Source organism: Thiomonas delicata, from assembly GCF_900088825.1.
GTDB lineage: Bacteria > Pseudomonadota > Gammaproteobacteria > Burkholderiales > Burkholderiaceae_C > Thiomonas_A > Thiomonas_A delicata.
Map to the genome: position 1 here is coordinate 1,760,437 of NZ_LT592170.1, position 55,945 is coordinate 1,816,381.

Annotated in this window: 55 protein-coding genes, 2 tRNA genes and 1 pseudogene (2 of these 58 running past the window's edge); 36 read left to right on the forward strand and 22 right to left on the reverse strand. The window is 64.1% G+C overall.

Going from position 1 to position 55,945, the window contains the following annotated elements:
• The 4 genes from purU to THIARS_RS08400 form a co-directional block, all read left to right on the forward strand.
• Positions 1-864: the 3' portion of a formyltetrahydrofolate deformylase gene (purU, locus tag THIARS_RS08385; RefSeq protein WP_094160213.1), read on the forward strand. 12 nt of this gene lie to the left of the window's left edge; the window shows 864 of its 876 coding nt (coding positions 13-876); the start codon falls outside the window, past its left edge; it ends in the stop codon at positions 862-864.
• A gap of 72 nt (positions 865-936) precedes the next feature.
• Positions 937-1,389, forward strand: coding sequence for a YybH family protein (locus THIARS_RS08390; protein ID WP_094160215.1), 453 nt, complete (start codon positions 937-939; stop codon positions 1,387-1,389).
• A 20-nt stretch (positions 1,390-1,409) separates the two neighbouring features.
• A complete protein-coding gene (locus tag THIARS_RS08395) occupies positions 1,410-2,423 on the forward strand; it encodes a YheT family hydrolase (protein ID WP_094160217.1) in 1,014 nt (337 codons plus the stop codon).
• A 1-nt stretch (position 2,424) separates the two neighbouring features.
• On the forward strand, positions 2,425-3,042 hold the full coding sequence (locus THIARS_RS08400; RefSeq protein ID WP_094160219.1) for a DUF2946 family protein: 618 nt from the start codon (positions 2,425-2,427) through the stop codon (positions 3,040-3,042).
• Positions 3,043-3,153: 111 nt separating this feature from the next.
• Here the strand turns inward: THIARS_RS08400 and THIARS_RS08405 are convergent, their stop codons facing one another.
• Positions 3,154-3,921 (reverse strand): c-type cytochrome, encoded by a 768-nt coding sequence (locus THIARS_RS08405; RefSeq protein ID WP_425444229.1) that lies wholly within the window; start codon positions 3,919-3,921, stop codon positions 3,154-3,156.
• A gap of 92 nt (positions 3,922-4,013) precedes the next feature.
• Between THIARS_RS08405 and THIARS_RS08410 the strand changes: the two genes are divergently transcribed.
• Positions 4,014-4,089 (forward strand) — tRNA-Arg (locus THIARS_RS08410).
• A gap of 88 nt (positions 4,090-4,177) precedes the next feature.
• On the opposite strand, the gene THIARS_RS08415 is transcribed toward THIARS_RS08410, so the two are convergent.
• Positions 4,178-4,387, reverse strand: coding sequence for a cold-shock protein (locus THIARS_RS08415; RefSeq protein ID WP_094160223.1), 210 nt, complete (start codon positions 4,385-4,387; stop codon positions 4,178-4,180).
• A 301-nt stretch (positions 4,388-4,688) separates the two neighbouring features.
• On the opposite strand from THIARS_RS08415, the gene THIARS_RS08420 reads away from it, so the two are divergent.
• On the forward strand, positions 4,689-5,537 hold the full coding sequence (locus tag THIARS_RS08420) for a PA4780 family RIO1-like protein kinase (RefSeq protein ID WP_094160225.1): 849 nt from the start codon (positions 4,689-4,691) through the stop codon (positions 5,535-5,537).
• Positions 5,538-5,839: 302 nt separating this feature from the next.
• Here the strand turns inward: THIARS_RS08420 and THIARS_RS08425 are convergent, their stop codons facing one another.
• From THIARS_RS08425 to THIARS_RS18930, 3 genes and pseudogenes are all read right to left on the reverse strand, one after another.
• On the reverse strand, positions 5,840-6,502 hold the full coding sequence (locus THIARS_RS08425; RefSeq protein WP_245845663.1) for a class I SAM-dependent methyltransferase: 663 nt from the start codon (positions 6,500-6,502) through the stop codon (positions 5,840-5,842).
• A gap of 78 nt (positions 6,503-6,580) precedes the next feature.
• On the reverse strand, positions 6,581-7,480 hold the full coding sequence (locus THIARS_RS08430) for a PIN domain-containing protein (RefSeq protein ID WP_245845808.1): 900 nt from the start codon (positions 7,478-7,480) through the stop codon (positions 6,581-6,583).
• A gap of 57 nt (positions 7,481-7,537) precedes the next feature.
• A pseudogene (locus tag THIARS_RS18930) lies at positions 7,538-7,843 on the reverse strand (nucleotide pyrophosphohydrolase); the annotation flags it as partial.
• Positions 7,844-8,109: 266 nt separating this feature from the next.
• Here THIARS_RS18930 and THIARS_RS08435 point away from each other — a divergent pair.
• The 3 genes from THIARS_RS08435 (at position 8,110) to THIARS_RS18255 (ending at position 9,222) form a co-directional block, all read left to right on the forward strand.
• Positions 8,110-8,430, forward strand: a complete 321-nt coding sequence (locus tag THIARS_RS08435; RefSeq protein ID WP_094160228.1) for a hypothetical protein — start codon at positions 8,110-8,112, stop codon at positions 8,428-8,430.
• Between the two features lie 241 nt (positions 8,431-8,671).
• Entirely contained in the window at positions 8,672-8,881 is a 210-nt protein-coding gene (locus THIARS_RS08440) for a CsbD family protein (protein ID WP_342747742.1), read from the forward strand.
• A 173-nt stretch (positions 8,882-9,054) separates the two neighbouring features.
• Positions 9,055-9,222 carry a DUF3309 family protein gene (locus THIARS_RS18255; protein ID WP_186436607.1) on the forward strand — a complete coding sequence of 56 codons (168 nt, stop codon included), beginning with the start codon at positions 9,055-9,057 and terminating at the stop codon, positions 9,220-9,222.
• 262 nt (positions 9,223-9,484) lie between these two features.
• Here THIARS_RS18255 and THIARS_RS08445 read toward each other — a convergent pair.
• The 5 genes from THIARS_RS08445 to THIARS_RS08465 all read right to left on the reverse strand — a co-directional run bounded on the left by THIARS_RS08445 (position 9,485) and on the right by THIARS_RS08465 (position 12,951).
• Positions 9,485-9,560 (reverse strand) — tRNA-Ala (locus THIARS_RS08445).
• A 12-nt stretch (positions 9,561-9,572) separates the two neighbouring features.
• Positions 9,573-10,361, reverse strand: a complete 789-nt coding sequence (yaaA, locus tag THIARS_RS08450; protein ID WP_094160229.1) for a peroxide stress protein YaaA — start codon at positions 10,359-10,361, stop codon at positions 9,573-9,575.
• Between the two features lie 64 nt (positions 10,362-10,425).
• The gene (locus THIARS_RS08455) at positions 10,426-11,010 is read right to left on the reverse strand and encodes a DUF3501 family protein (protein ID WP_094160231.1); all 585 of its coding nucleotides are present in this window, start codon (positions 11,008-11,010) and stop codon (positions 10,426-10,428) included.
• A gap of 36 nt (positions 11,011-11,046) precedes the next feature.
• The gene (locus THIARS_RS08460; RefSeq protein ID WP_094160233.1) at positions 11,047-12,393 is read right to left on the reverse strand and encodes a (Fe-S)-binding protein; all 1,347 of its coding nucleotides are present in this window, start codon (positions 12,391-12,393) and stop codon (positions 11,047-11,049) included.
• A 135-nt stretch (positions 12,394-12,528) separates the two neighbouring features.
• Positions 12,529-12,951 (reverse strand): rubrerythrin family protein, encoded by a 423-nt coding sequence (locus tag THIARS_RS08465; protein ID WP_094160234.1) that lies wholly within the window; start codon positions 12,949-12,951, stop codon positions 12,529-12,531.
• Positions 12,952-13,187: 236 nt separating this feature from the next.
• On the opposite strand from THIARS_RS08465, the gene THIARS_RS08470 reads away from it, so the two are divergent.
• Together THIARS_RS08470 and THIARS_RS08475 are read left to right on the forward strand one after the other, a co-directional pair.
• Positions 13,188-13,820 carry a VOC family protein gene (locus THIARS_RS08470; RefSeq protein WP_094160717.1) on the forward strand — a complete coding sequence of 211 codons (633 nt, stop codon included), beginning with the start codon at positions 13,188-13,190 and terminating at the stop codon, positions 13,818-13,820.
• Between the two features lie 57 nt (positions 13,821-13,877).
• Positions 13,878-14,807, forward strand: coding sequence for an NAD(P)-dependent oxidoreductase (locus THIARS_RS08475; protein ID WP_094160235.1), 930 nt, complete (start codon positions 13,878-13,880; stop codon positions 14,805-14,807).
• A 60-nt stretch (positions 14,808-14,867) separates the two neighbouring features.
• On the opposite strand, the gene acnA is transcribed toward THIARS_RS08475, so the two are convergent.
• Genes acnA through THIARS_RS08505 form a run of 6 tightly spaced genes read right to left on the reverse strand, consistent with a single transcriptional unit; the run spans position 14,868 to position 22,741 of the window.
• A complete protein-coding gene (acnA, locus tag THIARS_RS08480) occupies positions 14,868-17,615 on the reverse strand; it encodes an aconitate hydratase AcnA (protein WP_094160237.1) in 2,748 nt (915 codons plus the stop codon).
• Positions 17,616-17,663: 48 nt separating this feature from the next.
• Positions 17,664-19,118, reverse strand: coding sequence for a bifunctional 2-methylcitrate dehydratase/aconitate hydratase (locus THIARS_RS08485; protein ID WP_094160239.1), 1,455 nt, complete (start codon positions 19,116-19,118; stop codon positions 17,664-17,666).
• Between the two features lie 21 nt (positions 19,119-19,139).
• Complete coding sequence (locus THIARS_RS08490; protein ID WP_094160241.1) at positions 19,140-19,592, reverse strand: hypothetical protein; 453 nt, start codon at positions 19,590-19,592, stop codon at positions 19,140-19,142.
• A gap of 41 nt (positions 19,593-19,633) precedes the next feature.
• Positions 19,634-20,791: a bifunctional 2-methylcitrate synthase/citrate synthase gene (gene prpC, locus THIARS_RS08495; RefSeq protein ID WP_094160242.1), complete on the reverse strand. Its 1,158-nt coding sequence runs from the start codon at positions 20,789-20,791 to the stop codon at positions 19,634-19,636.
• Between the two features lie 30 nt (positions 20,792-20,821).
• Positions 20,822-21,712: a methylisocitrate lyase gene (prpB, locus tag THIARS_RS08500; protein WP_094160244.1), complete on the reverse strand. Its 891-nt coding sequence runs from the start codon at positions 21,710-21,712 to the stop codon at positions 20,822-20,824.
• A 42-nt stretch (positions 21,713-21,754) separates the two neighbouring features.
• Positions 21,755-22,741 carry a malate dehydrogenase gene (locus tag THIARS_RS08505; protein WP_094160246.1) on the reverse strand — a complete coding sequence of 329 codons (987 nt, stop codon included), beginning with the start codon at positions 22,739-22,741 and terminating at the stop codon, positions 21,755-21,757.
• Positions 22,742-22,963: 222 nt separating this feature from the next.
• Here THIARS_RS08505 and THIARS_RS08510 point away from each other — a divergent pair, with 222 nt between their 5' ends.
• The 24 genes from THIARS_RS08510 (at position 22,964) to THIARS_RS08625 (ending at position 47,835) form a co-directional block, all read left to right on the forward strand.
• A complete protein-coding gene (locus THIARS_RS08510) occupies positions 22,964-23,743 on the forward strand; it encodes a GntR family transcriptional regulator (protein WP_186436608.1) in 780 nt (259 codons plus the stop codon).
• Positions 23,744-23,822: 79 nt separating this feature from the next.
• Entirely contained in the window at positions 23,823-24,233 is a 411-nt protein-coding gene (gene sdhC, locus THIARS_RS08515) for a succinate dehydrogenase, cytochrome b556 subunit (RefSeq protein WP_094160250.1), read from the forward strand.
• Position 24,234: 1 nt separating this feature from the next.
• Positions 24,235-24,600, forward strand: a complete 366-nt coding sequence (gene sdhD, locus THIARS_RS08520; RefSeq protein WP_094160252.1) for a succinate dehydrogenase, hydrophobic membrane anchor protein — start codon at positions 24,235-24,237, stop codon at positions 24,598-24,600.
• Between the two features lie 60 nt (positions 24,601-24,660).
• Entirely contained in the window at positions 24,661-26,367 is a 1,707-nt protein-coding gene (gene sdhA / locus THIARS_RS08525; protein ID WP_245845813.1) for a succinate dehydrogenase flavoprotein subunit, read from the forward strand.
• 21 nt (positions 26,368-26,388) lie between these two features.
• Positions 26,389-27,099 (forward strand): succinate dehydrogenase iron-sulfur subunit, encoded by a 711-nt coding sequence (locus THIARS_RS08530; RefSeq protein ID WP_094160256.1) that lies wholly within the window; start codon positions 26,389-26,391, stop codon positions 27,097-27,099.
• Positions 27,100-27,102: 3 nt separating this feature from the next.
• Positions 27,103-27,387, forward strand: a complete 285-nt coding sequence (locus tag THIARS_RS08535) for a succinate dehydrogenase assembly factor 2 (protein WP_094160258.1) — start codon at positions 27,103-27,105, stop codon at positions 27,385-27,387.
• A gap of 88 nt (positions 27,388-27,475) precedes the next feature.
• Positions 27,476-28,789, forward strand: a complete 1,314-nt coding sequence (gene gltA, locus THIARS_RS08540) for a citrate synthase (protein ID WP_094160260.1) — start codon at positions 27,476-27,478, stop codon at positions 28,787-28,789.
• Positions 28,790-28,911: 122 nt separating this feature from the next.
• Positions 28,912-30,312, forward strand: coding sequence for a 3-isopropylmalate dehydratase large subunit (gene leuC / locus THIARS_RS08545; RefSeq protein ID WP_094160262.1), 1,401 nt, complete (start codon positions 28,912-28,914; stop codon positions 30,310-30,312).
• 49 nt (positions 30,313-30,361) lie between these two features.
• A complete protein-coding gene (gene leuD, locus THIARS_RS08550; RefSeq protein WP_094160264.1) occupies positions 30,362-31,009 on the forward strand; it encodes a 3-isopropylmalate dehydratase small subunit in 648 nt (215 codons plus the stop codon).
• Between the two features lie 21 nt (positions 31,010-31,030).
• The gene (gene leuB / locus THIARS_RS08555; RefSeq protein ID WP_094160266.1) at positions 31,031-32,125 is read left to right on the forward strand and encodes a 3-isopropylmalate dehydrogenase; all 1,095 of its coding nucleotides are present in this window, start codon (positions 31,031-31,033) and stop codon (positions 32,123-32,125) included.
• Positions 32,126-32,165: 40 nt separating this feature from the next.
• Entirely contained in the window at positions 32,166-33,296 is a 1,131-nt protein-coding gene (gene asd / locus THIARS_RS08560) for an aspartate-semialdehyde dehydrogenase (protein WP_094160268.1), read from the forward strand.
• Between the two features lie 164 nt (positions 33,297-33,460).
• Complete coding sequence (locus tag THIARS_RS08565) at positions 33,461-36,013, forward strand: FimV/HubP family polar landmark protein (protein WP_186436609.1); 2,553 nt, start codon at positions 33,461-33,463, stop codon at positions 36,011-36,013.
• Positions 36,014-36,025: 12 nt separating this feature from the next.
• Positions 36,026-36,811, forward strand: a complete 786-nt coding sequence (truA, locus tag THIARS_RS08570) for a tRNA pseudouridine(38-40) synthase TruA (protein WP_094160277.1) — start codon at positions 36,026-36,028, stop codon at positions 36,809-36,811.
• Between the two features lie 5 nt (positions 36,812-36,816).
• Positions 36,817-37,473, forward strand: a complete 657-nt coding sequence (locus THIARS_RS08575) for a phosphoribosylanthranilate isomerase (RefSeq protein WP_094160278.1) — start codon at positions 36,817-36,819, stop codon at positions 37,471-37,473.
• Positions 37,474-37,528: 55 nt separating this feature from the next.
• Positions 37,529-38,764 carry a tryptophan synthase subunit beta gene (gene trpB / locus THIARS_RS08580; RefSeq protein ID WP_094160718.1) on the forward strand — a complete coding sequence of 412 codons (1,236 nt, stop codon included), beginning with the start codon at positions 37,529-37,531 and terminating at the stop codon, positions 38,762-38,764.
• The gene (gene trpA / locus THIARS_RS08585; protein ID WP_094160280.1) at positions 38,761-39,591 is read left to right on the forward strand and encodes a tryptophan synthase subunit alpha; all 831 of its coding nucleotides are present in this window, start codon (positions 38,761-38,763) and stop codon (positions 39,589-39,591) included. The genes trpB and trpA overlap by 4 nt, the downstream gene beginning before the upstream one ends.
• Before the next feature lie 10 nt (positions 39,592-39,601).
• Entirely contained in the window at positions 39,602-40,477 is an 876-nt protein-coding gene (accD, locus tag THIARS_RS08590) for an acetyl-CoA carboxylase, carboxyltransferase subunit beta (RefSeq protein WP_094160282.1), read from the forward strand.
• A 37-nt stretch (positions 40,478-40,514) separates the two neighbouring features.
• On the forward strand, positions 40,515-41,834 hold the full coding sequence (gene folC, locus THIARS_RS08595; protein ID WP_094160284.1) for a bifunctional tetrahydrofolate synthase/dihydrofolate synthase: 1,320 nt from the start codon (positions 40,515-40,517) through the stop codon (positions 41,832-41,834).
• On the forward strand, positions 41,831-42,715 hold the full coding sequence (locus tag THIARS_RS08600; protein WP_094160286.1) for an SPOR domain-containing protein: 885 nt from the start codon (positions 41,831-41,833) through the stop codon (positions 42,713-42,715). Before folC ends, THIARS_RS08600 begins: the two co-directional genes overlap by 4 nt.
• Positions 42,712-43,203: a CvpA family protein gene (locus THIARS_RS08605; RefSeq protein WP_186436610.1), complete on the forward strand. Its 492-nt coding sequence runs from the start codon at positions 42,712-42,714 to the stop codon at positions 43,201-43,203. The genes THIARS_RS08600 and THIARS_RS08605 overlap by 4 nt, the downstream gene beginning before the upstream one ends.
• Before the next feature lie 42 nt (positions 43,204-43,245).
• A complete protein-coding gene (gene purF, locus THIARS_RS08610) occupies positions 43,246-44,751 on the forward strand; it encodes an amidophosphoribosyltransferase (RefSeq protein WP_094160290.1) in 1,506 nt (501 codons plus the stop codon).
• Entirely contained in the window at positions 44,748-45,974 is a 1,227-nt protein-coding gene (locus THIARS_RS08615) for an O-succinylhomoserine sulfhydrylase (RefSeq protein ID WP_094160292.1), read from the forward strand. The genes purF and THIARS_RS08615 overlap by 4 nt, the downstream gene beginning before the upstream one ends.
• Positions 45,975-46,005: 31 nt before the next feature.
• A complete protein-coding gene (gene gltX, locus THIARS_RS08620; RefSeq protein WP_094160294.1) occupies positions 46,006-47,412 on the forward strand; it encodes a glutamate--tRNA ligase in 1,407 nt (468 codons plus the stop codon).
• Positions 47,413-47,574: 162 nt separating this feature from the next.
• Complete coding sequence (locus THIARS_RS08625; protein WP_186436611.1) at positions 47,575-47,835, forward strand: hypothetical protein; 261 nt, start codon at positions 47,575-47,577, stop codon at positions 47,833-47,835.
• 79 nt (positions 47,836-47,914) lie between these two features.
• Here THIARS_RS08625 and THIARS_RS08630 read toward each other — a convergent pair whose 3' ends face one another.
• Positions 47,915-48,946 carry a quinone-dependent dihydroorotate dehydrogenase gene (locus tag THIARS_RS08630; protein ID WP_094160297.1) on the reverse strand — a complete coding sequence of 344 codons (1,032 nt, stop codon included), beginning with the start codon at positions 48,944-48,946 and terminating at the stop codon, positions 47,915-47,917.
• 93 nt (positions 48,947-49,039) lie between these two features.
• Between THIARS_RS08630 and rpiA the strand changes: the two genes are divergently transcribed.
• Positions 49,040-49,702, forward strand: coding sequence for a ribose-5-phosphate isomerase RpiA (gene rpiA, locus THIARS_RS08635; protein WP_094160299.1), 663 nt, complete (start codon positions 49,040-49,042; stop codon positions 49,700-49,702).
• A gap of 52 nt (positions 49,703-49,754) precedes the next feature.
• Here the strand turns inward: rpiA and THIARS_RS08640 are convergent, their stop codons facing one another.
• The 5 genes from THIARS_RS08640 to THIARS_RS08660 all read right to left on the reverse strand — a co-directional run.
• Positions 49,755-50,399, reverse strand: coding sequence for a glutaredoxin family protein (locus tag THIARS_RS08640; protein WP_094160301.1), 645 nt, complete (start codon positions 50,397-50,399; stop codon positions 49,755-49,757).
• Positions 50,400-50,433: 34 nt separating this feature from the next.
• Positions 50,434-52,545 (reverse strand): M3 family metallopeptidase, encoded by a 2,112-nt coding sequence (locus tag THIARS_RS08645; protein ID WP_094160302.1) that lies wholly within the window; start codon positions 52,543-52,545, stop codon positions 50,434-50,436.
• Positions 52,546-52,559: 14 nt separating this feature from the next.
• Complete coding sequence (gene folD, locus THIARS_RS08650; protein ID WP_094160304.1) at positions 52,560-53,408, reverse strand: bifunctional methylenetetrahydrofolate dehydrogenase/methenyltetrahydrofolate cyclohydrolase FolD; 849 nt, start codon at positions 53,406-53,408, stop codon at positions 52,560-52,562.
• Positions 53,409-53,495: 87 nt separating this feature from the next.
• Complete coding sequence (locus THIARS_RS08655; RefSeq protein WP_094160306.1) at positions 53,496-54,110, reverse strand: response regulator transcription factor; 615 nt, start codon at positions 54,108-54,110, stop codon at positions 53,496-53,498.
• Positions 54,107-55,945: the 3' portion of a PAS domain-containing sensor histidine kinase gene (locus THIARS_RS08660; protein WP_245845666.1), read on the reverse strand. 759 nt of this gene lie beyond the right edge of the window; only the last 1,839 of its 2,598 coding nucleotides appear in the window; its start codon lies off the right edge, out of view; its stop codon occupies positions 54,107-54,109. The genes THIARS_RS08655 and THIARS_RS08660 overlap by 4 nt, the downstream gene beginning before the upstream one ends.

Genomic DNA, 55,945 nt, shown 5'->3' on the forward strand with positions numbered 1-55,945 from the left:
AACAACGACTATGTCCTGACCTTGTCCTGTGCCGATGTCAAGGGCATCGTCTATGCGGTGTCGGGCCTGCTGTACCAGGCCGGCTGCAATATTCTGGATTCCCAGCAGTACGGGGATCCGGCCACGCGGCTGTTTTTCATGCGCGTGCATTTCGAGGCGCCCCCACATCTCGACTCGGTGGAGAAGCTGGAGCCGATGTTTGCCGACATGCGCACGCGCTTTTCCATGCATGTCTCCATGCATGCCGTGGCGCGGCGCATGCGCGTGCTGATCGCCGTGAGTCGGCAGGCGCACTGTCTCAACGATTTGCTGTTCCGCTGGCGCGCCGGCCAGTTGCCGATGGAGGTGGTCGGCGTGATCTCGAACCATGCGGACTGTGCGGCGCTGGCCGGGCATTACGACGTGCCATTCCACCATGCGCCGCTGCAACCGGGGGCGGACATGCAGAGCAGACGGGCCCAGGAACAGCGCATGGCCACATTGATGCGGGAACAGCATGTCGAACTGCTGATCCTGGCGCGTTACATGCAGATCCTGAGCCCGGAGTTCTGCGCCGAGGTGCAGGGCAGGGCCATCAACATCCACCATTCCTTTCTGCCAAGCTTCAAGGGCGCCAGGCCCTATGCCCAGGCGCACGAACGGGGGGTCAAGCTCATCGGTGCCACCGCGCACTACGTCACGCCGGATCTGGACGAAGGTCCCATCATCGAGCAGGATGTGGAGCGGGTGGACCATGGCCTGGATGCCGAAGCCCTCACGGCCGCAGGGCAGGATGTTGAAAATCAGGTTCTTGCGCGCGCCGTGCGCTGGCATGTGGAGCACCGCATCCTGATGAACGGCCACAAGACGGTGGTGTTCAAATGAAGCCCGGCGTGCGGACTCCGGGCCGCATCCTGCCGCACCCAGCAAAACGTCACCCTTGACAGGAGCGTCTTCATGCCACGATCGACATCCGCCCGCGCCGGCCTGCAAAGCTCGGCGGAGGCCGCCGAGACGGTTTTCTACGAGGCGCTGCAAGCCGCCGATGTCGACATGCTCATGCGTGTCTGGGCCGACGAGGACGATCTGGTCTGCGTCCATCCGGGCGGTCCGCGCATTGTCGGGGCGGCCGCCATTCGCGCCAGCTTCGAGCAGATCCTCTCTCGCGGGGTCTTGCGCATCACGCCCGAGCGCGTCCTGAGGACCAACACCCTCAGTTGCGCCGTGCACAGCGTCGTCGAAAGGGTGCAGATGCAGGCAGACCCCGGGGACACGAAATTTGCCTTCGTGTTGGCCACCAACATCTATATCAAGACCCCCGACGGTTGGCGCATGGTGTTGCACCACGCCAGTCCGGGCACGGCACACGAGGTGGCCGAGGTCATCGCCACCGCGGAGCGGCTGCATTGACGCCCCACTCCGGCGCTGAGATGCCGGGCGAAGGCCGCGGCGATACGCTCGATCACGTCTTGACGCCTTACGCGGCGCCGCGCTGGCTGCCAGGAGGCCAGGCGCAGACCATCTGGCCGGCCCTGTTTTCCCGCCCTGCGCCCCACACGGATCGATGCGTCTGGGTACGCCAGCGCTGGGATACGCCGGACGGCGACTTCATCGACGTGGATCGGATCGACGCGGCACGGGCTGGAGCGGGGCCGCTGCTGATCATGTTTCACGGCCTCGAAGGTTCGAGCCGGAGCCACTATGCGCGGGCCATGGCTCATGCCTGCCTGCGGGCAGGATGGAATCTTGCCGTACCCCATTTCAGAGGTTGCTCGGGGGAGCCGAACCGCGCGCCGCGCGCCTATCACTCGGGCGACTGGCAGGAGATCGACTGGATCTTGCGCCGGTTTGGAGTCTCGCATCCGGGCCCGCGCTACGCGGCCGGAGTCTCATTGGGCGGTAACGCCTTGCTGCGCTGGGCCGAAGAGTCGGGCCACAGCGCAGCAACCGAGGTGCAGGCGGTGGCCAGCATCAGCGCGCCCATCGATCTCGCCGCCGGCGGAGATGCCATTTCGCGCGGCTTCAACCGGATGGTGTACACGCGCATGTTCCTGCGCACGCTCAAGCCCAAGGCCATCGCCATGGTGCGCCGCCATCCGGGCTTGGCGGATGTGCATGCCATCGCGGCGGCGAGCGACCTGTACGCCTTCGACAGTGCCTTCACAGCTCCCGTGCACGGTTTTCGTGACGCCGACGACTACTGGCGCCGGGCGTCCAGCAAGCCACAGCTGGCTTCGATCCGTGTGCCCGCCCTGGTCCTCAATGCGCGCAACGACCCTTTCTTGCCGCCGTCTGCCTTGCCGGCGCCCGGCGAAATCGCGCCGCGCGTGTGGCTGGAACAGCCCGAGCAGGGCGGCCATGCCGGCTTCGCGCAGGGTGGCTTCCCGGGACTGCTGGGTTGGATGCCACAACGCGTGCTGCATTTTTTTCGCCACGGCCGGTGAGATGGATCCACTCGTGCAGAAAGCCCTGCAGCGTTGGCCGGACGTACCCGCCTGCACCGGCTGGCTGGCGTTGGACGCAAGGGGGCAATGGTGGATTCGCGACGCCGAGGTCCATCCCTGGCCGCGCCAGGGCGATGGCCGCCTGGACAAGGTCGGAGCCAGCCGAATTCAGCACGAGAAGCTGGTGGAATTCATCCAACGCAACTACGCCGCAGATCCACAGGGCTACTGGTTTTTCCAGAACGGGCCGCAGCGGGTGTACGTGGATCTGGAGGCCGCGCCCCTGATCCTGCGGCTGCACGGCATGGAGGACGGAGGCTTGCAACCTTCTTGGTCGGCGCAAACCGGCCAGGCTTGTGTGACGACGGCCGGCTATGTCGACGAGAACGGGCGCTTGTTCTTTGCGACGACGGCGGGTCCCGCCATCATGCACAGCCTCGACACGGGTTTGCTCGCACCCTGGCTTGACGATGCGCTTCAAACCCTGGCCTTGCCGGGATGCGAGGCGCTGCGGCTGGAGCGCGTTCATTTCGGCGATTTGCAGCGCGTGCTTGGATTTCGCACGCGTCCATCCATCGACTTGTACGCCGGGCGCGAGCCGCCTGTGGGTACCGCATAAGAGAAAACCCGCACGAAGCGGGTTTTCTGGGTTTCCTGTGCCTTGCCTGGGCGTTGCGCGCACCGGGGCGGCCTGTGCGCAAATCGCGCAGGCTGGCTGGAAAGCGCAGCCCTACTTGGATTGGGCCACCATATAGTCCACGGCGGCCTTGACGTCCGCATCGCTCGCGGTGCTGCCGCCCTTGGGGGGCATCATGCCGAGTTTGCCGGTGAAGCCGTGGATCGCGCGGTCATACAGCACGGGCACCCCTTGCGCGATGATGGGCCCCCAAGCCGCCTTGTCACCCACCTTGGGGGCACCCGCGACACCGGTGCCGTGGCAGGCGATGCAGGTCGACTCGTACAACTTCTTTCCAGCATCGGCGCTGGCGACCATCGCCGCGCCGCCCGTCGCAGCGGCAGCCGACGCGCCACCGGCGGCCGGCCCGGATGCGGATGCCGTCGCGGTGGCGGAAGCCGTCGGCGCTGCGCTCGACATCGACGCTGCATTGGCCTGCGATGCGGCTTGCGCGCTCGACGCCACGGCGACCTGGCCGACCGGTGCGATACGTTCGTTCACCGCTGCCGTCGACAGCGAGGCCGAGCCGGCCGGAGGCACGGTTTCATCCGAAATGAAATGCACGATCAGCAACAGGATGATGATCGGCGTTGCAAAGCCGATCAGCAGAATGAGGATGGTCTTGCGCAGCGTGGGGGCAAAAGGCAGATCGCCGCTTTCGTTGGAAGGCTTGGGTTGATGTGCGCTCATGATTGTCGATGCAAAGAAGGGGACAAGGTCAAGTTGGTGCAACCGGCAGCATGATATGGCCTGCGCGCATCGTTTTGGGTGCCGTCTCCGGCCGCAGAGCAACTGATACACTTGCACGTTGATTTCCGTCACCAAAGGCGGAACACGACGCGGTTGCCACGCATCGGCAGTCGCCAATCACGGAGTCCGCTATAGCAGGGGCTCGCAGAATTGTGTCAAGCATTGCGCCCGTAGCTCAGTGGATAGAGTATTGGCCTCCGAAGCCAAGGGCCGCTGGTTCGATTCCAGCCGGGCGCGCCAGAAAATCGTTGCCATGAGGCGCATGTAGGCGAAAAAAAACGCAGCCGAGGCTGCGTTTTTTCATCGCGCATGGCGCGCGACATGCATGTCAGAGCGGGCGGATGTTCGCAGCCTGCAAGCCTTTTTGGCCTTGTTTGACTTCGAATTGAACGCGCTGATTCTCGGTCAGGGTCTTGAAGCCACTGCCTTGAATTTCGCTGAAATGGGCGAAGAGGTCGGCTTCGCCGCCATCCTGGGCGATGAAACCAAAGCCCTTGCCTTCGTTAAACCATTTCACGGTGCCTGTTTGAGTCGTCATATCAGTTCCATATACAAGTGATGCGCAGCACATGCCAGCGCAATGCAGAAACACGCAAGAAAATCACTTGGGGAAATCGACTGGGCCTGTCACAGGACACAGCAGAGGCCTACAAAACGACGGTCTATTGCATATCTACAAGGCGAAGGATACTGCTTTTTCGGTTTTCGTGCTTGCCTATCTATTTTTGTCCCGCATACGAGACGGTTCGGCCTTACCGCGGCAGGGCGCAAGCAGTCCCTGCGGGAGGTCAAGCGAAGTTCGGCGCGGTCCTCCCGGGCTCCCGCGCACAATGGCGTGCATGAAACCACCCCAGAGACTGCAATCCCTGATTGAGGAAGGCCTGATCGACACGGTCGTCCGTCAGCTAATGAGCGGCAAGGAGGCCATGGTCTATGTCGTGCGCTGCGGCGACGAGACCCGTTGCGCCAAGATTTACAAGGAGGCCACGCAGCGCAGTTTCCGGCAGGCCGTGGACTACACCGAGAACCGCAAGGTCAAGAACACCCGCCAAGCACGCGCGATGGCCAAAGGCACGCATTTCGGCCGCCAGGCGCAGGAAGACGCCTGGCAGAGAGCCGAGGTCGACGCGCTGTACCGCCTCGCCGCAGTTGGCGTGCGCGTGCCCAAGCCCCACAACTTCTGTGACGGCGTGCTGTTGATGGAACTCGTGGCCGACGAAAATGGCGACGCCGCGCCGCGCCTGAACGATGTCGTGTTCGCTCCCGAGCAGGCACGCGCCCATCATGCCACCCTGCTCAAGGAGGTCGTGCGCATGCTGTGTGCCGGGATCGTGCATGGTGACCTCTCCGAGTTCAACATCCTGCTGGGGGCGGATGGGCCCGTGATCATCGATCTACCCCAGGCGGTGGATGCCGCCGGCAACAATCACGCCAATCGCCTGCTGTTGCGCGACGTTGCCAACCTGCGCAACTTCTTCGGGCGTTTTGCGCCGGAACTGCTGCAGACGGAGTATGGGCACGAGATCTGGGATCTGTATCAACGCGGCGTTCTTCACACCGAGGTCGCGCTCACCGGCCGCTTCGAGCATCAACACGGCGCGGTCGACGTCAGCGGTGTTCTGCGCGAGATCGACGACACACGGGTCGAGCAGGCGGCACGCCTGCTGCGGCTGCGGAGCGGGGCATGACCCGGAGGGGTTTGTATCGCCTCGAGCCGGCTCCAGTTGTGCCTACGAGCGCTGAAAAACCTCCAAGCACATCCCTATTTTTTGCGCCTGCGTTGACGGGCACGCCACAGCGTGAACAGCACCAGCATGAGGGCCATGCCGCCGTAGATGTAGAGCATCAGATCGATGTGTGCGGAAAACCAGTTGGTGTTCATGAATGACGCGGTCGTGAAGTTTGGGTTGATCGAGGGGGCGGGGCCTGGAGGCGTCGCGGGGATCGTTGCATGGGCGCGTCACCGAGGCGCGTGTGGTGACTTGCAGGCTCAGCGCTTGCGCGCGAGCGTCAGGCCGTCGCCGACCGTCAGCAGCGCGAGGTCGACGCGCACGTCGTGGTGGAGTTTGGCATTCAGCGCCTGCAGTGCGGCCGTATCGGCGTCCTTCGCCGGGTGCGCCACGGCACCGCCCCAGAGCATGTTGTCGAAGGCAATCAGGCCGCCCGCGCGCACCAGATCGAGGCACCGCTCGTAATAGTGGGGGTAGTTCACTTTGTCGGCGTCGATGAAGGCGAAGTCGTAACTTCCGGCCTCGCCTGCAGACAAGCGCGCCTCAAGCGTCTGCAGCGCCGGTGCCAGGACGAGCTCGATCTTGTGGTCGACCCCGGCTTGGCTCCAGAAGGGCCGTCCGATGCCGGTGTACGCGTCGTTGATGTCGCAAGCCAGCACATGGCCATCGGCGGGCAGCGCCAAGGCTACAGTCAGAGCACTGTAGCCGGTGAACGTCCCGATCTCGATCGTGCGGCGCGCGCCCAGCATCTTGACCAGCAGACCCATGAACTGGCCCTGGTCGGGCGCAATCTGCATCCCGGCTTGCGGATGGTCGCGGGTGGCCTCGCGCAGCGCCTTTTGCGCCGGGTGCTCGCGCAGCGAGTGGTCGAGAACGTACTGGAAAAGCCGATCGTCAATCGGCAGGGTTCGAAGCGACATCATTCAGCCCTCGGTCGTGTTCCGGACCCATCGGATCAGGCCATGTTTGGCGCGGCATGTCCCCGGAATCGGAACTTGAGCCTACAGCTCATAGGTCACCGCACCCTTGCCGTCGATGCGCACCTTGCCACCATCCTGTAGCTGGCGCAAGACGGCCCGGACCACGGCATCGTCCGCCGCAGCGCCCAGCAGGGACTTGATGCTGGCCACCAGTCTGGCTTGGCGCGCCGGCTTGTTGGCTGACTTCCTGATACTGGCCTCGACATGGTTGAATGCTTTGCGCAAATCTTCCGGCTTTGGAGTTGTCGTGTTCTCTGGTGCGCGTACCGTGTTTGACGCTGCCGACATCACGGCGGTTTTTTTCGCTCGGGCCGTGCGTTTGGCGGGTGATGCGGGTTTGGCTGGCGCGACTTTCGCCGTTGGGCTTTTTGCCGGCGGCGTTGTGATCTCTGGCGGCGAATTGTCCGTCTCGGCTTTCGCCGGTTTGGCCGTGGCTGCTTTTCTGGGTCTTGCGGTTTTGGCGGCTGGGGCCGTGGACGGTGGCTCGGCAGCGGGTTGTTTCGCTGCGGTTTGGCTGCCTGAGCCTTTGGAGTTGGCGGCCGTCTTGGCCGCCGGTGTCTTGCTCGGAGCGCGCTTGACCGCCACCTTGCCCTGGGTAAACCCAACCTGGCGGGCGGAAAACCCCAAGCCCGTGGCGTGCTCGATCATGGGCGCATAACCCTTGTCGTTGGAAATCACCACGAAACGGGCATGCGGATGCCGGGACGCGATATAGCCCATGTAGAACGAAAGATGGAAGTCCAGCGCGTTTTTACCGGCGCGCGCGATGGGCACCAGGGTGATGCGATCACCGAACGAACCTTGGTGCGCATCCACCTTCTTCTGGCGAGGACCATGGAACAGCCAGACGTCGGTCACATCAGGTGCCAAGTTGCGAATGTCGGTATCCCTGGGTTGAACATTCTCCCAATCCACCAGCACATGCGTTTGCGCGTCCGCCGCGCTCGTCGGACCGGCTGGAAGCCCCGGACGCCGCGGCGGATACTTCTTGGCGTTCTTGACCAGTTTGCGGCCCACGGCACGCTTGAGATCGACGGCGGTGTGGTCGGCCAGTTGCAGCAGATAGAGCAGCACGTCGGCGGCTTCGTCGCCAATGCGCTCCTGCAGCACGACGTCCGCATGCGCGGCCCGCGATTGTTCCGGCGTCATCCACTGGAAGATTTCCGCCAGTTCCGCGGCTTCCACCATCAAGGCCATCGCCAGGTTTTTGGGCGTGTGAAACGCTGGCCAGTCGCGCTCGGCGGCGAATTCGCGCAGGGTCGTTTGCAGGGCTTTGATGTCCAACGGTCGGCTCCCTTTTCGGTATTACTCACCAGCCCGTGCATTGCAACAGAAGACGGGCGACGGATTCGCCGGATAGCGGTCGTTTGTCCATGCCGCCGTTCTCGGCTGGCCCTTGAGCTGCGGGAAGCCAAGGGTGGCGAAGCCAATTCTCGAACGCAAGCCTCACTCCAGTGTACCCACGCCCTTTTCGCACGCCAACGGTGTTCCAGATCGAGCCTGCCGAACACCGTGGTAGACAATGGCGGCCAATCCACCGGGAACGACCCATGAGCATGAAGAAGACGGATCTCGAGAAACACCTGGCGAAAAAACTCGACGGGAAAATGAAGTCGGGCATCGTTCCGCAGCGTTTTGGACAAAGCCCTGCCGGGGCGAGGCCCGAACGCAAGTCGCGGAACTCCGCAGTCAAGCTGGTGCCGGTTGCCTGCAGGCTTCCCGCCGAGTTGGTCAGCCGCCTACGCGAGCGCGCTGTCGGCCATGAGGGCGGCATGCAGGCGATCATGGCCCAAGCGGTGGCGCTATGGCTTGAATCATCTGCTGGCGCAACGCCGGCCAGTGATGCTTCTCAGGCCACCCCGTCCCGATAGTCGGCTTACAAGGATTTCGCAGATTTCCGGCGCCACGCGATACGGCGACAAAACCGGAGCGGTTACGAACTCCAGAAGGCCATGGCAGGGAATGATGTGCCGGAGGCCATCTCTCCTGCGGATGGCTTACTGGACGTGTGCGTCAGCGAACAGACCTGGCCTAGACCATGAACTACTGTGCGATTGTGTGGTGTTTGCCACGCGTCGACATTGGGTCGGCTCATTTTCTCAGGAGCAAATCATGAGCATCAACAAGAATCAGGTCAAAGGCCGCGCCGAAGAAGCGCAAGGCAAGGTGAAGGAGGTCGTTGGCAAAGTTGCGGGCGATAAGAGCCTTGAAGTGAAAGGCAATATCCAGAAAAACGTCGGCGCGGTCCAGGCCTCGGTCGGTGACGCCGAAGCGGATATCAAGAAGTCGGTAAAGACACCTTACCGCCAACAGCAAAGATGAGTCGGATCGCGCCACAGAACTAGCGGCGAAGTCAAATCGGTTGGAGCAGTTCACAACAACCTGAAGATCACCCCGCGCTAGTGACCAACCTGCGTCTGTCGGCATTCGGTGATTGGGTATCAGCCTACTCCAACGTGGACTGATAGCGTTTCAGAACGATTAGGAGCGAAACCGTGGATTTGATACTTCTTGCGATTGTGCTTTTGTTGCTGTTTGGCGGCGGCGGTGGCTTGTATTGGGGCATGGGCATGGGCTGGGGAATGGGCCCTATCGGATTGATCGTTGTCGTCCTGATCATCGCTTTCTTGCTGTTTGGCTATCGCGGGAAACGTGGCGGCTGAAAGTGCGGGCCGTCTTGGGGACCCCGAAGCCAACGATCACGCAATGCACAGCGGGCTTGGCCTTGCCCGCTGTCTGTCAGTGGCATGGCGGCCCTCCTGAGTGGTTTGTATCCCCTCGTTTTGGGATATACCACCGTTTTATAGCCCCATGTATCCCCGGCTATCAACGCACCCCTGCGAACGCCTACGGCATGAAAAAGGCCGCAAAGCCTTGATTTCTCTTAGCGTTGCGGCCTTGTACGGATGCCGGTGAACTGGTTTTTGGTGGAGACGAGGAGGATCGAACTCCCGACCTTCGCATTGCGAACGCGACGCTCTCCCAGCTGAGCTACGTCCCCGAAAAAACGAAATCATACCCGAGCCGGCACGGGTTTGGTGCGGCGGAACACCCAGCGGCTCGGGTTCGAGGCGTACGAAGCGTAAGCGTAGCCTTCGAGGTCGAAGGCCTTGAGGTGTTCCGGGTCGGTGATGCGGTGGACGATGGCATAGCGCGCCATGAGGCCGCGCGCGCGCTTGGCGTAGAAGCTGATGATCTTGAACTTGCCGTTTTCGCCATCCTGAAACACCGGCTGGATTACCGGCAAGCCGAAAACCTTGGTGTCGACCACACCGAAATATTCGTCGGATGCAAGGTTGACCAGCACGCGGTGCTCATGGTCTTTGAGTTGCTCGCGCAGGGTTTGGGCGATGCCGCTGCCCCAGTAGGCGTAGAGATCCTTGCCCTTGGGGTTGGCCAATCTGGTCCCCATTTCCAGGCGGTAGGGCTGCATCAGATCCAGCGGGCGCAGCACGCCGTACAGGCCGCTGAGCATGGCGATGTGGTTCTGCGCCCATTCCAGATCCTTGGGCTGGAGATGGCTGGCGTCCAGGCCTTCGTAGACGTCGCCGTTGAAGGCGAGGATGGCCGGCCTGCTGTTGTCCGGCGTGAATTCCAGCGACCATGCGGCGTAGCGGTTCGCATTGAGCACCGCGAGCTTGTCGGAGATGTCCATGAGCTTCGACAACTCGACAGGGCTCTTGCGGCGCAGGATATCGATGAGTTCGGCCGATTGCTGAATGAACCGCGGTCGGGTGACCGGCAGGGCGGGGATGGGACTGGTGTAGTCGAGGCTTTTGGCGGGAGACAGGACGATGAGCATGGTGCGAGGTCTGGAGGATCGGGGCGCGTCTGCTCTGCAGGACAGGCCAGTCCGCTGGCGTGGATCAGTCGGCCTTGAAGTCCTGGATCAGGGCGGCGGCTGTGGCTGGAGAGATGACGGTTTGCATGGCGTAGTGCGGATGCTCGCAGCCCATGGTGATCGGCACTCCGGTGCGCATGGCCTGGATGTGCGCCGGGGTGAACTCGAAGCGCAGGAAGTGCACCGAGGAAGTTTTTTCCGCGTTCTCGCGCTCCAGGTCCTCGTCCGCGATGGGGTAGACGCGCGGCTGGCCAGGAACCTCCACATACACCGTGTCCTCGACGCCGATGAGCAGGGCCAGCTCGCGGCGGCGCTGTTCGACGTCTGGGTACTCCAATAGCATGGTCGCCTTCCAGTTCTGGCCGTCGGGGATCAGCGGCGCATAGGCCGCGATCTCGTCCTGGATGCCTTCCTCTTCGAAGATTTTTTCGATGCGCAGCATCTCCTGGATCTGGTAGCGGATGGTTTTCTCGTCCTCGAACTGCAGGTTCATGTGTTCGCCCAGGCGCACCGAGCGCAGCAGGCGGTGGGGGATGATTTCGGCTTTCATCTGCTTGCGGGCCTTGGCATAGGCCTCGAGCGTCAGCAGGCTGTCGCGGGTCAGGGTCATGGTGTTCTCCGGTTCGTGTCGGAAAGATGCCGCGCGTCAGAGCCCATAGGCCATGCGCAGCAGGGTCAGGGGATGCTCGAGCCTGGGCTGCGGGCCGCCCAGCTCGGCGATACCCTGGGCAATGTGGTGGCCGCCAAGCGGGCAGTCGGAACTGATGAAGTCGGGCTGCGGGGCGGCCATGGCCTTGAACACCGGCTTGCCGATTTTCATGGCGTCGGCATGGTGGGCTTTCTTCACCCCATAGGTGCCTGCATGGCCCGAGCAGCGCTCGATGGTGGTGAGTTGCACGTCCACGCTCTGGCCGATGAGCTTGAACAACTCCTCGGTCTTGCGCCCGACGTTCTGGACGCGACCGTGGCAGGGGATCTGATAGGACACCTTGCCGAGGTTTTGCTGGAAATCGGTCTTGAGCAGACCGTCCTTGTGGCGCGACACGAGGTAGTCGAACGGGTCCCACATCGCCGCCTGCACGGCCTTTACATCGGCGTCGTCGGGAAACATCAGCGGGATTTCCTGCTTGAACATCAGCGTGCAGGATGGCACCCCGGTGAGGATGGCGTAGCCGGCCTTGGCGTACTTCGCCAGCACGGGAATGTTCGCCGCCTTGGCTTGCGCCACGCCGTCGAGGTCGCCGAGTTCGAGCTTGGGCATGCCGCAGCATTGCTCCTTGTTCACCAGTTCGTAGGGAATGCCGTTGTGGTCGAGAACCTTGAGCAGATCCAGGCCGATGCCGGGTTCGTTGTAGTTGATGTAGCAGGTCGAGAACACCGCCACCTTGCCGGGCGTGCGCTCGCCGTCGAGGGCATGGGTCGTGGCGGCCTTGGGCGCGGCGGCGCGGAATTTCTTGCTGGCCAGTTCGGGCACCCAGGCGTTGCGGTCGATGCCCAGGGTGTTTTCCAGCACGGCACGCACCGGGGGCATTTTGTTCGCGGCATTGGCCACCTGCACGACGATGGGAATGCCGGCCAGCTTGCCGTGGGTGTCGGTCGAGGCCAGGAACTGGTTGGCCTTGGAAACCTTGCCCTGTTTGAACTGGATGGACTTGGCGCGCAGCATGGTGTGCGGGAAGTCCAGGTTCCAGGGGTGCGGGGGTACGTAAGGGCACTTGGTCATGTAGCACAGGTCGCACATATAACACTGGTCGACGACCTTCCAGTAATCCTGCTTGTCCACGCCGTCGACTTCGCCCGTGCCGCTCTCATCCACCAGGTCGAACAGGGTGGGAAAGGCCTGGCACAGCGAGACGCAGCGCCTGCAGCCATGGCAGATGTCGAAGATGCGTTCGAGCTCGTGCAGGCAGTCCTGTTCGTCGTGGAATTTGGGGTTGAGCCAGTCCAGCGGGTGCCGGGTGGGTGCGTCGAGATTGCCTTCGCGCGTGGACATGTGGGTTGCCTCGGATCGTGGGTTGCATCGGCCGCAACAGCAGGAGCGTCAATTTTCGCCCGCAAATGCACGGGCCTTAATGCACCACGGCAGCGCGAGGCTGCCGTGGGCTTGTGCGTCTGCGCTTGATCGTGCTTAGTCGGCCAGCACGTCCAGCGCCTTCTGGTAGCGGTTGGCGTGGGAACGCTCGGCCTTGGCCAGGGTGGAGAACCAGTCGGCGATTTCTTCGAAGCCCTCGTCACGCGCGGTCTTGGCCATGCCGGGGTACATGTCGGTGTACTCGTGGGTCTCGCCGGCCACGGCGGCCTTCAGATTGTCGCGAGTCGGGCCGATGGGCAGGCCGGTGGCGGGATCGCCGACGGCTTCGAGGAATTCCAGGTGACCGTGCGCATGGCCGGTCTCGCCTTCGGCGGTGGAGCGGAACAGGGCCGCCACGTCGTTCTGCCCTTCCACGTCAGCCTTGGCTGCGAAGTACAGATAGCGGCGGTTGGCCATGGATTCGCCGGCGAAGGCGTCTTTCAAATTCTGCTCGGTTTTCGAGCCTTTGAGTGCTGTCATCGTTTTCTCCTAGGGTGCAGAAGCTGGACACGATTGTTGCCGCTGCACGCGGCAACTGGCTAATTTATCCCCCCTCTGTGACGATGTCTAATGCAGCTTCTCAATGTGAACCATAGGCGGGTTCTATTCGCATCCGGCGGACCCTGTGCTTCGCCCGCGTCTTGCACCACGCCAGGCTCGGCCCATAATGAAACCATGGGGCGACAAAGTTCGCCTCGACACCATGGAGACGCATGATGGATCTGTCCGATTCGCCACCACCGCTGCCAAGCGCGGGCACGGCCCCGTGCCATATTCTCGGTCTTCACCATTTCGCGTGGCGCTGTCGCGATGCCGAGGAAACCCGGCATTTCTACGAGGACCTGCTCGGCCTGCCGCTCTATCACATCATTCAGAGCGATCATGTCCCGAGCACGGGCGAGTTTTGTCCCTACACGCATATTTTCTTCCGCATGGCAGACGGCTCTTTCATCGCCTTTTTCGACCTGGGCGACGATGCCATCAGCCAGCCGTCGCCCAACACGCCGGCCTGGGTCAACCATCTCGCGCTCCAGGTCGGCAGCGTGGCCGAGCTGGAGGCGGCGAAGGCCAGACTGCAGGCCGAGGGTGTGGAGGTGCTGGGCGTGACCGACCATCACATCTTCAAGTCGATCTATTTCTTCGACCCCAACGGCATCCGGGTCGAGCTGGCCGCGCAGCAGGCCTCGCCGGAGCAGATGCAGGCCGCGTCGCTGGATGCTCACGCACGCCTTGCCGAGTGGACGCAGCGCAAGCAGCAATGGCGCCAGCAGCGCGCCGAGGGCCGGACGCAAGGCGTGCTCAGGCCGGCGCGCAATGACAGGCCGGAGTATGGCGGCAGGTCGGGCTGATCCATCGGTGTGGCGGCCCCTACGATCGGGGGCCATGTTTCATGCAAGGACTCGACCATGACCACTCTGCAGCCGCCCGACGCGGCGCAACATCCCGGAGCCACTGCCACAGCCCACCATCTCCGCACCCTGGCCTTCATCGGTCTCGGCGCCATGGGCTGGGCCATGTGCGGGCATTTGCATCGCGCCGGGTACGCGTTGCGCGTCTACGCGCGCGATCCGCTCAAGCGGGAGCGCGCGCGAGGCTGCGGCATGCATGTGTGCGACAGCCCGGCGCAGGCCGCGCGCGGAGCCGCGTTTGTTTTCAGCAATGTCACGTCGACTCCCGATGTGGGGCAGGTTCTGCTCGGCGCCGATGGGGTCATCCACGGTGCCGAAGCGGGCACGATCTGCATCGACCACAGCACCATCGCGCCTGCGGGCGCCAGGGACTTCGCCGGGCAACTGGCCGCACGCGGCCTGTCTTTCCTCGATGCGCCGGTTTCGGGTGGCGAGAAGGGGGCGCGTGAGGCGAGCCTGTCGATCATGGTGGGCGGCGAAGCCGAGGTCTTTGCTCAGGCGCTGCCCCTGCTGCGGCTGCTGGGCAGCACGATCACCCACGTCGGTCCGGCCGGCTGCGGTCAGGTGGCCAAGCTGTGCAACCAGATCGTGCAGGTGATCAATATCGAGGGCCTCGCCGAGGCCATGCGTTTTGCCGCCGCAGAGGGCGCCGACCTGCCGCGCGTGCTGCAGGCGATCGCGGCCGGCATGGCCGGCAGCCGCATGCTCGATCTCATGGGGCCGAAAATGGCCGCGCGCGATTTCTCGGCGGGCATTCAGGCGCGTCTGCACGCCAAGGACTTCGGGCTGGCCGCGGAAGCCGCCAGCCAGGCTGGACTCCAACTGCCGGCGCTGCGCGTGGTGCGGGCCCAGCTCGACCGGCTCATGGCATTGGGCATGGGGTCTGACGACACCAGCTCGCTTTTGCGCGTGCTGGAGGCGCCATGAAAAACCCGGGACGTGCCCGGGTTGAGTCCTGATGGCGTCGAGGACGCGGGGCTCTTTGGCTCAAGCCGCCAGCAACTGACGCAGCACGTAGGGCAGGATTCCGCCGTGGTGGTAGTAGTCGACCTCGATCGGCGTGTCGATGCGCAGCTTCACCCGCACCCGCTGGTCCGGCTGGCCTGCGCGGTGGATGACCAGCGTTGCGTCCTGCTGGGGCTTGACGGTGTCGCCCAGCAGCACGTCGAAGGTCTCGCTGCCGGTGACGCCCAGGCTTTGCCAGGAGTCGTCGCCGAGGAACTGCAGCGGCAGCACGCCCATGCCGATGAGGTTGGAGCGGTGGATGCGCTCGAAGCTGCGCGCCACCACGGCCTTCACGCCCAGCAGCTGGGTGCCCTTGGCCGCCCAGTCGCGGCTGGAGCCGGTGCCGTATTCCTCGCCGGCGAGAATGACGGTGGGCGTGCCTTCGGCGATGTAGCGCATCGCGGCGTCGTAGATGAACATCTTCTCACCCGAGGGCTGGAACAAGGTGACGCCGCCTTCCTCGCGCGAGCCGTCGGCCTGCGGCGGAATCATCAGGTTCTTGATGCGCACGTTGGCGAAGGTGCCCCGCATCATCACCTCGTGGTTGCCGCGGCGCGAGCCGTAGGAGTTGAAGTCGGCCTTGATCACGCCATGCTCAAGCAGCCATTTGCCGGCGGGCGAACTGTCCTTGATCGAACCGGCGGGGGAGATGTGGTCGGTGGTGATCGAGTCACCGAACAGCGCCAGCGCCCGCGCGCCCTGCACGCTGGACGCGGCGGCGGCCGGCGTCATGTCGAAGCCGGCGAAAAACGGCGGTTCGGCGATATAGGTGCTGTCCGGCCAGTTGTAGACCTGGCCGGATGACTTCGCGATCTGGTTCCACAGCTTGCCAGGCTTGTCCTGAACCTGGGTGTAGTTGGCCTTGTAGGCCTTGGGGTCGAGCGCGACCTTCAGCAGCTTGTCGACCTCGGCCGCGGACGGCCAGATGTCGCCGAGGTAGACCGGCCTGCCGCCCTTGCCGGTGCCGAGCGGCTCGGTCATCAGATCGCGCGTGACCGTGCCGGCGATGGCATAGGCCACCACCAGCGGCGGCGAGGCCAGGAAATTGGCCTTGATGTTGGGGTGGATGCGCGCTTCGAAGTTGCGGTTGCCCGACAGTACCGCGGCGCACACCAGATTGTTGGCGGTGATGGCGGCATCGATGTCGGCCGCCAGCGGCCCCGCGTTGCCGATGCAGGTGGTGCAGCCATAACCGGCCACGTAGAAGCCCAGCTTCTCCAGATAGGGCAGCAGCCCGGCGCGTTCCAGGTATTCCGTGACCACCCGTGAGCCTGGAGCCAGCGAGGTCTTGATGTGCTTCTTCACCTTGAGCCCGGCCTCGACGGCCCTTTTCGCCAGCAGGCCGGCGGCCAGCAGCACACTGGGATTGGATGTGTTGGTGCAGGAGGTGATGGCGGCGATCAGCACATCGCCGTCGTGGAGGTCGATACCTTCGGAAGTTTTGATCACTTGGCCCAGGCGTTCGGCCGGCTGGCTGAAGCCACCCTGGTCCATGGGCGCGGCGAACAGTTCGGTGTACTTCGATTTCACCGCGCCGAGTTCGATGCGGTCCTGCGGGCGCTTCGGCCCGGCGAGCGAAGGCGCCACGGTGGACAGGTCGAGGGTGAGCGTGGTGGAGTAGTCGATCTGGCCCGCGCGCGGCACGCCGAACAGCTTCTGCGCCTTGAAGTAGGCGGCCAGGGCCTCGATCTCGTGTTTGCTGCGGCCCGTGCCCTTGAAGTAGTCCAGGGTCTTGTCGTCCACCGGGAAGAAACCCATGGTGGCGCCGTACTCGGGCGCCATATTGGCGATGGTGGCGCGGTCCGGCACGCTCAGGGATTCGGTGCCCTCGCCGAAAAACTCGACGAACTTGCCCACGACCTTGGCCTTGCGCAGCATTTCCGTGATGGTGAGAACGAGGTCGGTGGCGGTGACGCCGCCGCGCAGTGCGCCCTTGAGCTCCACACCCACCACGTCCGGGGTGAGGAAGTAGACCGGCTGACCCAGCATGCCGGCCTCGGCCTCGATGCCGCCCACGCCCCAGCCGACCACGCCGACACCGTTGATCATCGTGGTGTGGCTGTCGGTACCGACCAGGGTGTCGGGGTAGTACACGTCGCCCGCGCCCTTGTGCACGCCGCGGGCCAGGTATTCCAGATTGATCTGGTGCACGATGCCGAACCCGGGGGGCACGACGCCAAACGTGTCGAACGCCTGCATGCCCCATTTCATGAACTGGTAACGCTCGCGGTTGCGCTGAAATTCCAGCTTCATGTTCAGGTCCAGCGCCTTTTTGTCGCCGTAGTGGTCGATCATGACCGAGTGATCCACGACGAGGTCCACCGGCACCAGCGGTTCGATGGCTTTCGGGCTCTTGCCCATCTCGGCCGCGACGCTGCGCATCGCGGCGAGGTCGGCCAGCAGGGGCACCCCCGTGAAGTCCTGCAGGACGACGCGTGCGACGACGAAGGGAATCTCGTCGGTGCGTCGGGCGTTCGGTTTCCAGTTGGCGAGTTGTTGCACATGCTCGGCCGTTACGCGCTTGCCGTCGCAGTTGCGCAGCACCGATTCCAGGACGATGCGGATGGACACCGGCAGGCGCGAGGCGTCAACGCCCAATGCCTTGCCCAGGGCGGGAATGGAATAGAACTTGCCAGCCTTGCCGCTGGCGGTCTCGAAGGATTTGAGGGTGCCGGCAAAGGCGTGCTTGGGGGCTCTGGCGGTTTTTGTGATCTTGGTCGCGGTGGCCATGGCGAACTCCGGGGATGGATTGTTGCTGCGGGAAAGACGGTCGGGATTTCAAGCCTGGCAATACAGGTCGACATACTCGTGCACAGGCATCGCCGCGAGCGTGGCGGCGTTGAGCGAGGCGCGCACGATGCGTTCCTGTTGCCGCGGTGCGAAACGGCGTGCCAGGTTGGTGCGGAACTTGGCTTCGAGCAGGGGGATGCCGTCCTCGCGGCGGCGTCGGTGGCCGATGGGATACTCGACGACGATTTCGGGCAGCCGGCTGCCATCCTTGAACGTGACGGTGAGCGCGTTGGCGATGGAGCGCTTGTCCGGGTCGTGATAGTCCTTGGTGAACTGGGGATCTTCGACGCAGGTGATGATGCCGCGCAGCGCGTCGATACGCGGATCGGCGGCCACGGCGTCTTCGTAGTCGGCGGCCGTGAGTCGCCCGAACAGCAGCGGAACCGCCACCATGTACTGGATGCAGTGGTCCCGGTCGGCCGGGTTGCTCAGCGGACCCTTCTTGTCGATGATGCGGATGCAGGCCTCGTGGGTGCGGATGCTGATGGAGGCGATGTCCGCCGCGGTCCTGCCCATGGCCTCGAGCTGGGCGTGGACCTGCATCGCCGCTTCCACGGCGGTCTGCGCATGGAACTCGGCCGGGTAGCTGATCTTGAACAGCACGTTCTCCATCACATAGGAGCTGAACGGCCGCTGGAGCTTGAACGGTTGGCCCTTGAACAGGACGTCATAGAACCCCCAGGTCTTGGCCGAGAGCACCGAGGGGTAGCCCATTTCACCCGTGCGGGCGATGAGCGCCAGACGCACGCCGCGGCTGGTGGCGTCGCCCGCGGCCCAGCTCTTGCGGCTGCCGGTGTTGGGGGCGTGACGGTAGGTGCGCAGGCTTTGCCCGTCCACCCAGGCGAGCGAGACGGCGTTGATGATCTCGTCGCGCGACAGGCCGAGCAAACGCCCAACGACCGCCGTGGTGGCCACCTTGACCAGCACCACATGGTCGAGTCCGACCTTGTTGAACGAGTTTTCCAACGCGATGATTCCCTGGATCTCGTGCGCCTGGATCATGGCGTTGAGCACGTCGCGCATCACCAGGGGTGGTTTGCCGGTCGCCACGGCGGTGCGGCTGATCCAGTCGGCCACGGCCAGAATGCCGCCGAGGTTGTCGCTCGGATGGCCCCATTCGGCCGCAAGCCATGTATCGTTGAAGTCCAGCCAGCGGATCATCGCGCCGATGTTGAACGCCGCCTGCACGGGGTCGAGCTGGTAAGGCGTGCCGGGAACCTTGGCGCCGTTCGGCACCACCGTTCCCGGCACGACCGGGCCAAGCAGCTTGGTGCAGGCCGGATACTCCAACGCCTCCAACCCGCAGCCTAGGGTGTCGATCAGGCACAGCCTGGCAGTTTCAAACGCAAGTCCTTGGAATTGACGCTGGCCGAGCACGTAGTCGGCGATGTCGGCAAGGATCTGGTCGGGAGCGGGGCGAACGTTGGAGATGGCTGCGGTCATGGAGCGGTTGGGGGAGGTGAACTACTTGCTGGCGACGATGGGGTTGCAGTCGTCGGCCAGGCGGGTCATGTCCCGCTTGTCGAACAACATGCTCTTGGCGGGAATCTGGATCATCACCAGGCCGGCCTTGACATCGTCGAAGTGGTAGGCGCCGGTCGTGGTGGGTTTGCGGGTGAGCAAATAACGCTTGCCTTTCCAGGTGATGAGGATGGTGTGATCGTTCGCGCCTTCGCGCTTCACGTCCATCGTTTGATGCGAACCACAGCGCATGTGGCCCCATTTCATCTGGTAGCTGGGATTGACGGCTTGCTCCGCGGCAGCGGTCGCAGCGGCGCGTTGCTCGGCGGATGGTTGGGCGTTGTTTCCTGGCAACGGTTGCGCGGCATGGACCGCCGGCAAAAGCAGGGCGGCGGCGATGAAGGCACCGAAAAACGTCGGAATGGGGCGGGCTGCAGACAAAGCTTGGCGCATCATGGTCAGGTCTCCTCAGCGCAGAATTCGCCGCATTCGCAGGCTCAGGGGCGCTGCTCCAGCGGCGTGAATGACAGGTCGTCGGGACCAGTGTAATTCGCGCTTGGGCGGATGATTTTGTTATCCACACGCTGCTCGATGACGTGTGCACTCCAGCCACTGGTGCGTGAAATCACGAATAGCGGGGTGAACATCGCAGTGGGCACGCCCATCAGGGAATAGCTCACGGCGCTGAACCAATCCAGGTTCGGAAACATGTTCTTTTCGCGCCGCATCACCGCCTCGAGGCGTTCGGCGATGTTGAATCGCCTCATGTCGTGCGCCTTCTCGCTCAGCCGCCTGGCCACGCCTTTGATCACTTCGTTGCGCGGGTCGGCGATGGTGTAGACCGGATGGCCGAAGCCGATGATGACTTCCTTGTTTGCCACGCGCCGCACGATGTCGGCCTCGGCCTCGTCGGGATTGTCATAGCGGTTCTGGGTGTCGAAGGCCGCTTCGTTGGCGCCGCCATGCTTGGGGCCGCGCAGGGCGCCGATGGCGCCGGCGATGCAGGAATAGAAATCGCTTCCGGTTCCCGCAATCACGCGCGCGGCGAATGTCGAAGCGTTGAACTCGTGTTCGGCATAGAGATTCAGCGAGGTGTGCATCGCGCGCACCCAATGCATCGGCGCCGGTTTGCCGTGCAGCAGATGCAGGAAATGGCCGGCAATGTATTCGTCGTCCGTTTCGACTTCGATGCGCCGCCCGTTGTGGCTGTAGTGATACCAATAGAGCAGCATGGAACCCAGGCAGGACATGAGGCGGTCGGCGATGTCGCGTGCGCCGGGAATGCTGTGGTCGTCCTTCTCCGGCAGCACGCAGCCCAGCGCCGAAACGCCGGTGCGCATGACGTCCATCGGGTGGCTGGAGGCGGGCAGGTTTTCCAGGACGGCGCGTACCTGGACCGGAACACCGCGCAGCGCCCTGAGCTTGGCCTTGTACGCCGCCAGCTCGGCCTTGTTGGGCAGCTTGCCATGCACCAGCAGGTGGGCGATCTCCTCGAACTCGCACACATCGGCCATGTCGAGAATGTCATAACCGCGGTAGTGCAGGTCGTTGCCGGTGCGGCCGACCGTGCATAGCGCGGTGTTGCCGGCGACGACGCCGGAGAGCGCGACGGACTTCTTCTGTTTGGGCGGTGTGGTGGTTTGGGCTTCGCTCATGCTTGTCTCCTCGGTTTGGTGCGGCCGGGTTTACTTGGCCCTTTCCTGCGCGAACAGGGCGTCCAGACGGCGTTCGTAATCGTGATAACCGATGACGTCATACAGTTCGGCACGCGTCTGCATGATGTCGATGACACCTTTCTGCGTGCCCTCCTTGCGGATGGCGTCGTAGACCGTCTCGGCCGCCTTGTTCATGGCGCGGAAGGCCGATAGAGGGTACAGCGCCAGGCCCACGCCGGCGGATTGCAATTCATGCGTCGTGAACAAGGGCGTGGCGCCGAACTCGGTGATATTGGCCAGCACGGGAACCTTGACCGCGTCGGCGAAACGCCGGTACATCGTCAACTCGGTCATGGCTTCCGGGAAGATCATGTCGGCGCCGGCTTCGACGCAGGCCACGGCGCGCTCGATGGCGGCTTCCAGCCCCTCGACGGCCAGCGCATCGGTGCGGGCCATGACGACGAAGCCGGCATCGGTGCGTGCATCCACCGCCGCCTTGATGCGGTCCACCATTTCGGCGGTGCTCACGATTTCCTTGCCGGGCCGGTGGCCGCAGCGCTTGGCGCCGACCTGGTCCTCGATGTGCATGGCCGCCGCGCCGAACTTGATCAGGCTTTTGACGGTGCGGGCGATGTTGAAGGCGCTCGGACCCAGACCCGTGTCGGCGTCCACCAGCAGCGGCAGATCGCACACGTCGGTGATGCGCCGCACGTCGGTGAGCACGTCGTCCAGGGTGTTGATGCCCAAGTCAGGCATGCCCAGCGATCCGGCGGCCACGCCGCCGCCTGACAGGTAGATGGCGCGAAACCCGGCTCGTTTGGCGAGCAGGGCGTGCTGGGCATTGATGGCCCCGGCAACCTGCAGCGGCCGCTCCTGTTGCTGCGCTTCGCGGAAGCGCTGCCCGGCTGTGAGTGGGGTCACGGTGTCATCCTCCGATGGGTGCTGGCTAGGTGCGAGCCGGGCTTACAGCAGATGCTTCACGCCGTCTTGCTCTTCCATGAGCTCGGCAAGCGTCTTGTCGATGCAACGCTGCGAGAACGCATCGATGGGCAGGCCTTCCACGCGTTTGTAGGCGCCGGCGTCGCAGGTGACCGGGACGCCGAACATGATGTCCTCGGGGATGCCGTAGGAGCCATCGGACGGAATGCCCATCGTCACCCAGCGGCCGTTGGTGCCGAGGAACCAGTCGTGCATGTGGTCGATGGCGGCGTTGGCGGCGGAGGCCGCAGAGCTCAGGCCGCGCGCCTCGATGATGGCCGCGCCTCGCTTGCCCACGGTGGGCAGGAAGATGTTGCGATTCCAGTCGTCGTCGTTGATCAGATCCTTCACCGACTTGCCTTCGATGGTGGCGAAGCGGTAGTCGGCATACATGGTCGGCGAATGGTTGCCCCAGACGCAGAATTTCTCGATGGAGGCGACCGGCTTGCCGAGCTTGGCGGCGATCTGGGACAGGCCGCGATTGTGGTCGAGCCGCAGCATGGCGGTGAAATTCTTCTTCGGCAGATCGGGGGCCGATTTCATCGCGATATAGGCATTGGTGTTGGCCGGATTGCCGACGACGAGCACGCGCACGTCGCGCTTGGCCACGGCGTTCAGCGCCTTGCCCTGCGCGGTGAAGATCTGCGCATTGGCCGAAAGCAGGTCGCGCCGTTCCATGCCGGGGCCGCGCGGACGCGCGCCGACGAGCAGGGCGGCGTCGATGTCCTTGAACGCCGTGTTCGGGTCGCCGTGCGCGCTCATGCCGGCCAGCAGCGGGAAGGCGCAGTCCTCCAGTTCCATCATCACGCCCTTGAGCGCTTTCTGGGCTTTCTCGTCGGGGATTTCCAGCAGTTGCAGGATGACGGGCTGGTCCTTGCCCAGCATTTCGCCGGAGGCGATGCGAAACAGCAAGGCATAGCCGATCTGGCCGGCTGCGCCGGTCACGGCAACACGCATGGGGGCTTTGGTCATGATGGACTCCGTTGGATGGGCGGATGGAAGGTCGGGGGCTCGTTTTTCGTGATGAAGCGTGGATGGCGCTCCATGGCGGCCGGCACATTAGACCGTGTCATGATGCGGCGCATCAAGCAGTTTAGGCGCGTGGCGCCCCGGCGTCAACGAACCTATGTCATATATAAGACATCTATTAAGACAGGCTAGACAAGCTGCCGAGCCTGTGCTGCAATGCAGCGCATGGCCAGTCCGCTCCCACCTTCCCATCAGCCTGCCGGATCGGCGGCGGGCAACGCGGCGCCTGTATTCAGCCCGTTGTATCAGCAGATCAAGGCGCTGATCACGCGCGGCTTGCAAAGCGGGGAGTGGAAGCCCGGAGAAATCATCCCGAGCGAGGCTGAGCTCGCCGTGCGCTTTGGCGTCAGCCAGGGCACCGTGCGCAAGGCCATCGACGAGTTGGCGGCCGAGAATCTGCTGATCCGGCGCCAGGGGCGCGGGACCTTCGTTTCCACGCATCACGAAGAACAGGTCAAGTTCCGTTTCCTGCGTCTGGTGCCCGATGGCGAACCCGGCCAGACCCTGCGCATGGAGCGGCAATTCCTCGCCTGCCACCGTATCCGCGCGACGGCCGACGTGGCGCGGACTTTGGGCATCAAGCCCGGTGACATGGTGCTCGAAATCCGGCGCATCCTGCGCATGGGCGGCGAGCCGGTGGTGTACGAGGACATTTACCTGCAAAGCGCATCGTTTCGCGGCCTCACCGCAGAGCGCCTGGAGCGGTACCAGGGGCCCCTGTACGCCCTGTTCGAGTCGGAATTCGGCACGCGCATGGTCAGGGCCGAGGAGAAGATTCGCGCCGTCAACGCCGGCGAGCAGGAGGCCGAACTGCTGAAGGTGCCCGCGGGACAAGCGCTGCTGTCGGTCGAGCGCCTGTCGTTCAGCTATGGCGACCAGCCCGTGGAATTGCGGCGCGGCCTGTATTCCACGGCGCATCACTACTACCGCAACGCGCTGAGTTGAACCCGGCGGCAAACAGCGGACATGAAGGCCATGACGACGCAATAAACTCGCTTCACAGTCAGGTGGAGGTCCAACAACGATGCAAACCGTTCACACACGAAAACGACCCGAATACCGCAATATCCACGTCGCCCAGATCGTGCGCTACCGCATGCCTCTGGCGGCCATCGCCTCGATCTTGCACCGAATCAGCGGGGCCGTGATGTTCCTGCTTCTGCCCTTTGCTCTATGGGCCTTCGACGCCAGCCTGCGCTCGCCGCAGAGCTATGCCCAGCTTGGGCAGGTTCTGGGGTGGTGGCCCGTCAAGCTGGTGCTGCTCGGCCTGTTCTGGGCGCTGGCCCATCATTGGACGGCTGGGGTGCGGCACCTCATGATGGATATTTTCCAGGTCGTCAGCAAGGAGCAGGGCCGCGTCTTGGCGGCGGCCACGTTCGTGGTCTCGCTGTTGGCCACGGCCGCTTTTGCCGCCCACATTTTTTGGGGAGCCTGAAATGGGCGCACCGAATTTTGGCGCACACCGCCTCGTGGTGGGCGCGCATTACGGTTTTCGCGACTGGCTGGCCCAGCGCGTCACCGCCGTCGTGCTGGCCGTCTACGTTCTCGTGTTGCTGGGCTATTTCGTCTGGCCCGAGCCGTTGAGTTATGCGCGCTGGCAGGCTTTGTACGCCGCGCAGTGGATGAAGCTGCTGAGCTTTGTCGCCGTTGTCGCCTTGCTCTACCACGTGTGGGTGGGCATGCGCGACATCTGGATGGATTACATCAAGCCCGTGTGGCTGCGCCTGTCGCTGCAGGTGCTGACCATCGTCTGGCTCGTGGCTTGCGCCGGCTGGGCCGTGCAAGTCCTGTGGAGGGCGTAAGCCGTGCAAGTCAATCAACGCAAATTCGACGTGGTCATCGTGGGCGCCGGTGGTTCCGGCATGCGCTGCGCGCTGCAGCTCGCCCGCGATGGGCTGGACGTCGCGGTGCTGTCTAAGGTTTTTCCCACGCGCTCGCACACGGTCGCAGCGCAGGGGGGCATCAGCGCCTCGCTCGGCAATATGAGCGAGGACAGCTGGTACTGGCATATGTTCGACACGGTCAAGGGGTCCGACTACCTCGGCGACCAGGACGCCATCGAGTTCATGTGCCGCGAGGCGCCGAGCGCCGTGTACGAGCTCGAGCACATGGGCATGCCGTTCGATCGAAACCCCGACGGCACGATCTACCAGCGCCCCTTCGGGGGGCACACCGCGAACCTTGGCGAGAAGCCGGTGCAGCGCGCATGCGCCGCCGCCGACCGCACCGGCCACGCCCTGCTGCACACCCTGTACCAGCAGAACGTGGCCGCGCGCACCCACTTTTTCGTCGAGTGGATGGCGCTCGACCTGATCCGCGACGCCGAAGGCGACGTTCTCGGCGTCGTGGCGATGGAGATGGAGACCGGCGAGGTCACCATCCTGGAAGCCAAGGCCACCGTGCTGGCGACCGGCGGAGCAGGGCGCATTTTCGCCGCGTCGACGAATGCCTACATCAATACCGGCGACGGCCTGGGCATGGCCGCACGCGCCGGCATTCCGCTGCAGGACATGGAATTCTGGCAATTCCACCCCACCGGCGTGGCGGGCGCGGGCGTGCTCATCACCGAGGGTGTGCGCGGCGAAGGCGGCATCTTGCTCAACGCCAACGGCGAGCGCTTCATGGAGCGCTACGCGCCCACGCTGAAGGATCTGGCCCCGCGCGATTTCGTCTCGCGTTCAATGGACCAGGAAATCAAGGAAGGGCGCGGCTGCGGTCCGCACAAGGACCATGTGTTGCTCAAGCTCGACCACCTCGGCGCCGAGACCATCCACAAGCGCCTGCCGTCGATTGCCGAAATCGCCCAGAAGTTCGCCAACGTCGATTGCACCAAGGAGCCCATCCCCGTGGTGCCCACCATCCACTACCAGATGGGCGGCATCCCGGCCAACATCCACAGCCAGGTTCTGACGGTGGGGGCGGACGGCGGCGACCAGGTGGTTGGCGGTTTGTACGCGATCGGCGAATGCTCCTGCGTCAGCGTGCACGGCGCGAACCGCCTGGGGACCAACTCTCTGCTCGATCTGGTGGTGTTCGGCCGTGCCGCGGGCAGGCACATCGCCTCGAGCGATCTGCTCAAGCGCAGCCACAAACCCCTGCCGGCCGATGCGGCGGATCTCGCCCTGGCCCGCCTGGCGCGACTGGATGCATCCAAGTCGGGCGAATCGATCCAGGACGTGGCGAACGCCATACGCACGACCATGCAGACGCATTGCGGCGTGTTCCGCACTTCGGAGCTGTTGCGCGCCGGGGTGGACGCCATCGCGCAAATCGAGCAGCGCGTTCAGCACATCCACCTCAAGGACAAATCCACGGTGTTCAACACCGCACGGGTCGAGGCCCTGGAAGTGGAAAACCTGATCGAAACGGCGCGCGCCACCATCATTTCGGCCGAGGCCAGGCAGGAAAGCCGGGGCGCCCATTCGCATCGCGACCATCCCGATCGGGACGACGTGAACTGGCTCAAGCACAGCCTGTGGTTCAGCGAAGACAACCGCCTCGCCTATCGCCCGGTGCAGATGAAGCCGCTGTCCGTGGACACCTTCAAACCCAAGGCGCGCACCTTCTAATCGCCGCCGCCGGAGACTCCCATGACCCGCAAGATGAAGTTTTCCATCTACCGCTACGACCCGGACAAGGACGCCAAGCCCTACATGCAGGACTACGAGGTCGAGCTGCAGCACAACGACAAGATGCTGCTCGACGCGCTCATGCGCATCAAGGCCGACGTGGACGAGACCGTCGCCTTTCGCCGATCGTGCCGCGAGGGTGTGTGCGGTTCCGACGGCATGAACATCAACGGCAAGAACGGTCTGAGTTGCACCACCAACCTGCTCAGCTTGAAAGAGCCGGTGGTCCTCAAACCACTGCCGGGGCTGCCGGTGATCCGCGATCTGATCGTGGACATGACGCAGTTCTTCAACCAATATCACTCGATCAAGCCCTACTTGATCAACGACACGCCGCCACCCGAGAAGGAGCGCCTGCAAAGTCCCGAGCAGCGTGAAGTGCTCGATGGGTTGTACGAGTGCATTCTTTGCGCCAGTTGCTCGACGTCCTGCCCGAGCTTCTGGTGGAACCCGGACAAATTCGTCGGCCCGGCGGGCCTTTTGCAGGCCTACCGCTTCATTGCCGACAGTCGCGACGAGGCCACCAATGCCCGCCTCGACGATCTGGAAGACCCCTATCGCTTGTTCCGCTGCCACACCATCATGAACTGCGTCGATGTCTGCCCCAAGGGCCTCAACCCGACCAAGGCCATCGGCAATATCAAGGATCTGATGTTGCGCAGAGCGATCTGAGTCATGCTGCAGGACGCCAGCCCCGAAGCCCGCGTTCCCGACGCCGCCGAGCTGCGCCGGATGCGCTGGCGCGCGCGCCGTGGCCTGCTGGAGAACGATCTGATCCTCGGCCGTTTTTTCGAACGCCATGCGCAATCGTTGAGCGCGCGGGACTGGCATGCCTTGCAGTCCCTGCTCGAGCTCGACGACAACACGTTGCTCGAGCTCGTTCTCGGCCAGGCCGCGTTGCCGCCCGATCCCTGCAACGCCGATCGGATTCGTGTGCTGCGCCTGCTCAGGACGGCTTAAGACTCGCTTGTTTTGCTCACGCCATGCACTGCCAAGGGGCTATTGCAGCCCCGAGACGATGTCCCTTCCAACCATCCGGAGCTGCACCATGACCCCCTCTGACGTCAAAGCCACGCTGTCCTTCTCCGACGGATCGCCCAGTATCGAGTTGCCCATCCACCAGGGCTCTCTGGGTCCGGACGTCATCGACATTCGCAAGCTCTACGCGCAGACCGGCAAATTCACCTACGACCCGGGTTTCCTGTCCACGGCGTCGTGCAGTTCGGCGATCACGTACATCGATGGCGACAAAGGCGAGCTGCTTTATCGCGGCTACCCCATCGAGCAACTGGCGGTGCACTGCGATTACATGGAGACCTGTTATCTGATTCTCTATGGCGAGCTGCCCAGCGTGGAGCAGAAGAAGGCTTTCACCGCGCGTGTCACCCAGCACACCATGGTGCACGAGCAGATGCAGTTCTTCCTTCGAGGCTTTCGTCGCGATGCGCATCCGATGGCGGTTCTCACCGGGCTGGTTGGGGCCATGTCGGCGTTCTACCCGGACTCGATCAATCTGCACGACGCGGGGCAGCGCGATATTTCCGCGGTGCGCCTGATCGCCAAGATGCCGACGCTGGTGGCCATGGCCTACAAGTACAACATGGGCCAGCCCTTCATGTATCCGCAGAACAAGCTGAGCTATACCGGCAATCTGATGCGCATGATGTGGGCCACGCCTTGCGACGAATACGAACCCAACCCGGTGATCGAGCGCGCGCTCGACCGCATTCTCATCCTGCATGCCGACCACGAGCAGAACGCGTCGACGTCGACCGTGCGCCTGTGCGCCTCGTCCGGCACCAACCCGTTCGCCGCCATCGCTGCGGGCGTGGCCTGTCTGTGGGGGCCGGCACATGGCGGCGCCAACGAAGCCAGCCTGAACATGCTCTACGACATCCAGGCGCAGGGCGGTGTGGCCAAGATCGGCGAATTCATCAACCAGGTGAAGGACAAGAATTCGTCGGTGCGCCTGATGGGTTTTGGCCATCGCGTCTACAAGAATTACGACCCGCGGGCCAAGCTGATGCGCGAAACCTGCCACGAGGTGCTCGACGCCCTCGGCCTGCACGATGATCCGCTGTTCAAGCTGGCCATGACCCTGGAGAAGATCGCGCTCGAAGACGACTATTTCATCCAGCGCAAGCTCTACCCCAACGTCGACTTCTATTCCGGGATCGTGCAGAAGGCCATCGGCGTGCCGGTGTCGCTCTTCACCGCCATCTTTGCCCTGGCGCGCACCGTGGGCTGGATCGCCCAGCTCAACGAGATGATCTCCGACCCCGAGTACAAGATCGGCCGCCCGCGCCAGCTCTTCACGGGTGCAGTCCAGCGCAATGTCGTGCCCATCGCCCAGCGCGCCTGATCAGTCTGGCGTTGCGGTACGGTAACCCGGCCGAGGCCGGGTTTTTTCTCGCCGCTCGCCTTAAAATTGCAGGTTCTGCACAAGAAGCGGGCACCAAACGGCCCCATGCACCTGGAACATTGATGGCACGCACCCTTTACGACAAACTCTGGGACGAGCATATGGTGGACGTCGATTCCGACGGCACCGCGCTGCTCTATATCGACCGCCACCTGGTGCATGAAGTCACCAGTCCGCAGGCTTTCGAGGGCCTCGAGCTGGCGCATCGCAAGATCTGGCGCATCAGCGCCAATCTTGCCGTTTCCGACCACAACGTGCCGACCACCGACCGCTCCGCGGGCATCGCCGATCCGGTGTCGCGCCTGCAGGTCGACACGCTGGACCGGAACTGCGACGCCAACGGCATCACCCAGTTCAAGATGAACGACCGACGCCAGGGCATCGTCCATGTCATCGGGCCCGAGCAAGGCGCCACCCTGCCCGGCATGACCGTGGTGTGCGGCGATTCCCACACCAGCACCCACGGCGCCTTCGGTGCCCTGGCCTTCGGCATCGGCACCAGTGAGGTCGAGCATGTGCTGGCCACGCAAACGCTGCTGGCGCGCAAGATGAAGAACATGCTCGTGCGCGTCGGCGGCCAACTCCCCGTGGGCTGCACGGCCAAGGACCTCGCGCTGGCCGTGATCGGCGCCATCGGGACCGCGGGCGGGACGGGCTACACCATCGAGTTCGGCGGCCCCGTGGTGCGCGGGCTGAGCATGGAAGGGCGCATGACCCTTTGCAATATGGCCATCGAAGCCGGCGCGCGCGCCGGTTTGGTGGCGGTCGACGAAACCACGCTGCGCTATATCAAGGGCCGTCCGTTTGCGCCGACCGATGTGGAGTGGGAGCAGGCGTCCGCCTACTGGCGCACGCTGCACTCGGATCCCGGCGCCGTGTTCGACGCCGTGGTCGATCTCGACGCCAGCCGGATCCGTCCGCAGGTCACCTGGGGGACCTCGCCCGAAATGGTGGCGGCCATCGACGAACGCGTGCCTGACCCCGACAAGGAAAAGGATCCGGTGCGCCGCTCCGCGATGGAGCGCGCGTTGCAATACATGGGGCTGGAGCCGAACAAGCCGCTGGCCGACATCTTTGTCGACAAGGTGTTCATCGGCTCGTGCACCAACTCCCGCATCGAAGATCTGCGCGACGCTGCCCGTGTGCTCGCCGGCAAGCGCATCGCGCCCAACATCAGGCTGGCGCTCGCGGTTCCGGGCTCCGGCCTGGTCAAGGCCCAGGCCGAACGCGAAGGGCTTGACAAGATTTTCAGGGCCGCCGGCTTCGAGTGGCGCGAGCCGGGCTGTTCCATGTGCCTGGCGATGAACGCCGACCGCCTGGAGCCGGGTGAGCGCTGCGCGTCGACGTCCAACCGCAATTTCGAGGGACGGCAAGGACAGGGTGGGCGAACGCACCTGGTGAGCCCGGCCATGGCTGCCGCTGCCGCGGTCGCGGGGCATTTCGTCGATGTCCGCAGTCTTTGAGGCCTAGCGTCGCGCGACGCTAGTTCCCGTTCACACTTTCGAGCTCCTCATGCAAGCTTTCACCATTCACCAGGGCCTGGTGGTTCCCATCGATCGCGAAAACGTCGATACGGACGCCATCATTCCCAAGCAGTTTCTCAAGTCCATCCGGCGCTCGGGCTTCGGGCCGAACTTGTTTGACGAGTGGCGTTATCTCGACCACGGCGAGCCGGGCCAGGATCCGGCCACGCGCAAGCCCAATCCGGATTTCGTGCTCAACCAGCCGCGTTATCAAGGCGCCAGCATCATGCTGGCGCGCAAGAACTTCGGTTGCGGTTCCTCGCGCGAGCACGCGCCTTGGGCCATCGAGCAATATGGCGTCCGCGCCGTCATCGCACCGAGCTTCGCCGATATTTTTTTCAATAACAGTTTCAAAACCGGGTTGCTCCCGATCGTGCTGCCCGAGTCCGAAGTCTCCAAGTTGTTCGACGAGGTCTATGCCTTCGTCGGCTATCAGCTCACGGTCGATCTGCCGCGGCAGCGCGTAATCAAGCCCGACGGCACCGAACTGCCGTTCGAGATCACCGCTTTCCGCAAGGATTGCCTGGTGGGCGGCCTGGACGAAATCGGCCTGACCCTGCAGAAATCGGACAAGATTCGCGCCTTCGAAGCCGAGCGACTAGCGCGCATGCCATGGCTGGCGCACCGCATCCTCTGAACCTCCAACATCCCATCATTCATGAAAATCGCTGTTCTGCCGGGTGACGGCATCGGTCCCGAGATCATGGCCGAGGCCGTGAAGGTGCTGCGCCGGCTGGAGTCGCACCAGGTGCGGTTCGAGCTCGAATTCGCCGATGTCGGGGGAATCGCATACGCCAAGCACGGCCACCCCTTGCCCGAGGCCACGCTGGCCCTGGCCAAGCAGGCCGATGCGGTGTTGTTCGGCGCGGTGGGCGATCCGCGCTACGACGCCTTGGAGCGCGCCCTGCGTCCCGAACAGGCCATCCTGGGCTTGCGCAAGAGCCTGGGCTTGTTCGCCAATCTGCGCCCCGCCGCGCTGTACGCCGAACTGGCCAGCGCCTCCAGCCTCAAGCCCGAGGTCGTGGCCGGGTTGGACATCCTGATCGTGCGCGAACTCACCGGCGACATCTATTTCGGCCAGCCGCGCGGGCGCCGCAGCGCGCCCGACGGCGCCTTCGCCGGCCAGCCCGAGGCTTTCGACACCATGCGCTACAGCCGCCCGGAAATCGAACGCATCGCCCATGTCGCCTTTCAAGCCGCGCGCACCCGCAAGGCTGCAGGGCATGCGGGCAAGGTCACGAGCGTCGACAAGGCCAACGTGCTGGAAACCTTCCAGTTCTGGAGGGACGTGGTGACGGAGGTGCATGCGCAGTACCAGGATATCGAGCTCGAACATATGTACGTGGACAACGCCGCCATGCAGTTGGTGCGCGCGCCCAAGAAGTTCGACGTCATCGTCACCGGGAATATGTTCGGCGATATCCTGAGCGACGAGGCCGCCATGCTCACGGGCAGCATCGGGATGCTGCCGTCGGCCTCCCTGAACGCGGACAAACGGGGCTTGTACGAGCCTTCGCACGGCTCGGCCCCCGACATCGCCGGCAAGGGCATGGCCAATCCGCTGGCCACCATTCTCAGCGCGGCGATGATGCTGCGCTATTCGCTGGCGCAGCCCGAGATGGCTGTGCGCATCGAGCAGGCGGTGCAGGCGGTGTTGCGCCAGGGACTGCGCACGGCCGACATCGCCGAGCCGGGGTCGCGCCGGGTCGGCTGCGTGCAGATGGGCGATGCCGTGGTTGCCGCGCTGGGCTGAGGCCGCGCGGACGAAAGCAATTCAAGACGAGACGGATCAGATGGCAAACAGACGAGTGGGGCTTGTGGGGTGGCGCGGCATGGTGGGTTCCGTGCTGATGCAGCGCATGCGCGAAGAGGGCGATTTCGATTGCATCGACCCGGTGTTCTTCTCGACAAGCAACGCGGGCGGTCAGGCTCCCGCATGGGCGAAGTCAAGCAACCCGCTGCTCGACGCGCACGACATCGACGCGCTGCGTTCGTGCGACATCATCGTCACCGCCCAGGGTGGCGACTACACCACCGCTGTGTTCGACACCCTGCGCGCCACCGGTTGGACAGGTCACTGGATCGACGCCGCATCCACCCTGCGCATGCGCGACGACTGCGTCATCATCCTCGATCCGATCAACCGGCCGGTCATCGACGCGGCGATCGACAAGGGCGGACGAAACTGGATCGGCGGCAACTGCACCGTCAGCTGCATGCTGATGGGCGTGGGCGCCCTGTTCAAGGCCGGCCTGGTGGAGTGGATGACCAGCATGACCTACCAGGCGGCATCCGGCGGCGGCGCCCAGCACATGCGCGAGTTGCTCACGCAGTTCGGCACCCTTCATGCCGAGGTCGGCGCGCTTCTCGCCGATCCCGCCTCGGCCATCCTGGACATCGACCGCGGCGTGATCGGCAAGCAGCGGAGCCTGAGCGCCGACGAAACGCGCAATTTCGAAGTGCCGCTGGGGGGCAGCCTGATCCCCTGGATCGACAAGGACCTTGGAGGCGGCGTGTCGCGCGAGGAATGGAAGGCCGGCGCCGAAACCAACAAGATTCTGGGGCGCGGCGGTCCGTCCGCCCCGGCCATTCCGGTCGACGGCCTGTGCGTGCGCATCGGGGCGATGCGCTGTCACAGCCAGGCGCTCAGCCTCAAACTCACGCGGGACGTCCCGCTGGCCGAGATCGAGGCCATGATCGCCGCCGACAACGCCTGGGTGAAGGTTGTGCCCAACACGCGCGAGGCCAGCATCCGCGACTTGACACCGGTCGCCGTCACGGGGACCCTCACCATCCCCGTCGGCCGCCTGCGCAAACTGGCGATGGGTCCCCAATATCTGGGCGCATTCACGGTGGGTGACCAGCTGTTGTGGGGCGCGGCGGAGCCGCTGCGTCGCATGCTGCGGATTTTGCTGAACGCCTGACGCCATTCCACGTCGCGCAGGGGCCTGGCACAAACCCTGCATGAGCCCCCTTGTATGGCCTGGACGCGACAGTTCACGGCATTGCTTAACTTCAGTATTTGGCCGAGCTTGTCAGCCTAACTAGCGGATGTTATGTTGTTTCGACCATCAATCTGCAGCGTGCCGTGAACAAAACCAAAGCTCAATACAGGGGGTTCAAAGTGGCCAATTGGCGTCATGCCGTCGGCTTGGTGTGTCTGGCAGCACTGCCTGGAGCGATTTCCCAGGCCTATGCGTTCGGTCTGGGCCACGCCACCGTCAAGTCCGCGCTGGGTCAGCCCCTTCACGCTGACATCGACATCACCCAGATCACGCCCAACGAAGCCTCGTCGCTCAAGGTTGGTATCGCCCCTGCTTCAGCTTTCCAGTCGCGCAAGCTCAACTACAGCAGCATTCTGCCCGACCTTACGGTCACACTGGAACATCGTCCCGACGGCACGCCTTATCTGCGCCTGACCAGCTCACGCCCCGTGCAGGAACCTTTCGTCGACGTGTTGTTGCGCGCATACTGGGCCAATGGCGAGTTGACGCGGGACTACACCCTCCTGTTCGATCCGCCGTCCTTCCAGGAACCGCAAGCAGCAACCCAGATCGCCCCGCAGGCTCCGGCGCAACAGGCGCCGCTGGCCCAGCAAACGCCTTCCGCGGGACAAGAAAGCAAGCGCCAGACGGCACCTCCCACGCCCGCACCTCCCAGGCCTGCAGCTCGGCCGAGTCAGCCGTCCGCCGCGAGCACCTATACCGTGCATCAAGGGGACACGCTCTCCAGCATTGCCCAGAGGTTCGGCGTCGAAGGCGCGTCGCTGGACCAAATGCTCACGGCCCTGTACCGCGCCAACAGCGGAGCCTTCATCGACAGCAATATGAACTTGCTGCGCTCGGGCGCCATCCTGCGCATTCCAGGTGCACAGGAGGTGCAGGCCATTCCGCAAAGCCAGGCGCACCAGGTCGTCGTCGTGCAGAGCCATGATTTCGAGGCCTATCGACGCAGGTTGGCCGAAATGACCAGCCAGGCCGCGCCGCAGGAACAAACCAATGCACGCAAGGCGACTGGCAAGGTTCAGGCCGAAGTGCAGGAGCCGGCTGCCGGCGCATCCGGTGCCCAATCACAACTGAAGCTGAGCAAGGCGACGGTGGGCGCCGCGGCGCAAAAGCAGGCTGAACAGGCCAGCGAGATCGCCAAGCAAAAGCAGGCCGAATCGACGGCGCATCAGTTGGCTGAAACCAAAGCCAACGTCGCCGCGTTGTCCAAGCTCGCGGCAAGCGCCAGCGCCGCCGTCCGTGCCGCAACGAGCGGCCCGGCCATGACAGGGTCAGCAGCTGCGCCAGCTCCGGTTGGCGCGTCGTCGTCTTCGGCTCAAGCTGCCGTGGCCAAACCGGCGGCATCCGCGACGCCATCTGCGATTGCCTTGCCCGCTGCGGCGCCTGCTTCGAAACCGAAGCCGGCCGTCAAACCCACGCTGGTCACCAACAAGCCGGCGGTGTCGGCGTTGCCCGGAATGGGTTGGCTGTCAGGCTTGCTGGCCAATCCTCTGTTCGCACCTGCCGCCGGCGCCATCGTGCTCTTGCTGGCGGCCTTGGCATTCATGCGCCGTCGCCAGCATTCCAAGCCGGCGCGCGATACATCGGTCTTCGACAGCCGCCTGAGTGCGGCCGACAGCTTCTTCGGTGGTACCGGCGGGGAACGGGTGGACACGCGCAACAGCACCCTGGGTTCCTCCGTGGCCTATTCGCCGAGCCAACTCGATACGGGCGATGTCGATCCCGTTGCCGAGGCCGATGTCTATCTGGCCTATGGACGAGATTTGCAGGCCGAGGAAATTCTCAAGGAGTCCCTCAAGAATCATCCCGATCGCAACGCCGCCCGCCTGAAGCTGCTGGAAATCTATGCCAAGCGCAAGGACGTGCGTTCTTTCGAAATGACGGCGGCCGAATTGTTCGCGCTGACCGAAGGTGTCGGCGATGACTGGAAAAAAGCCCAGGATCTCGGTCGAAATCTCGATCCGGTGAACCCGCTTTATCACAACACGGTCCCCCCCAGCACCATCAACGCGCCGACGACCATACCCGCAACCGATTTTGCGCCCACGGGGTCGTCGCTGATGGCTGTGCCCGCAACCGTTCCGGCGACCGAACTGCTGACCAGCCTACCCTCGCTGATGACGGTCTCGGCTGCTGCCAAGGCCGAAGAGCCTGGCTCCCGGCTCGATTTGAATCTCAATCTTTCCGCGCCCGAAGCTGCCGCGGCTAAGGGTTCCCAACCCTCCGCCCCATCGGGTGGCGCCGGGTCGGATCAGCCCGATTCGGCCCTGAACTTCGACATGTCCGGCTTTCCTCCTCCGTCGCCGACCCCGCCGGCCGCTTCTCCTTCGAAGCCTGGGGAGCCGCCCAGCGCGCAGCCGCTGGAGTTCGATCTGGGCGCTCTGTCGCTGGATCTCCCTGGCGAACCGTCTGCGTTCCGGGCGCCTGCGGTTGAGGTTTCCGCACCGCAGGCGGCGTCGCAGCCTCAGGCGAAGCCAGGGGCTTCTCAAGGGTTGGATACACGCTTGGCCCTGGTCGAGGAATGCCGAGCCATGGGCGATTTGGACATGGCGCGCAATCTCTTGGGGGAAATCATCGCCGAAAGCGACGGCGCCACCAAGGAACGCGCTGAAAAAATGCTGTCCGAGTTGGCCTGACAACACGGGTTCATGCGTATCGCCCTTGGGCTGAGTTACAGAGGGGCGGCTTATCTGGGGTGGCAGAGTCAGCCCAGTGGGAAGGCCGTGCAAGACCATCTCGAGGCGGCCCTGCGCAGATTCGTCGGCGAGGGCGTGCGCACGGTCTGCGCCGGGCGGACCGATGCCGCGGTCCATGCCTTGCAGCAGGTGGTGCATTTCGATTCGCCGGTCGAGCGCGCGCCGTTTTCCTGGGTGCGCGGCGTCAACTCCTTCCTGCCTCCCGATATTGCCGTGCTCTGGGCGCAAGCCGTGGCGGAAGATTTCCACGCCCAGAAGAGCGCCATATCGCGGCGCTATCGCTACGTTCTGCTGGCGTCGGCGGTGCGGCCCGCGGTGCTCGAATCGCTAGTGGGCTGGACGCATGCCAGGCTCGACCTGGAACGCATGCGCGCCGCTGCGCGGATCTTGATCGGCCGCCATGACTTCTCGGCCTTTCGCGCAAGCCAGTGCCAGGCGCGCTCTCCGGTCAAGACACTGCACGAAATCGAGATCAGTTGCCAGGGAAACACCTGGAACTTCGATTTCCACGCGAACGCCTTCCTGCATCACATGGTTCGCAACATCATGGGATGCCTGATCGCCGTCGGAAGCGGCGCGCAAGACACCGAATGGCTGCAGAATGTCTTGATGGCGCGCTTACGCAGTTTGGCGGCGCCGACTTTCATGCCCGACGGTTTATATTTTCTCGGCCCCCATTACCCGGTTGAATTCGGCCTGCCCGAACCGGCGCGGGCGCTGCCGGTGCTTCTCGCCTGACATCCGTGACGTTTCCTGCCGATTCCCTTCACCGCACACGCATCAAGATCTGCGGCATCACCCGCGTCGAGGATGCTCTGGCCGCCGCGGAGGCCGGAGCCGACGCCATCGGCCTGGTGTTCTATCCGAAGAGCCCGCGTTGCGTGACCTTGTCCCAGGCGGCCAGCATCGCCCGAGCGCTGCCGCCCTTTGTCAGCACAGTCGCCTTGTTCGTCAATGCCGCGCAGGATACGGTGCGCGACGTGATCGATGCCGTTCGCCCTGCGATGCTGCAATTTCATGGCGACGAGACGCCCGCGGCGTGTGCGCTAGCCGGGCATCCCTACTTGCGCGCCGCCCGCATGAGGCCGGGGCTGGATTTGCTAGACTTCAAAGCCCGATACGCGGATGCCAAAGCCTTGTTGCTCGACGCCTACGTCGAGGCCTACGGCGGCGGCGGTGAGGTCTTCGATTGGTCACTGATTCCAAAAAGCGCCAACTTTCCCATCGTTTTGTCTGGTGGGTTGCATGCGTCAAATGTGGGGCGGGCCATTGCGCAGGTCAGGCCCTGGGCTGTTGACGTCTCATCGGGCGTCGAATTGGCCAAGGGCGTGAAGGACGCATCGGCCATTCGCAGCTTCGTTGCTGCCGTGCGCGATGCGGATGCCGCCGCACAAGGCTGACTGCCTTTACGGTTTCCCGGCGCGAATCGCGCGAATCTGCACCCCGAATTCCATCATGCTCAACTATGCCTATCCCGACGCCAGCGGCCATTTCGGCCCCTACGGCGGAAGTTTTGTCGCCGAAACCTTGTTCAAGGCGCTGGATGAACTCAAGGCCGCTTACGAACATTACCGTAACGATCCCGAGTTCATGGCCGAATTCCGCAGCGAACTCAAGCATTTCGTGGGGCGCCCAAGCCCCGTCTACCACGCCGCGCGTTTGAGCGGCGAACTGGGCGGCGCGCAGATTTTTCTCAAACGCGAAGACCTCAACCACACCGGCGCGCACAAGATCAACAACACCATCGGACAGGCCATGCTGGCCCGGCGCATGGGCAAGCCGCGCGTGATCGCCGAAACAGGCGCCGGTCAGCACGGCGTGGCCTCGGCCACGGTGGCCGCACGCTACGGCATGGAGTGCGTCGTCTATATGGGGTCGGAGGACGTGAAGCGCCAGTCGCCCAATGTGTATCGCATGCATCTGCTCGGCGCCAAGGTGGTGCCGGTGGAATCCGGCAGCAAGACCTTGAAGGACGCGCTCAACGAAGCCCTGCGCGACTGGGTGACGAACGTCGAGAACACGTTCTACATCATCGGCACCGTCGCCGGACCGCATCCCTATCCCATGATGGTGCGCGATTTCCAGCGCGTGATCGGCGACGAGTGTCTTGTGCAGATGCCCGAGATGATCGGTCGCCAGCCCGACGCCGTGCTGGCCTGCGTCGGCGGGGGCAGCAATGCGATGGGTATTTTCTATCCCTACATCCCGCACGAGAATGTGCGCCTGATCGGCGTGGAAGCGGGCGGCGAGGGCCTCGCCAGCGGGCGGCATGCCGCGTCCCTGTCCGCGGGTTCTCCGGGGGTGTTGCACGGCAACCGGACCTATCTGCTTCAGGACGCGGGCGGGCAGATCATCGAAACCCATTCAGTGTCGGCCGGACTCGACTACCCCGGCGTCGGCCCCGAGCATGCCTGGCTCAAGGACATCGGCCGCGCCGAGTACGTCTCGGTGACCGACGACGAGGCCCTGGCGGCTTTCCACAGGTTGTGCCGCACCGAGGGCATCATCCCGGCGCTTGAGTCCAGCCACGCGTTGGCGCAGGCCATGAAAATGGCGCCCGAGATGGGACGCGACAAGGTGTTGCTGGTGAATCTTTCCGGGCGTGGCGATAAGGACATCGGCAATATCGCCGACCTCACCGGCGCGCAGTTCTTCTGCCGTCCGTCCTGCCGTCAGGGAGCCGCACGATGAGTCGTATCGCGACCACCTTCGAGCGCCTCGCGCGCGGCGGGCGCAAAGCCCTGATCCCCTATATCACCGCGGGCGATCCCGATCTCGCTGCGACCGTGCCGCTGATGCATGCCCTGGTTCAGGCCGGCGCCGATGTGCTCGAACTCGGTGTGCCCTTCTCCGATCCGATGGCCGACGGCCCCGTGATTCAGCGCGCCAGCGAGCGTTCACTCGCGCGCGGGGTGGATCTGGCCCAGGTGCTGGCCTGGGCGCGCGAGTTTCGCCAACAGGACGCCGGCACGCCGCTGGTGTTGATGGGCTATGCCAATCCGGTCGAGCGTTTTGGCGTCGAGAACTTCGTTCCCGCGGCGCAGGCTGCCGGGGTCGACGGCGTGCTGGTGGTCGACTACCCGCCCGAGGAGGCCGGCGACTTCGCCAACCGGCTTCGCGCCGCCGGCATGGATCCCATTTTCCTGCTCGCCCCCACCTCCACCGAGGCGAGGATGCGGCAAGTCGACGCACTCGCCAGCGGCTACGTCTACTATGTCTCGCTCAAGGGCGTGACCGGGGCTGGAAACCTCGACGCCCAGGCGGTCTGTCGCAAGCTGCAGGAGTTGCGCAAACATGTGCGGGTGCCGCTCGGCGTGGGGTTCGGCATCCGTGACGCGGCGGGAGCCGCCGCCGTCGCGGCCTGCGCCGATGCGGTGGTGATCGGCTCGCGCATCATCGAATTGATGGAAAACAAGCCTGTAGAGGTCGCCATCGAGGACGCCGTCGGGTTCGTCCACGAAATCCGTCGGGCCATCGACGCCCATGCCAACGCGCCAGCCGTGCTGGCCAGCACTTGAGGAGAACACCATGAGTTGGCTTGAAAAGTTGCTTCCACCCAAGATTCAACAATCGGAATCCGGCTCCCGGCGCCAGATCCCCGAGGGCTTGTGGGTCAAATGCCCGTCTTGCGAGACCGTGCTCTACAAGACGGACCTCGAACAAAATCAATACGTCTGCCCCAAGTGCGCGCACCATATGCGCATCGGTTCGCGCATGCGTCTGGACACCTTGCTGGATGGCGAGGGGCGGTACGAAATCGGCCAGGAGGTGCTTCCGGTCGACCCGCTCAAGTTCAAGGACAGCCGCAAGTATGCCGAGCGCCTGAAGGAGGCCCTGGAGAACACCCAGGAGACCGACGCGCTCGTCGTCATGGGCGGCGCCATTCAGAGCATCCCGGTGGTCGTGGCTTGCTTCGAGTTCGAATTCATGGGGGGTTCGATGGGCTCGGTGGTGGGCGAGCGTTTCGTGCGCGGGGTCGAAACCGCACTGGAGCAGAAGGTGCCTTTTCTGTGCTTCACCGCCACCGGCGGCGCGCGCATGCAGGAAGGGCTGCTCAGCCTGATGCAAATGGCCAAGACCAACGCCGCCCTGGCGCGTCTGGCTGCGGCGCGCATTCCCTACATCAGCGTCCTCACCGATCCGACCATGGGCGGCGTGTCGGCCAGTTTTGCCTTCATCGGCGACGTCGTGCTGGCCGAGCCGAAGGCGCTCATCGGTTTCGCCGGGCCGCGTGTGATCGAGAACACCGTGCGCGAGAAGCTGCCGGAGGGCTTCCAGCGCGCCGAGTTCCTGCTGCAAAAGGGTGGGGTCGACCGCATCGTCGACCGCCGCGAGTTGCGCACCGAACTTGCCCACATGCTGGCTTTGCTGCAGCGGCAGCCCGCCGATGCCGTCTCCGGCTGATCGGGCCGAGCGGCCGCCGCCCCCGCTAGCGCCGGCGATGCAGGATTGGGGCCTGCAGGATTGGCTTGCGCATGCCGAGCGTCTGCACGCGCAAGCCATCCACCTGGGGCTGGACCGCGTCGAGAAGGTCAGGGCCTCGCTCCAACTGCGGTTTGACTGCCCGGTGTTCACCGTGGCCGGCACCAACGGCAAGGGATCGACCTGCGCGTTCATCGAACACATCCTGCTCGCCGCAGGCTACCGCGTCGGGGTGTACGGCTCGCCGCACCTGGTGCGTTTCGAAGAGCGTTGCCGCATTCAGGGAACGATGGTCGAAGCGGCGGCTCTGCTGGAGCACTTCCGCGCGGTGGAACTGGCGCGCCACGGCACGCAGCCGGCGGTCGAACTGACATACTTCGAGTTCACCACACTGGCCATCATGCGCCTGCTGAGCCAGTCCAAGCTCGACGCCGTGGTGCTGGAAGTGGGGATGGGGGGGCGGTTGGATGCGGTGAATGTGATCGATGCCGATTGCGCCATCATCACCAGCATCGCGCTGGATCACACCCAGTTCCTCGGGGCCGACCGAGAGGCGATCGGCCATGAAAAGGCAGGCATCATGCGCGCCGGACGCCCGGCCATTGTTGCGGATCCGGCGCCGCCCGAAAGCGTGCTGCGCCATGCGCGCAAGCTTGGCGCCAAACTGTGGCGTATCGGGGCGGAGTTCAATTTCAGCGCCTCAGGGCAGCAGCAATGGAACTATCTGGGCCCCCACCACAAGCGCCGAGGACTCGCCTATCCCATGATGCGGGGCGCCAACCAGCTGCTCAATGCCAGCGCCGCCTTGGCCGCGCTGGAAGCGCTTCGAGACCGGCTCCCGACGAGTGCGCAAGATGTGCGGCAGGGCTTGGCGCGTGCGGAATTGCCCGGTCGATTCCAGGTCCTGCCCGGCCAACCCGTGGTGGTGCTGGACGTGGCGCACAACCCGCATGCGGTGGCGGTTCTCGCCGAAAATCTGGACGCCATGGGTTTTGCGCCTTGCACGCATGCCGTGTTCGGCGCCATGGCGGATAAGGACGTGACGCAGATGCTGGCGCGCATCGGTCCGCTCGTCGACCGCTGGTATCTCTGCGATCTCCCCACGCCGCGTGCCGCCCGCGCCAGCGACATCGAGGCCGCATTGCAGCCCTTGCTGTCGAAGACCAGCCGGGTGCAAGGTGTTTACGCCGATCCGCAAAACGCTTTTGCCGCGGCAGCGGCTGCGGCCGAGCCGGCCGATAGAATCGTGGTTTTCGGCTCGTTCTACACGGTCGGCGGCGTGATGGCGGAAGGTGTGCCGCGCATGCGCGGCCTCCACTCGACGCATCCAATCCCATGAAACTTCCTGGAAAGCGCGGCAAGGACGCCTCAAGCACAGCCACGCGCGGATTGGCCGACACGCAGGCGCAAAGCGAAGAAGCGTTACGCGTGCGCGCTCGGCGCCGCCTGATCGGGGCGGTGGCCCTGGTCTTGACCGGGGTCGTGGTGTTCCCGCTGATTTTCGAGACCCAGCCGAAGCCAGTGGCATCGAACATGACCCTGGTCATTCCTTCGCAGAATCAGCCCGGCATCCTGCCTGCGCCTGCTGCGAGCATCCCCGCCGCGCAGGCGAAGGCCGCGGCGGCCGTGGCCGAGTCGAGCCCGAAAGCAGCCAGCACGCCCCAAGGCGCAACCCCCAGGTCGTACCCCGCGTCTGCTGCGACCGGCCAACAGGCTCCCGTTGCCGCGCAGCCGCGGCCCGCGGCCACTCCGGCAGAGCAGGTGCCGGCGCAGGCCCAAGCAGTTGCACCCCAGCCGCAGCAACCGGCAGAAGCCATGCAAGGTGCCGCGAAGGGCGCGGCGCCCGCTGCGCACGGCAAGCCGCAGCCGTCGCAACATCAAATTGCCAGCGCCCGCCAGGCCCTGGCCGCCCTGGAAGGCAAGCATCCCGACCAGATCAGCACGTCCCAGGCCGAGGCGGCGCTGGCGAAGTCCGGTTCATCGTCCAGTTCGGCGCGTTATGTCATCCAAGCGGGAGCCTTCGCCGATACCAAGTCCGCGCATGAGGTGCGCCAGAAAATCGAGCATGCGGGATTCAAGACCTATACCCAGGTTGTGGATACCGACGCGGGCAAGCGCATCCGCGTGCGGGTGGGGCCATTTTCCAGCAGAGAACAGGCCGACAAGGCGTTGGCGCGCATCCGGGCGCTGGGTTTGAAGGCCGTCGTGCTGACGCTGTGAACGCCATCGACTGGTTCATTCTTGCCGGGCTTTGCCTATCGGCCCTGGTGGGCGTGCTGCGGGGCGCGGCTTATGAGTTGATCAGTCTCGGCGGTTGGTTGGCCGCGTTCATCCTGGCGCACCAGTTTTCGCCTTGGGTGGCCGAACATTATTTGCAGGCGATCGCCGCGGGCGCCTTGCGCAACGGGGTCGCCTGGGTGGCGTGTTTCATCCTGGTCCTTCTGGCGGCGGGCCTGCTCGCCACGGTGATGCGTTTGCTGCTGCGCTCGACCGGACTCGGCGTGATGGACCGCAGCCTTGGTGCGCTGTTCGGCTTGGCCCGAGGTCTGGTGTTGCTGGTGTTGACCGTACTGACAGCAGGCTATACCGGATTGCCGCATAGTGCGATTTGGCGGACTTCGCTGTTCATCCCGCCGGCTGCCGCGGCCGCGGCGACGATCGAACCCCTACTTCCCGCGGCAGCGGCACGCGTTTTGCCGCGACAGTAAGTCCCGAATCATTCAGCGTTTCAGTCCAGGAGCATTCGCATCATGTGTGGAGTCGTCGGCATCGTCTCGAAGCAGCCCGTGAATCAATTGATTTACGACGCGCTGCTGCTGTTGCAGCATCGGGGACAGGATGCGGCCGGCATCATCACCGGTCAGGGCGGCAAGCTTTACATGCAAAAAGCGCGCGGCATGGTGCGCGATGTATTCCGCACGCGGAACATGCGCGCGCTACCCGGCTGCTACGGCCTGGGCCAGGTGCGCTACCCCACCGCTGGCAGCGCCGACAGCGAGGAGGAGGCCCAGCCGTTCTACGTCAATGCGCCGTTCGGCTTGGCACTGGCCCACAACGGCAATCTGACGAATGCGGACGTCTTGCGCGAGGAACTCAAGAACAACGACCATCGCCACATCAACACGGGCTCCGATTCCGAGGTGCTGCTCAATGTCCTCGCGCACGAACTCGACCTGGCTTCACACGGCTTGCCTCTCAAGCCGGGCGATTTGTTCAAGGCGGTGCGCGCGGTGCATCGCCGCGTGCGCGGTTCCTACGCCGTGGTCGTGCTGATCGCCGGTCATGGCCTGCTGGCGTTCCGCGATCCCTACGGCATCCGCCCGCTGTGCTTCGGCACGCAGGATGAACAGGGCGACATCATGGTGGCGAGCGAATCGGTGGCGCTCGAGGGCAACGGCTACAAACTGGAGCGCGACATCGCGCCAGGAGAGGCCATCTTCGTCGACCTCGAAGGACGCATGCTCAGTGAACAGTGCGCCGAGAATCCAACGCTGAATCCTTGCATTTTCGAGTTCGTCTACCTCGCGCGTCCCGATTCGGTGCTCGATGGCATCTCGGTTTACCAGGCCCGTCTGAACATGGGTGAAACGCTGGCGCAGCGGGTGATCTCGACCATGCCGCCGACCGAGATCGATGTGGTCATTCCGGTGCCGGAATCCAGTCGACCGTCGGCCATGCAACTGGCATGGAAACTGGGGCGTCCCTACCGCGAAGGTTTCGTGAAAAACCGTTATGTCGGGCGCACGTTCATCATGCCCGGACAGGCGGTGCGTAAAAAATCCGTGCGGCAAAAGCTCAACGCCATCAGCCAGGAATTCGCCGGCCGCAATGTCTTGCTGGTGGACGATTCCATCGTGCGCGGCACGACTTCACGCGAAATCGTGCAGATGGCGCGCGAGGCGGGTGCGCGCAAGGTCTACCTGGCCTCGGCGGCGCCTCCGGTGCGCTACCCCAATGTTTATGGCATCGACATGCCGACGAGCGGCGAGTTGGTTGCGCATGGGCGTGACGTCGAGGAAATACGCCAGATCATCGGCGCCGACGCCCTGATCTACCAGGACCTGGAAGCCATGAAGCGCGCCGTGCGCCGCGAGCGGCCCGATATCGGCGCCTTCGAGGCCTCGTGTTTCGATGGGTGCTACATCACGGGCGATGTCGATGCGGCGCTCAAGTCCGGCCTCGGCGCGGCGCGGGACGACGTGGCGAGCAGTTGTCTGAATCTGCAAAGCCCCGTGCAGGAGGAGACCCAGCCATGAAGCAGGACGACTCTGCACCCGGCCGCAGCGCTTTGCATCTCGACACGCGCGCTGTGCGCGAGGCCCTGCCACGCTCGGCGTATGGCGAACACAGCGAAGCCCTGTTTCTGACCAGCAGCTTCGTGCAGCCCGACGCCGCCACGGCGATGGCGCGCTTCGCGGGCGAAGAAGACGGCTTCATCTATTCGCGCTTTTCCAATCCCACCGTTGCCAGCATGGAGCAACGCCTGGCCGCGCTGGAAGGCACCGAGGATGCCATCGGCACGGCTAGCGGCATGGGAGCCATCCTTCTCTTGATGCTGGGACTGCTCAAGGCGGGCGACCACGTGGTGTGCTCGCAGTCGGTGTTCGGCGCCACGATCAAGCTCATCGCGAGCGAGTTTGGCAAATTCGGCGTCCAGAGCAGTTTCGTGTCGCAGACCGATGTCTCGGCGTGGAAGGCGGCCATCCGCCCCGGCACCACCAAGCTGCTGTTCGCCGAGACGCCGACCAACCCGTTGACGGAGGTTTGCGACATCCGCGCACTGGCCGATCTGGCCCACGAAGCAGGCGCCTTGCTGGTGGTCGACAACTGCTTCTGCTCGCCTGCATTGCAGCGCCCGATCGAATTCGGCGCCGACATCATCGTGCATTCGGGAACCAAATATCTCGACGGCCAGGGCCGTGTGATTGCTGGTGCCGTGTGCGCGAGCCGCGATATTGTCGAGGGCAAGCTGTTGCCCATGCAGCGCAGCGCCGGCATCAGTCTTTCGCCTTTCAACGCCTGGGTCGTCCTCAAGGGCATGGAAACATTGGGGCTGCGCATGCAGGCGCACAGTGCCCGCGCGATGGAACTCGCGCGGTGGCTGCAAGCCAGACCGGAAGTGAGTCGGGTGCACTACCCCGGGCTGGTTTCGCATCCCCAGCACGCGCTGGCCATGGCGCAGCAATCGGGCCAGGGCGGTGCCGTGCTCGCGTTCGAGGTGAAGGCCGCAAATCCTGAGCAGGCCAGGGCGCGCGCCTTCCACGTCATCGACCAGACCCGGCTATGCTCCATCACCGCCAATCTGGGCGACACTAAGACCACCATCACCCACCCGGCCAGCACTACGCACGGCCGTCTGAGCGACCAGCAGCGCCAGGCAGCGGGCATTACGCAAGGGCTGATCCGCATCGCGGTCGGGCTCGAGCATCCGGCCGATATCCAGGCCGATCTGGCGCGGGGCCTCGAGAGCCTGGCCTGAGCCCGATGGGCCATTCAATGTCTTCATACGCATGAGCGCACCCAAGCTTCCCGTCCGTACCCGCTTCGCTCCCAGTCCCACAGGTTTCATCCACCTCGGCAACATCCGTTCGGCGCTGTATCCCTGGGCCTTCGCGCGCCATCACGGCGGCAGCTTGATCCTGCGCATCGAGGATACCGACACCGAGCGCTCGACCCAGGAGGCGGTCCAGGTCATCCTCGACAGCATGGCTTGGATGGGGCTGGATTACGACGAGGGCCCATTCTACCAGATGCGGCGCATGGATCGCTATCGCGAAGTGCTCGCTCGACTGCGCGACGCCGGGCTCGCCTATCCTTGCTACATGCGCACCGATGAACTCGACGCCCTGCGCGAGCGCCAGATGGCAGCCGGCCTGAAACCGCGCTACGACGGCACGTGGCGTCCGGAGCCTGGCAAGACGCTGCCCGCCGTTCCGGCCGGGGTACAACCCGTGATCCGTTTCCGCACGCCTGCGTCTGGCAGCGTGGGGTGGGACGATCAGGTCAAGGGACGGATCGATTTTTCCAACGACGAGCTCGACGACCTCGTCATTGCCAGGCCCGACGGCACGCCGACCTACAACTTCTGCGTGGTCGTCGATGACATCGACATGGGCATCACCCATGTGATTCGGGGTGACGACCACGTCAACAACACGCCGCGGCAGATTCACATCTTCCGCGCCCTGGGTCACGAGCCTCCGGTCTATGCGCACTTGCCTACGGTGCTCAACGAGCAGGGCGAGAAACTGTCGAAGCGCAACGGCGCGAAGAGCGTGCTGCAATACCGCGATGAAGGTTATTTGCCCGATGCGATGGTGAATTACCTGGCGCGTCTTGGCTGGTCGCACGGCGACGCCGAAATCTTTTCGCGCGAACAATTCATCGAGTGGTTCGACCTGGAGCATCTGGGTCGTTCAGCCGCGCAATTCGACGGTGAGAAACTCAAATGGGTGAATGCGCACTACCTGCGCGCCCTGGACCCTGATGAACTGGCGCGGTTGGTGCGGCCTTTCCTGCATCGGCTTGGTTTGCAGGAACAGGGCGTCGATCTGCCAGCCGCGGTGACGCTGTTGCGCGAGCGTGCTCATACCCTGGCCGAGGTGGCCGAGTTATGCGGCATGTTCTACGCGCCGCCCGAACCGGCGGCCGACGTTCTGGCCCAGCATCTCACGGCGAGTGCTAAGGAAGCCCTGGAGGATTTGCGCCAGCGCCTGGCAGTCTTGCAGGGCTGGGAGGCATCGGCCATTGGCGCCGAGATCAAGCAGGTGGTGGCTGCGCATCAGCTCAAGATGCCGCAGTTGGCCATGCCTTTGCGCTTGCTCGTGACAGGTCGCTTGCACACGCCTTCGGTGGATGCCGTGCTGGCGCTGTTCACGCGTGACGTCGTCGTGCAAAGGCTATCGCGCGGGGTTTGAGGCGCAGCGCTGAAACCCCGGGTCGGAGGGGCTATGCAGAACGCTGTGTTGCGCCTTCGCGACGTTTTGGGTTACAATTGCGTGTGTTGATGAAAGGCCATGGCTTGATCGATGGGCTTTCATCATTGTGTTGATGACCTAAGTTCCGTTAGAGGGCGAGCCGTGGCAAAAACGACTACTACGCGCAAATCCGTGGACTCCGATGCCGATGTTCTGGCCAGCAAGCCGCAGGCATCCAAGGAATCCAATCCCTGGGATCTCATGATGGAAAACGCAGCCGAGGTGGCCTCCACCTTTCGCAAGCGCCCCCAAGTCAAAGTCTCATCACCCTGGCGCGAAGGTTTCGGTCGGCCGCTGTCGCAGCGGTCGCGTGAAATCTACGAGCACATTACCGCGAACAAGACGCGCCTCAAGCAGAAGTAAATCCTCATCCATCATCCGGTTCGTCCGGGTGATGTTCTGCCCTTCCTCTCCAACCGTTTTGACTCTCGGCCGCCCAGATTCAGTGGCTTCGGCCCGATAGCGCCTGGGCGCAGTCCGCGACAAGCTTCGGTCCTTGATAGATCAGACCGGTGTAGATCTGGACCAGATCGGCGCCGGCCCGAATTTTTTCGACCGCGTCTTCGGCCCTCAAGATGCCGCCAACGCCAATGATGGGGTAACCCGCACCGAGGCGGGCGCGTAGGAGTTTGATGACCTGCGTGGACGGCTCGCGCAAGGGCGCCCCGCTCAGTCCGCCGGCCTCGTCGGCGTACGGCAAGCCGACAACGGCAGCGCGCGCGGTGGTTGTATTCGTGGCGATCACGCCATCGATGCCGTGGCGCTGCAGTGCATCGGCCAAGGCGTGGATCTGCTCGGCATGCAAGTCGGGCGCCACCTTCACCAGCATGGGCACGGATTTGCCTTGCGCATCCGCGAGTCGGGCGCGCTCGTTTGCAAGCCCTTGCAACAAGGCCTCCAGCGCGTCATCGGTTTGCAGCTGTCGCAGGCCTTGCGTGTTGGGCGACGAGACGTTGATGGTCACATAGTCGGCGTAGGGATAAACGGCCTGCAAGCCAGCCCGGTAGTCGTCCAGAGCCTGCTCGATGGGGGTGCGCGCATTTTTCCCAATGTTCAGCCCCAGCGGAACTTGTCGGCGGCTGCGGCGCACATGGCGAAGGAGGGCATCGACTCCGGCGTTGTTGAACCCCATGCGATTGATCAACGCCTGGGCCCGTGGCAGGCGGAACAGGCGTGGTTTCGGGTTCCCAGGCTGGGCGCGCGGCGTCACGGTGCCCAACTCGATGAAGCCGAAACCCATGGCCACCAGCGCGTCGATGGCTTCCCCGTTCTTGTCGAGACCTGCCGCCAGGCCTACCCGGTTTGGAAAATTCAAGCCGAGCAATTGCACCGGGTCGTGGACGCGCGCATGCGCGTAGAGCAGAGCAAGGCCCGTCTGGTGCAGCAGGCGCAGGCCCGCCAGCGTGAGGTCGTGCGCCGCCTCCGCATCGAGATTGAACAAAATCGGGCGGATCAAACCGTAAGGGAGTGGCATTGCTGGCGAGGGTTCGGATCTGCACGAGGCGTGCTGTTCGCACCGGTTGTGCAAGCGGCGATAATAAAGGCCACCCCACCCTTGAAGGTAGACATGACGCAGGACGAACTCAAGCAGGCAGTGGCGCAAGCCGCATTGCGCCAGATTCCACAAGATCAGATTATCGGCGTCGGTACCGGCTCGACCGTGAATTTTTTTATCGACGCCTTGGCAACCATCAAGCACAAGGTGCGGGGTGCGGTGTCCAGTTCGGAGCGTAGTACCGAACGACTGAAAGCGCATGGGATCGCAGTCCTGGACCTGAACGATGTCGATCGTATTCCGGTCTATGTCGATGGGGCCGATGAAATCGACGCTTCAGGCGCGATGATCAAGGGCGGCGGGGGGGCGCTGACGCGCGAGAAGATCATCGCTGAGGCGGCCGACCGCTTTGTCTGCATCGTCGATGCGTCCAAACTGGTTTCCACCCTCGGCAAGTTTCCCTTGCCCGTGGAGGTCGTGCCGATGGCGCGCGAGCTCGTGGCAAGGCGCTTGCGCGCGCTGGGAGGCGATCCTCGCCTGCGCAAGGACTACCTCACCGACAACGGCAACATCATCCTGGATGTGCATGGCCTGACCATCTCCCGGCCGCGCGAACTCGAAACGTCCATCAACCAGATTCCAGGCGTGGTGACGGTGGGGCTTTTCGCGCATCGCGGAGCCGATGTGGCGCTGGTCGGCACTCCCGGCGGTGTGCAGGAGCACGCCTATCTCTGAAGCATGCGTGCGGGCAGCGTCGCGCGCACCGGTGGCGTGTCTGCACGCAAACTCAAAATTGAAAGCCCGGAGGTGCGTTCGGGTTGTGCGGCGGGAGGACAGGAACCGCAGGTAGTTGGTCCGGTGCACTGGCTTTGCCGGCCGCTTGAGGGGCTTTCAGGGCCGGTGCCGGTACGAGTGGTTCCGCGGTCCCGAATCTGTAGTCCTTCGGTAGGCGGGACTGATGCGGATACCCTGCGGCAGTCAGCGCCTGGTTCCAGGCGGCCTGGTCGTAGCCGACGGGCAGACGAACCCCCGCCACGGTCAGCAGCGGCAACTTCTCCGAACCCTGGCTGATCTGCTTGTAGGCGGCGATGTCGGCAGCCGTCGAGATGCTTTTGTCGGTGTAGGGGATGCCACGCTGCTGCAGCAGTTTGATCCCGTCTTCGCAAGCCGGGCATTGCGGCGTTGTGTAAATCACCACGGGGTATTTGCGCACGATGGGCACCAGGTCGGCAGGAACCTGGCTGGCGCCTTGGCCGGGCCGTACCTGCTCCGGCATTGCGCCGAGGCGCTGGACTTCACGCCCGGGCCTGCTGGGAGGGATGTCGGTAAAGGTGATTTGCCCATCGGGTCCGACGATCTTGTAGAGCGCCCAGGCTGGCGAGGCCAGCAGGATGGCCAGAGCGGTCGCAAGAAAGACTGGACGTGGGGTCATGATGGGCTTGCTCCAGAATCGGAAAAGAGGCCGGTCAGGTTCGAGTCGTTTCGCTCATGCCTTGGTGGCGCAGCAGAGCGTCGATTTGGGGGTCGCGTCCGCGGAAGGCCCGGAACGACTCGAGCGCCGCACGGCTGCTGCCTCGCGCAAGGATTTCGTCGCGGAAACGTTTGCCGGTTTCGGGGTCGAGCACACCATGCTCTTCGAAATGCGCGTAGGCGTCAGCCGACAGCACTTCGGCCCATTTGTAACTGTAATACCCCGCAGCATAGCCACCGGCGAAGATATGCGAAAAACTATGCTGGAACCGGTAGAAGTCGGGCGGAAACAAGACAGCGACTTCGTCGCGCGTCATTCTCGCCGTTTCGGCCACGGCCTGGGGTGTGAATGTCCGTAGTCCGTGGTGCAGGCGCAAGTCGAACAGCGAGAACTCGATCTGACGTAGGGTCTGCAGCCCGGCCTGGAAATTGCGCGCGGAGAGCATGCGCTCGAACAGTGTGCGTGGCAGCGTTTCCGCACTGTCGACATGGCGCGTCAGGCGCTGCAGCACATCCCATTCCCAGCAGAAATTCTCCATGAACTGGCTGGGCAATTCCACGGCATCCCATTCGACGCCCGAAATCCCCGAGGCGGAGAGATCGTCCACTTGCGTGAGCAAGTGGTGCAGGCCATGGCCGAATTCATGGAACAAGGTCTGCACGTCATCGTGCGTGAGCAACGCCGGTTTGCCGTCGACGGGGGCAGCGAAATTGCAGGTCAGAAGGGCGATCGGGGTTTGCAGATGTCTGCCGGGACGCAACCAGCGCGCGCGGGCGTCGTCCATCCATGCCCCGGAGCGCTTGCCGGGACGGGCGTGCAGGTCGGTGTAGAACTGGCCGATCAATTCGCCTTGTTGGTTCTCCACACGCCAAAGGGCAACCTCCGGATGCCATGCTCCGCCTGAGGAGGCATCGTCCTCGCGGATGCGGATGCCGAACAAGGTCTGCACCAGGTCGAACAGGCCGGCGAGCACCTGGGGTTCGGTGAAATACTGCCTCACCTCCTGCTCGGAATAGGCATAGCGGGCCTCACGCAGGCGCTCCGAGGCATATGCGATGTCCCAGGCGGCCAGTTCGGGCAGACCCAGATGTTCCGCGGCAAAGCTGCGCAGATCCCGCAGGTCGCGTTCCGCATATGGGCGCGCACGCCTGGCCAGGTCCAGCAGGAATTTCTCCACCGCTTCGGGGCTGTCCGCCATCTTGGGTTCGAGCGACAGTTCGGCGAAGTTGGCAAAGCCCAGCAGCCGGGCCTCCTCGTCGCGCAATTGAAGAAGTTCGGCCATGACCGGCGAATTGTCGAGCGCCGGATCGCCCAATTCGCTGGCCCGGGAAACGTAGGCGCGGTACATGCGCTCGCGCAGGGCGCGGTCCTGCGCATACTGCATGACCGGGAAATAGCAAGGCTGATGGAGCGTGAAAAGGAAGCCGGGTTTGCCGGCCTTGGCGGCCTCGTCCCGCGCGGTGTGGAGGACGTCGTCCGGAATGCCGGTCACGGCATCCGCTTGGGCGTGAAGTGTGAAGGCATTGGTCGCGTCGAGCAGGTTTTCGGAAAAGCGTTGGGCGAGGGCCGCGCTGCGCTCCTGGATTTGCGCATAACGCTGACGATCTGCGCCTTGCAGTTCCGCGCCCCCCAGGCGGAAGTCCCGCAGCGCGTGTTCGATGATGCGTTGGCGGGTAGGGCTGAGCGCGGTGAAGGCCAAGCTTGCGTGCAGCCGCTTGTATTGGGCGTAGAGGCGCGCGTCGGCACCGAGCTCGGTCCAGAATTCCGTGATCTCCGGCAAGGCGGCGTTGAAAGCTTCGCGCAGCGCGGGAGTGTCCGCCACGGCATTGAGGTGACTGGCCATGCCCCAGGCCCGAGACAGCCGCTCGGTGGCGACGCTGAGCGGATCCACCACCGTTTCCCAACGGGCCGGCGTGGAGGGATCGGTGGCTTGCGCCAGAGCTTGACGTGCCTCGGCGATGAGTTGGCTGATGGCCGGCTGCACATGCTCGGGCCGCACCTGGGCATAGTCGGGCAGGCCGGAAAAATCGAGGAGTGGGTTGTGCTTCACGGTCTGTCCGGGCAAAACGGCATCCGGGGCCGGTTGGGCGTGGTCTTGGGCGGACATGTTGATGAAGCTCCTCAGCCTTGCGCGCAGGCTTGCACGGTATTGGCCAGCAGCATGGCGATGGTCATCGGGCCGACGCCGCCGGGCACGGGGGTGATCCAGCCGGCCACATCCTGCGCGGATTCGAAGTCCACGTCCCCGCACAGGCTGCCGTCCGGAAGTCGGTTGATGCCGACGTCGATCACCACGGCCCCGGGTTTGATCATGCTGCCGGTGATCATGCGCGGGCGCCCCACGGCGGCCACGAGCACATCGGCGTGGCGGCAAGTGGCGGCAAGGTCCGGGGTGCCACTGTGGGCGATGGTGACGGTGGCGTCTGCCGCCAGCAGCATCAGCGCCATCGGCTTGCCCACGATGTTCGAGCGGCCCACCACCACGGCGTGCTTGCCACGTAGTTTGCCCATGCCGATGTGCTCGAGCATGCGCATGCAGCCCAGCGGCGTACAGGGGCGAAAACCAGGTTGGCCCACCATCAGGGCGCCGGCACTGGCGACATGGAAGCCATCGACGTCCTTGCGCGGGGAAATGGCCTCGATCACGCGCTGGGCGTCGATATGGGGCGGCAGCGGCAGTTGCACCAGGATGCCGTGTATGGCGTCGTCCTGGTTCATCGTGTGGATGCGGGCGAGCAGTTCGGCTTCGCGCAGTTCCGCGCCGTAGGTTTCGAGGACGGAACGCAGCCCTGCCTGTTCGCAGGCCGACACCTTGTTCCGGACATAAACCTGGCTGGCAGGATCGGCGCCGACCAGAATGACGGCCAGCGCGGGTTGCCGGCCGGCGGCTGTGAGCGCGGCGGCGCGGACTGCCACTTCGCTGCGGACCTGTGCGGCCAGGGCCTTGCCATCGATGCGTTGAGCGGTCATGGAGTGTGGAGAAGAGCGGGAATGCGCACGACCGCAACGGCGCCGTGCGGGCTGAAGCCGACGAAGGTGCGCGCCGAGGCCGCCAAGCTATTTATTGGCGCCCAGGGCGATCTTGAGCAAGTCGGCCACGGTGTTGGTGCCGAGTTTTTCCATGATGTTGGCGCGGTGCGCCTCCACCGTCTTGATGCTGATATTGAGATCGTCGGCGATTTGCTTGTTCAACCGTCCAGCGACGATGCGCTCGAGAACCTGCGATTCGCGGCTGGTCAGCTTGCCCAGCAAGGCTTCGCGGTTGGCGTTCTGGGCGTGTTCCTCGAGGTCGATGCGGGCTTTTTGCAGCATGCGGTCGACCAGATCGCGGAGCAGGTTTTCATTGAAAGGTTTCTCGATGAAATCCACCGCGCCTTTCTTCATCGTCGTGACCGCCATCGGCACATCGCCATGGCCCGTGATGAAGGCCAGAGGCATGGCCACCCCGCGCTGGATGAGCCGGTCTTGCAGTTCCAGGCCGCTCATGCCCGGCATGCGGACATCGACGATCAGGCATGCCGCTTCGCGCGGATCGAAGCGCGTGAGGAAGGTTTCTGCCGATTCGAAGCACCGTACCCGGTAGTCGTTGCCCTCGAGCAGCCATTGCAGTGAATCGCGTACGGCCTCGTCGTCGTCGATGACATAAACCGTCCCTTTGCTTGCGGATTTCATGGGTTTGTCTGGTTGTGGTCGGATGGTGAGACGAAGGAGGATGTCGCTGGCGTCGTTGTCGTTGGCGGGACAGGTCGACTGGTCGATATCGTGGTACCAACCTCGGCAGGGTCGTTGGCGTTGGGCGGTGCGGCATCCGGCGTCGCTTCGAATGGCAGCGTGAAGCTGAATACACAGCCGCTCAGGCCGTCCTGATTGTATTGATTCTCGGCCCAAAGACGGCCATGGTGATACTCGATGATGGATCGGCAGATGTTCAGGCCGATCCCCAATCCTTCGGATTTGGTGGTGTAGAAGGCTTCAAACAGGTGCGGCAATACGTCCTCCGGCACGCCAGTGCCGTTGTCCTTGACGCTGAACGTGGTTTGCCGCGGGTCGGCGTCGATATGCAGCTCGATGCTGCGTGCAAGCCCGGTGCGCTGCGCCTTGTCGACCGACTCCGCGGCGTTGCGCAACAGGTTGAGAAGCACCTGTTCGATGAGAATGGGATCGGCCCACAGGGTGGGTATGCCCGGAGCGATATGGGTGAACAGGCGGACATTGCGGCGGCGCAGGTCGATTTCGGCCAGTTCCAAGGTGTTTTGCACCACGTCCTGCACGCGGCAGGCAATGCGGTGGGGTTCGCTCTTCTTGACGAAGTCGCGCACGCGGCGGATCACGGCGGCGGCGCGCTGCGCCTGGCGCGCTGTCTTTTCCAGGGCTGCCTGCAGTTCTTGCGGCGGCATGGATTGGCCCTTGATGCGCGCGATCATGCCTGAGCAATAGTTGTTGATGGCGGTAAGCGGCTGGTTCAGTTCATGGGCCAGCGACGAGGCCATTTCGCCCATGGCGATGAGCCGGCTGGTGATCTGCGCCTTTTCTTCCTGATTGCGCGCCACGTCCTCGGCCTGGTGGCGCGCGGTGACGTCGGTGGCGATCAGCATCTGCACGACGCGCCCGTCCACCCACTGGATGTAGCGCAGCCGCACATCGAACCAGCGCTCGAGCGCGGCGACATGGATTTCATGCACCTGGGCGGAGGGATTGATGATCTCCCCGGCAGGCAGTCCGGCATAGGCGTCGACGTTGTCGTCGCCGTCCTGCAGGGCATAGGGCGAGGGGTCCTGACCGCTGAGCAGGTAGTGTCCATGGGCCGAGGCGCCAAACCACTGGCGGTAGAGCTTGTTGGCGAACAGCTGCTCATTGCGGTCGATGGCCAGGACCGACACGGCTGCGTCCAGCCCCTCGAGCACGGCGACGAAACGCTCGTGCGACGCGGCCAGTTCCTGGCGGATGCGTGTGGGTTCGGTGATGTCGGTGACGGAGGTGATCCAGCCGGTCTGGCGTTCGCGTGCATCGATCAGCGCCGAGACGTAGATGCGCGCATCGAATTCGCTGCCGTCCTTGCGCCGCATTTTCAGGGCGAACCCCGAAGGCGGAGCGAGTCCATCGAGGGTCTGTTGCAGGGCCAGTGCCATTTCCGCCGAGCGCCTGGGCGGCCAATACGGGTGAGGCGGGGCGCGGCCCACCAGTTCTTCTTCCGCGAAGCCGGTCATTTTGCAGAACGCGAGGTTGACGTAGCTGATGCGGCCCTTCAGGTCGATGGCTTGCATGCCGGTCGACAGGGAGTTCTCCATGGCGCGGCGGAATGCCGTTTCGCGTGTGAGGCTTTCCTGCGTCAGCAGGCGTTGGCGCATCTGGCGCCAGGTGCCCCACAACATCCACAGCATCAGCGCCGACAGCACGAACACGGCCCAATACAGGCCGCGCACACCCCAACCGGGTGCCGTGTGGTAACTGCTCACACGCATGAACAGGCCGGCGTCAAAGGGGTGCAGTGCAACCAAGTACTGCAG

What these genes read in the sequence shown, in the direction of transcription:
- THIARS_RS08390 (WP_094160215.1), top strand. Translation starts at nt 937, where the DNA reads ATGCCACGATCGACATCCGCCCGCGCCGGCCTGCAAAGCTCGGCGGAG.
- THIARS_RS08395 (WP_094160217.1), top strand. Translation starts at nt 1,410, where the DNA reads ATGCCGGGCGAAGGCCGCGGCGATACGCTCGATCACGTCTTGACGCCT.
- THIARS_RS08400 (WP_094160219.1), top strand. Translation starts at nt 2,425, where the DNA reads ATGGATCCACTCGTGCAGAAAGCCCTGCAGCGTTGGCCGGACGTACCC.
- THIARS_RS08415 (WP_094160223.1), bottom strand. Translation starts at nt 4,387, where the DNA reads ATGACGACTCAAACAGGCACCGTGAAATGGTTTAACGAAGGCAAGGGC.
- THIARS_RS08420 (WP_094160225.1), top strand. Translation starts at nt 4,689, where the DNA reads ATGAAACCACCCCAGAGACTGCAATCCCTGATTGAGGAAGGCCTGATC.
- THIARS_RS08425 (WP_245845663.1), bottom strand. Translation starts at nt 6,502, where the DNA reads ATGATGTCGCTTCGAACCCTGCCGATTGACGATCGGCTTTTCCAGTAC.
- THIARS_RS08435 (WP_094160228.1), top strand. Translation starts at nt 8,110, where the DNA reads ATGAGCATGAAGAAGACGGATCTCGAGAAACACCTGGCGAAAAAACTC.
- THIARS_RS08440 (WP_342747742.1), top strand. Translation starts at nt 8,672, where the DNA reads ATGAGCATCAACAAGAATCAGGTCAAAGGCCGCGCCGAAGAAGCGCAA.
- yaaA (WP_094160229.1), bottom strand. Translation starts at nt 10,361, where the DNA reads ATGCTCATCGTCCTGTCTCCCGCCAAAAGCCTCGACTACACCAGTCCC.
- THIARS_RS08455 (WP_094160231.1), bottom strand. Translation starts at nt 11,010, where the DNA reads ATGACCCTGACCCGCGACAGCCTGCTGACGCTCGAGGCCTATGCCAAG.
- THIARS_RS08460 (WP_094160233.1), bottom strand. Translation starts at nt 12,393, where the DNA reads ATGTCCACGCGCGAAGGCAATCTCGACGCACCCACCCGGCACCCGCTG.
- THIARS_RS08465 (WP_094160234.1), bottom strand. Translation starts at nt 12,951, where the DNA reads ATGACAGCACTCAAAGGCTCGAAAACCGAGCAGAATTTGAAAGACGCC.
- THIARS_RS08470 (WP_094160717.1), top strand. Translation starts at nt 13,188, where the DNA reads ATGGATCTGTCCGATTCGCCACCACCGCTGCCAAGCGCGGGCACGGCC.
- THIARS_RS08475 (WP_094160235.1), top strand. Translation starts at nt 13,878, where the DNA reads ATGACCACTCTGCAGCCGCCCGACGCGGCGCAACATCCCGGAGCCACT.
- acnA (WP_094160237.1), bottom strand. Translation starts at nt 17,615, where the DNA reads ATGGCCACCGCGACCAAGATCACAAAAACCGCCAGAGCCCCCAAGCAC.
- THIARS_RS08485 (WP_094160239.1), bottom strand. Translation starts at nt 19,118, where the DNA reads ATGACCGCAGCCATCTCCAACGTTCGCCCCGCTCCCGACCAGATCCTT.
- THIARS_RS08490 (WP_094160241.1), bottom strand. Translation starts at nt 19,592, where the DNA reads ATGATGCGCCAAGCTTTGTCTGCAGCCCGCCCCATTCCGACGTTTTTC.
- prpC (WP_094160242.1), bottom strand. Translation starts at nt 20,791, where the DNA reads ATGAGCGAAGCCCAAACCACCACACCGCCCAAACAGAAGAAGTCCGTC.
- THIARS_RS08505 (WP_094160246.1), bottom strand. Translation starts at nt 22,741, where the DNA reads ATGACCAAAGCCCCCATGCGTGTTGCCGTGACCGGCGCAGCCGGCCAG.
- THIARS_RS08510 (WP_186436608.1), top strand. Translation starts at nt 22,964, where the DNA reads ATGGCCAGTCCGCTCCCACCTTCCCATCAGCCTGCCGGATCGGCGGCG.
- sdhC (WP_094160250.1), top strand. Translation starts at nt 23,823, where the DNA reads ATGCAAACCGTTCACACACGAAAACGACCCGAATACCGCAATATCCAC.
- sdhD (WP_094160252.1), top strand. Translation starts at nt 24,235, where the DNA reads ATGGGCGCACCGAATTTTGGCGCACACCGCCTCGTGGTGGGCGCGCAT.
- sdhA (WP_245845813.1), top strand. Translation starts at nt 24,661, where the DNA reads ATGCGCTGCGCGCTGCAGCTCGCCCGCGATGGGCTGGACGTCGCGGTG.
- THIARS_RS08530 (WP_094160256.1), top strand. Translation starts at nt 26,389, where the DNA reads ATGACCCGCAAGATGAAGTTTTCCATCTACCGCTACGACCCGGACAAG.
- THIARS_RS08535 (WP_094160258.1), top strand. Translation starts at nt 27,103, where the DNA reads ATGCTGCAGGACGCCAGCCCCGAAGCCCGCGTTCCCGACGCCGCCGAG.
- gltA (WP_094160260.1), top strand. Translation starts at nt 27,476, where the DNA reads ATGACCCCCTCTGACGTCAAAGCCACGCTGTCCTTCTCCGACGGATCG.
- leuC (WP_094160262.1), top strand. Translation starts at nt 28,912, where the DNA reads ATGGCACGCACCCTTTACGACAAACTCTGGGACGAGCATATGGTGGAC.
- leuD (WP_094160264.1), top strand. Translation starts at nt 30,362, where the DNA reads ATGCAAGCTTTCACCATTCACCAGGGCCTGGTGGTTCCCATCGATCGC.
- leuB (WP_094160266.1), top strand. Translation starts at nt 31,031, where the DNA reads ATGAAAATCGCTGTTCTGCCGGGTGACGGCATCGGTCCCGAGATCATG.
- asd (WP_094160268.1), top strand. Translation starts at nt 32,166, where the DNA reads ATGGCAAACAGACGAGTGGGGCTTGTGGGGTGGCGCGGCATGGTGGGT.
- truA (WP_094160277.1), top strand. Translation starts at nt 36,026, where the DNA reads ATGCGTATCGCCCTTGGGCTGAGTTACAGAGGGGCGGCTTATCTGGGG.
- trpB (WP_094160718.1), top strand. Translation starts at nt 37,529, where the DNA reads ATGCTCAACTATGCCTATCCCGACGCCAGCGGCCATTTCGGCCCCTAC.
- trpA (WP_094160280.1), top strand. Translation starts at nt 38,761, where the DNA reads ATGAGTCGTATCGCGACCACCTTCGAGCGCCTCGCGCGCGGCGGGCGC.
- accD (WP_094160282.1), top strand. Translation starts at nt 39,602, where the DNA reads ATGAGTTGGCTTGAAAAGTTGCTTCCACCCAAGATTCAACAATCGGAA.
- folC (WP_094160284.1), top strand. Translation starts at nt 40,515, where the DNA reads ATGCAGGATTGGGGCCTGCAGGATTGGCTTGCGCATGCCGAGCGTCTG.
- THIARS_RS08600 (WP_094160286.1), top strand. Translation starts at nt 41,831, where the DNA reads ATGAAACTTCCTGGAAAGCGCGGCAAGGACGCCTCAAGCACAGCCACG.
- purF (WP_094160290.1), top strand. Translation starts at nt 43,246, where the DNA reads ATGTGTGGAGTCGTCGGCATCGTCTCGAAGCAGCCCGTGAATCAATTG.
- THIARS_RS08615 (WP_094160292.1), top strand. Translation starts at nt 44,748, where the DNA reads ATGAAGCAGGACGACTCTGCACCCGGCCGCAGCGCTTTGCATCTCGAC.
- gltX (WP_094160294.1), top strand. Translation starts at nt 46,006, where the DNA reads ATGAGCGCACCCAAGCTTCCCGTCCGTACCCGCTTCGCTCCCAGTCCC.
- THIARS_RS08630 (WP_094160297.1), bottom strand. Translation starts at nt 48,946, where the DNA reads ATGCCACTCCCTTACGGTTTGATCCGCCCGATTTTGTTCAATCTCGAT.
- rpiA (WP_094160299.1), top strand. Translation starts at nt 49,040, where the DNA reads ATGACGCAGGACGAACTCAAGCAGGCAGTGGCGCAAGCCGCATTGCGC.
- THIARS_RS08640 (WP_094160301.1), bottom strand. Translation starts at nt 50,399, where the DNA reads ATGACCCCACGTCCAGTCTTTCTTGCGACCGCTCTGGCCATCCTGCTG.
- THIARS_RS08645 (WP_094160302.1), bottom strand. Translation starts at nt 52,545, where the DNA reads ATGTCCGCCCAAGACCACGCCCAACCGGCCCCGGATGCCGTTTTGCCC.
- folD (WP_094160304.1), bottom strand. Translation starts at nt 53,408, where the DNA reads ATGACCGCTCAACGCATCGATGGCAAGGCCCTGGCCGCACAGGTCCGC.
- THIARS_RS08655 (WP_094160306.1), bottom strand. Translation starts at nt 54,110, where the DNA reads ATGAAATCCGCAAGCAAAGGGACGGTTTATGTCATCGACGACGACGAG.